54 protein-coding genes and 1 tRNA gene (2 of these 55 only partly in view) are annotated in these 56687 nt (G+C 62.3%); 26 read left to right on the forward strand and 29 right to left on the reverse strand.

Going from position 1 to position 56687, the window contains the following annotated elements:
- A protein-coding gene (locus QTL56_RS03155; RefSeq protein ID WP_112247662.1) for a DNA-directed RNA polymerase subunit alpha crosses the window boundary here: on the forward strand, positions 1-663 show its 3' portion. The gene continues 348 nt to the left of window position 1, outside the view; only the last 663 of its 1011 coding nucleotides appear in the window; its start codon lies off the left edge, out of view; it ends in the stop codon at positions 661-663.
- A gap of 116 nt (positions 664-779) precedes the next feature.
- On the forward strand, positions 780-1202 hold the full coding sequence (rplQ, locus tag QTL56_RS03160; RefSeq protein WP_054150978.1) for a 50S ribosomal protein L17: 423 nt from the start codon (positions 780-782) through the stop codon (positions 1200-1202).
- Between the two features lie 97 nt (positions 1203-1299).
- Here rplQ and QTL56_RS03165 read toward each other — a convergent pair whose 3' ends face one another.
- The 10 genes from QTL56_RS03165 to QTL56_RS03210 form a co-directional block, all read right to left on the reverse strand.
- Positions 1300-2049, reverse strand: coding sequence for a hypothetical protein (locus tag QTL56_RS03165; RefSeq protein WP_245137057.1), 750 nt, complete (start codon positions 2047-2049; stop codon positions 1300-1302).
- A 47-nt stretch (positions 2050-2096) separates the two neighbouring features.
- Positions 2097-3410: an RNA polymerase sigma factor gene (locus QTL56_RS03170; protein ID WP_289393458.1), complete on the reverse strand. Its 1314-nt coding sequence runs from the start codon at positions 3408-3410 to the stop codon at positions 2097-2099.
- 52 nt (positions 3411-3462) lie between these two features.
- A complete protein-coding gene (locus tag QTL56_RS03175) occupies positions 3463-3891 on the reverse strand; it encodes a VOC family protein (protein ID WP_245137055.1) in 429 nt (142 codons plus the stop codon).
- Positions 3892-3897: 6 nt separating this feature from the next.
- Positions 3898-4335, reverse strand: coding sequence for a YciI family protein (locus tag QTL56_RS03180; RefSeq protein ID WP_229576453.1), 438 nt, complete (start codon positions 4333-4335; stop codon positions 3898-3900).
- Between the two features lie 112 nt (positions 4336-4447).
- Complete coding sequence (locus tag QTL56_RS03185) at positions 4448-5320, reverse strand: DUF817 domain-containing protein (protein WP_245137054.1); 873 nt, start codon at positions 5318-5320, stop codon at positions 4448-4450.
- A gap of 108 nt (positions 5321-5428) precedes the next feature.
- On the reverse strand, positions 5429-6148 hold the full coding sequence (locus tag QTL56_RS03190) for a cytochrome c biogenesis CcdA family protein (protein ID WP_245137053.1): 720 nt from the start codon (positions 6146-6148) through the stop codon (positions 5429-5431).
- Positions 6149-6152: 4 nt separating this feature from the next.
- On the reverse strand, positions 6153-6557 hold the full coding sequence (locus QTL56_RS03195) for a thioredoxin family protein (protein ID WP_245137052.1): 405 nt from the start codon (positions 6555-6557) through the stop codon (positions 6153-6155).
- Between the two features lie 38 nt (positions 6558-6595).
- Positions 6596-7249 carry a protein-methionine-sulfoxide reductase heme-binding subunit MsrQ gene (gene msrQ / locus QTL56_RS03200; RefSeq protein ID WP_245137051.1) on the reverse strand — a complete coding sequence of 218 codons (654 nt, stop codon included), beginning with the start codon at positions 7247-7249 and terminating at the stop codon, positions 6596-6598.
- The gene (gene msrP / locus QTL56_RS03205; protein ID WP_245137050.1) at positions 7249-8199 is read right to left on the reverse strand and encodes a protein-methionine-sulfoxide reductase catalytic subunit MsrP; all 951 of its coding nucleotides are present in this window, start codon (positions 8197-8199) and stop codon (positions 7249-7251) included. The genes msrQ and msrP overlap by 1 nt, the downstream gene beginning before the upstream one ends.
- Before the next feature lie 157 nt (positions 8200-8356).
- Positions 8357-8959, reverse strand: a complete 603-nt coding sequence (locus QTL56_RS03210; RefSeq protein ID WP_245137049.1) for a thermonuclease family protein — start codon at positions 8957-8959, stop codon at positions 8357-8359.
- Between the two features lie 232 nt (positions 8960-9191).
- Here QTL56_RS03210 and ilvD point away from each other — a divergent pair, with 232 nt between their 5' ends.
- Together ilvD and QTL56_RS03220 are read left to right on the forward strand one after the other, a co-directional pair.
- The gene (gene ilvD, locus QTL56_RS03215; RefSeq protein WP_229576446.1) at positions 9192-11027 is read left to right on the forward strand and encodes a dihydroxy-acid dehydratase; all 1836 of its coding nucleotides are present in this window, start codon (positions 9192-9194) and stop codon (positions 11025-11027) included.
- Between the two features lie 132 nt (positions 11028-11159).
- Positions 11160-11588, forward strand: a complete 429-nt coding sequence (locus QTL56_RS03220) for a VOC family protein (RefSeq protein ID WP_229576445.1) — start codon at positions 11160-11162, stop codon at positions 11586-11588.
- A 9-nt stretch (positions 11589-11597) separates the two neighbouring features.
- Here the strand turns inward: QTL56_RS03220 and QTL56_RS03225 are convergent, their stop codons facing one another.
- Complete coding sequence (locus tag QTL56_RS03225; RefSeq protein WP_245137048.1) at positions 11598-12362, reverse strand: class II aldolase/adducin family protein; 765 nt, start codon at positions 12360-12362, stop codon at positions 11598-11600.
- Positions 12359-13495, reverse strand: a complete 1137-nt coding sequence (locus QTL56_RS03230; RefSeq protein ID WP_229576443.1) for a TauD/TfdA family dioxygenase — start codon at positions 13493-13495, stop codon at positions 12359-12361. Before QTL56_RS03230 ends, QTL56_RS03225 begins: the two co-directional genes overlap by 4 nt.
- Positions 13496-13612: 117 nt before the next feature.
- Here QTL56_RS03230 and QTL56_RS03235 point away from each other — a divergent pair, with 117 nt between their 5' ends.
- The gene (locus QTL56_RS03235; RefSeq protein WP_245137047.1) at positions 13613-14512 is read left to right on the forward strand and encodes a LysR substrate-binding domain-containing protein; all 900 of its coding nucleotides are present in this window, start codon (positions 13613-13615) and stop codon (positions 14510-14512) included.
- Positions 14513-14576: 64 nt separating this feature from the next.
- On the opposite strand, the gene QTL56_RS03240 is transcribed toward QTL56_RS03235, so the two are convergent.
- Positions 14577-15218 (reverse strand): glutathione S-transferase family protein, encoded by a 642-nt coding sequence (locus QTL56_RS03240; RefSeq protein WP_245137046.1) that lies wholly within the window; start codon positions 15216-15218, stop codon positions 14577-14579.
- A gap of 328 nt (positions 15219-15546) precedes the next feature.
- The gene (locus QTL56_RS03245; protein ID WP_245137045.1) at positions 15547-16653 is read right to left on the reverse strand and encodes a cytochrome c3 family protein; all 1107 of its coding nucleotides are present in this window, start codon (positions 16651-16653) and stop codon (positions 15547-15549) included.
- 128 nt (positions 16654-16781) lie between these two features.
- Between QTL56_RS03245 and QTL56_RS03250 the strand changes: the two genes are divergently transcribed.
- The 3 genes from QTL56_RS03250 to QTL56_RS03260 all read left to right on the forward strand — a co-directional run bounded on the left by QTL56_RS03250 (position 16782) and on the right by QTL56_RS03260 (position 19910).
- Complete coding sequence (locus QTL56_RS03250; protein ID WP_245137044.1) at positions 16782-18266, forward strand: ferredoxin reductase family protein; 1485 nt, start codon at positions 16782-16784, stop codon at positions 18264-18266.
- A gap of 225 nt (positions 18267-18491) precedes the next feature.
- Positions 18492-18803, forward strand: a complete 312-nt coding sequence (locus QTL56_RS03255; protein ID WP_245137043.1) for an ArsR/SmtB family transcription factor — start codon at positions 18492-18494, stop codon at positions 18801-18803.
- 195 nt (positions 18804-18998) lie between these two features.
- Positions 18999-19910 (forward strand): permease, encoded by a 912-nt coding sequence (locus QTL56_RS03260; protein ID WP_245137042.1) that lies wholly within the window; start codon positions 18999-19001, stop codon positions 19908-19910.
- A gap of 105 nt (positions 19911-20015) precedes the next feature.
- Here the strand turns inward: QTL56_RS03260 and QTL56_RS03265 are convergent, their stop codons facing one another.
- Positions 20016-20426, reverse strand: coding sequence for a lysozyme inhibitor LprI family protein (locus QTL56_RS03265; protein WP_229576436.1), 411 nt, complete (start codon positions 20424-20426; stop codon positions 20016-20018).
- Between the two features lie 143 nt (positions 20427-20569).
- Between QTL56_RS03265 and QTL56_RS03270 the strand changes: the two genes are divergently transcribed.
- The 3 genes from QTL56_RS03270 to QTL56_RS03280 all read left to right on the forward strand — a co-directional run bounded on the left by QTL56_RS03270 (position 20570) and on the right by QTL56_RS03280 (position 24469).
- Positions 20570-21646 carry a serine hydrolase domain-containing protein gene (locus tag QTL56_RS03270; RefSeq protein ID WP_245137041.1) on the forward strand — a complete coding sequence of 359 codons (1077 nt, stop codon included), beginning with the start codon at positions 20570-20572 and terminating at the stop codon, positions 21644-21646.
- 106 nt (positions 21647-21752) lie between these two features.
- On the forward strand, positions 21753-23159 hold the full coding sequence (locus QTL56_RS03275; RefSeq protein ID WP_245137040.1) for a DegQ family serine endoprotease: 1407 nt from the start codon (positions 21753-21755) through the stop codon (positions 23157-23159).
- Positions 23156-24469 (forward strand): replication-associated recombination protein A, encoded by a 1314-nt coding sequence (locus QTL56_RS03280; RefSeq protein ID WP_245137039.1) that lies wholly within the window; start codon positions 23156-23158, stop codon positions 24467-24469. Before QTL56_RS03275 ends, QTL56_RS03280 begins: the two co-directional genes overlap by 4 nt.
- 15 nt (positions 24470-24484) lie before the next feature.
- On the opposite strand, the gene QTL56_RS03285 is transcribed toward QTL56_RS03280, so the two are convergent.
- Positions 24485-24796 carry a DUF1883 domain-containing protein gene (locus QTL56_RS03285; protein WP_245137038.1) on the reverse strand — a complete coding sequence of 104 codons (312 nt, stop codon included), beginning with the start codon at positions 24794-24796 and terminating at the stop codon, positions 24485-24487.
- A 1064-nt stretch (positions 24797-25860) separates the two neighbouring features.
- Here QTL56_RS03285 and QTL56_RS03290 point away from each other — a divergent pair.
- Positions 25861-26142, forward strand: coding sequence for a GIY-YIG nuclease family protein (locus QTL56_RS03290; protein WP_245137037.1), 282 nt, complete (start codon positions 25861-25863; stop codon positions 26140-26142).
- A gap of 571 nt (positions 26143-26713) precedes the next feature.
- On the opposite strand, the gene QTL56_RS03295 is transcribed toward QTL56_RS03290, so the two are convergent.
- Together QTL56_RS03295 and QTL56_RS03300 are read right to left on the reverse strand one after the other, a co-directional pair.
- Positions 26714-27448 carry a DUF4145 domain-containing protein gene (locus tag QTL56_RS03295; RefSeq protein ID WP_245137036.1) on the reverse strand — a complete coding sequence of 245 codons (735 nt, stop codon included), beginning with the start codon at positions 27446-27448 and terminating at the stop codon, positions 26714-26716.
- 73 nt (positions 27449-27521) lie between these two features.
- The gene (locus tag QTL56_RS03300) at positions 27522-31301 is read right to left on the reverse strand and encodes a vitamin B12-dependent ribonucleotide reductase (protein WP_245137035.1); all 3780 of its coding nucleotides are present in this window, start codon (positions 31299-31301) and stop codon (positions 27522-27524) included.
- An 843-nt stretch (positions 31302-32144) separates the two neighbouring features.
- Here QTL56_RS03300 and QTL56_RS03305 point away from each other — a divergent pair.
- Positions 32145-34055: a methyl-accepting chemotaxis protein gene (locus tag QTL56_RS03305; RefSeq protein WP_245137034.1), complete on the forward strand. Its 1911-nt coding sequence runs from the start codon at positions 32145-32147 to the stop codon at positions 34053-34055.
- 172 nt (positions 34056-34227) lie between these two features.
- The gene (locus QTL56_RS03310; protein ID WP_245137033.1) at positions 34228-34857 is read left to right on the forward strand and encodes an NAD(P)H-binding protein; all 630 of its coding nucleotides are present in this window, start codon (positions 34228-34230) and stop codon (positions 34855-34857) included.
- Between the two features lie 34 nt (positions 34858-34891).
- Here the strand turns inward: QTL56_RS03310 and QTL56_RS03315 are convergent, their stop codons facing one another.
- Positions 34892-35719 carry a DUF1206 domain-containing protein gene (locus tag QTL56_RS03315; protein WP_245137032.1) on the reverse strand — a complete coding sequence of 276 codons (828 nt, stop codon included), beginning with the start codon at positions 35717-35719 and terminating at the stop codon, positions 34892-34894.
- Between the two features lie 122 nt (positions 35720-35841).
- On the opposite strand from QTL56_RS03315, the gene QTL56_RS03320 reads away from it, so the two are divergent.
- Genes QTL56_RS03320 through QTL56_RS03330 form a run of 3 tightly spaced genes read left to right on the forward strand, consistent with a single transcriptional unit; the run spans position 35842 to position 36952 of the window.
- The gene (locus QTL56_RS03320) at positions 35842-36000 is read left to right on the forward strand and encodes a hypothetical protein (RefSeq protein WP_245137031.1); all 159 of its coding nucleotides are present in this window, start codon (positions 35842-35844) and stop codon (positions 35998-36000) included.
- 56 nt (positions 36001-36056) lie between these two features.
- Positions 36057-36416: an ArsR/SmtB family transcription factor gene (locus tag QTL56_RS03325; RefSeq protein WP_245137030.1), complete on the forward strand. Its 360-nt coding sequence runs from the start codon at positions 36057-36059 to the stop codon at positions 36414-36416.
- Between the two features lie 2 nt (positions 36417-36418).
- Positions 36419-36952 (forward strand): SRPBCC family protein, encoded by a 534-nt coding sequence (locus tag QTL56_RS03330; RefSeq protein WP_245137029.1) that lies wholly within the window; start codon positions 36419-36421, stop codon positions 36950-36952.
- An 84-nt stretch (positions 36953-37036) separates the two neighbouring features.
- On the opposite strand, the gene QTL56_RS03335 is transcribed toward QTL56_RS03330, so the two are convergent.
- The 5 genes from QTL56_RS03335 to QTL56_RS03355 all read right to left on the reverse strand — a co-directional run bounded on the left by QTL56_RS03335 (position 37037) and on the right by QTL56_RS03355 (position 41748).
- On the reverse strand, positions 37037-38698 hold the full coding sequence (locus QTL56_RS03335; RefSeq protein WP_245137028.1) for a PQQ-dependent sugar dehydrogenase: 1662 nt from the start codon (positions 38696-38698) through the stop codon (positions 37037-37039).
- Entirely contained in the window at positions 38695-39132 is a 438-nt protein-coding gene (locus QTL56_RS03340; RefSeq protein ID WP_370660341.1) for a DUF2231 domain-containing protein, read from the reverse strand. The genes QTL56_RS03335 and QTL56_RS03340 overlap by 4 nt, the downstream gene beginning before the upstream one ends.
- A gap of 165 nt (positions 39133-39297) precedes the next feature.
- Entirely contained in the window at positions 39298-39795 is a 498-nt protein-coding gene (gene gpt / locus QTL56_RS03345) for a xanthine phosphoribosyltransferase (protein WP_229576421.1), read from the reverse strand.
- 223 nt (positions 39796-40018) lie between these two features.
- A complete protein-coding gene (locus QTL56_RS03350; protein ID WP_229576420.1) occupies positions 40019-40861 on the reverse strand; it encodes a universal stress protein in 843 nt (280 codons plus the stop codon).
- 101 nt (positions 40862-40962) lie between these two features.
- Complete coding sequence (locus QTL56_RS03355; RefSeq protein WP_245137026.1) at positions 40963-41748, reverse strand: competence/damage-inducible protein A; 786 nt, start codon at positions 41746-41748, stop codon at positions 40963-40965.
- Between the two features lie 190 nt (positions 41749-41938).
- Here QTL56_RS03355 and wrbA point away from each other — a divergent pair, with 190 nt between their 5' ends.
- The 5 genes from wrbA (at position 41939) to QTL56_RS03380 (ending at position 46067) form a co-directional block, all read left to right on the forward strand.
- Complete coding sequence (wrbA, locus tag QTL56_RS03360; protein WP_245137197.1) at positions 41939-42535, forward strand: NAD(P)H:quinone oxidoreductase type IV; 597 nt, start codon at positions 41939-41941, stop codon at positions 42533-42535.
- Positions 42536-43003: 468 nt separating this feature from the next.
- Positions 43004-43089: transfer RNA gene (locus QTL56_RS03365), tRNA-Leu, on the forward strand.
- Positions 43090-43286: 197 nt separating this feature from the next.
- A complete protein-coding gene (locus QTL56_RS03370) occupies positions 43287-44321 on the forward strand; it encodes an ABC transporter substrate-binding protein (protein WP_245137025.1) in 1035 nt (344 codons plus the stop codon).
- A 142-nt stretch (positions 44322-44463) separates the two neighbouring features.
- Positions 44464-45252 (forward strand): ABC transporter ATP-binding protein, encoded by a 789-nt coding sequence (locus tag QTL56_RS03375; RefSeq protein WP_245137024.1) that lies wholly within the window; start codon positions 44464-44466, stop codon positions 45250-45252.
- Positions 45249-46067, forward strand: coding sequence for an ABC transporter permease (locus QTL56_RS03380; RefSeq protein WP_245137023.1), 819 nt, complete (start codon positions 45249-45251; stop codon positions 46065-46067). The genes QTL56_RS03375 and QTL56_RS03380 overlap by 4 nt, the downstream gene beginning before the upstream one ends.
- A gap of 36 nt (positions 46068-46103) precedes the next feature.
- Here the strand turns inward: QTL56_RS03380 and QTL56_RS03385 are convergent, their stop codons facing one another.
- Positions 46104-46703 (reverse strand): hypothetical protein, encoded by a 600-nt coding sequence (locus QTL56_RS03385; RefSeq protein WP_229576415.1) that lies wholly within the window; start codon positions 46701-46703, stop codon positions 46104-46106.
- A 96-nt stretch (positions 46704-46799) separates the two neighbouring features.
- Positions 46800-48254 (reverse strand): TrkH family potassium uptake protein, encoded by a 1455-nt coding sequence (locus QTL56_RS03390; protein WP_245137022.1) that lies wholly within the window; start codon positions 48252-48254, stop codon positions 46800-46802.
- A gap of 132 nt (positions 48255-48386) precedes the next feature.
- Here QTL56_RS03390 and ilvA point away from each other — a divergent pair, with 132 nt between their 5' ends.
- On the forward strand, positions 48387-49601 hold the full coding sequence (ilvA, locus tag QTL56_RS03395) for a threonine ammonia-lyase (RefSeq protein WP_267499108.1): 1215 nt from the start codon (positions 48387-48389) through the stop codon (positions 49599-49601).
- Here ilvA and QTL56_RS03400 read toward each other — a convergent pair.
- Positions 49594-50583 (reverse strand): alpha/beta hydrolase, encoded by a 990-nt coding sequence (locus QTL56_RS03400; protein WP_245137021.1) that lies wholly within the window; start codon positions 50581-50583, stop codon positions 49594-49596. The genes ilvA and QTL56_RS03400 overlap by 8 nt on opposite strands.
- A 115-nt stretch (positions 50584-50698) precedes the next feature.
- On the opposite strand from QTL56_RS03400, the gene QTL56_RS03405 reads away from it, so the two are divergent.
- Both QTL56_RS03405 and amt read left to right on the forward strand, forming a co-directional pair.
- Positions 50699-51019 (forward strand): HlyU family transcriptional regulator, encoded by a 321-nt coding sequence (locus QTL56_RS03405; RefSeq protein WP_245137020.1) that lies wholly within the window; start codon positions 50699-50701, stop codon positions 51017-51019.
- 166 nt (positions 51020-51185) lie between these two features.
- Positions 51186-54359: an ammonium transporter gene (gene amt / locus QTL56_RS03410; protein ID WP_289393469.1), complete on the forward strand. Its 3174-nt coding sequence runs from the start codon at positions 51186-51188 to the stop codon at positions 54357-54359.
- A 76-nt stretch (positions 54360-54435) separates the two neighbouring features.
- Here the strand turns inward: amt and QTL56_RS03415 are convergent, their stop codons facing one another.
- The gene (locus QTL56_RS03415; RefSeq protein ID WP_245137018.1) at positions 54436-55050 is read right to left on the reverse strand and encodes an FMN-dependent NADH-azoreductase; all 615 of its coding nucleotides are present in this window, start codon (positions 55048-55050) and stop codon (positions 54436-54438) included.
- 129 nt (positions 55051-55179) lie between these two features.
- Here QTL56_RS03415 and QTL56_RS03420 point away from each other — a divergent pair, with 129 nt between their 5' ends.
- Positions 55180-56118, forward strand: a complete 939-nt coding sequence (locus QTL56_RS03420; protein WP_245137017.1) for a LysR family transcriptional regulator — start codon at positions 55180-55182, stop codon at positions 56116-56118.
- A gap of 66 nt (positions 56119-56184) precedes the next feature.
- On the opposite strand, the gene QTL56_RS03425 is transcribed toward QTL56_RS03420, so the two are convergent.
- Positions 56185-56687, reverse strand: the final stretch of a protein-coding gene (locus QTL56_RS03425) for a bifunctional 2',3'-cyclic-nucleotide 2'-phosphodiesterase/3'-nucleotidase (protein WP_245137016.1). It continues 1486 nt past the right edge of the window; the window shows 503 of its 1989 coding nt (coding positions 1487-1989); its start codon lies off the right edge, out of view; the stop codon is at positions 56185-56187.

The following is a 56687-nucleotide window of genomic DNA, read 5'->3' on the forward strand; positions in this document are numbered from 1 at the left end:
CAGACGGTCGGCGACATCGAGATCCTGAACCCCAACCATGTCATCTGCACCCTCGACGAAGGTGCCGAGATCCGCATGGAGTTCACGGTCAACAACGGCAAGGGTTACGTCCCGGCCGAGCGCAACCGCGCGGAAGATGCTCCAATCGGTCTCATCCCGGTCGACAGCCTCTACTCGCCGGTCAAGAAAGTGTCCTACAAGGTGGAAAACACCCGCGAAGGACAGGTTCTCGACTATGACAAGCTGCTGATGACCATCGAAACCGATGGTTCGGTCACTGGTGAAGATGCAGTCGCTTTTGCGGCCCGCATTCTCCAGGACCAGCTCGGCGTCTTCGTCAACTTCGACGAGCCGCAGAAGGAAGTTGAAGAAGAGTCGGTCACCGAACTCGCCTTCAATCCGGCGCTGCTCAAGAAGGTCGACGAACTGGAGCTTTCGGTCCGTTCGGCGAATTGCCTGAAGAACGACAACATTGTCTACATCGGCGATCTGATCCAGAAGACCGAGGCAGAAATGCTGCGCACGCCGAACTTCGGTCGCAAGTCGCTCAACGAAATCAAGGAAGTTCTCGCTTCCATGGGCCTGCACCTCGGTATGGAAGTACCGGCATGGCCGCCCGAGAACATCGAAGATCTCGCGAAGCGTTACGAAGACCAGTATTAATAACAGTGAAGGCAGCCTCTAAGCCTGCCTTTCCCCGTCAAACTGCGGGCGAATGTCCGTATGTGTCAGGAAACGGCAGCCTCTGAGACAGAGCCTGCACTCAAAGGAGAATAGCAATGCGCCACCAGAAAGCCGGCCGCAAGCTGAACCGTACCGCCAGCCACCGTAAGGCGATGTTCGCCAACATGGCGGCTTCGCTCATCCTGCATGAGCAGATCGTCACCACCCTGCCGAAGGCGAAGGAAATTCGCCCGATCGTCGAAAAGCTCGTCACCCTCGGCAAGCGCGGCGACCTGCATGCTCGCCGTCAGGCGATCTCGCAGATCCGCGACGTCACCGTGGTTGCCAAGCTGTTCGACGCCATCGCGACGCGTTACGCTACCCGCAACGGCGGCTACCTGCGCATCATGAAGGCCGGTTTCCGCCAAGGCGACAACGCCGCCATGGCCGTCATCGAGTTCGTCGAGCGCGACGTTGATGCCAAGGGCGCAGCCGACAAGGCCCGCGTCGCCGCTGAAGCCGAAGCTGAAGCAGCGTAAGGTTCTTGCCCGTAAGGGAAAGATGAAAAAGCCGGGTGAGCGATCACCCGGCTTTTTGCATTCTGGCGGGGGTTCCCCTCAATCCTGCCGGTTCAATTCAAATGGGATATGGGAAGTCAACGAAAGGGTCCGCAAGGGGTTCGAGCAATTGCCACGTAAAGCCGTACCGTTCAGCAGGCGGTATGTTTGTCGGGAGCTTGACTTTAAAGTATCCGCCGATTGCTTTTTCATAGCCGTCGCTGGGTCCAAGGGAGATTTCGAGCTGTCCCTGCGTTTCAAAAGGGCCGTCGAGGAATTGGGCGTGCAGCACCACGACTAGGCCCGCAACAGAATGGAGCAAGTTGTCGAAGTTGGCTTTTGAAAACGACGCGTGACGATCATGTTTGGCAGCGTGATACTCTTGGTACCAAGTAGGTTTGCCGTTTGAGGTCCAATCGTGGAATGGCGCTAGCACCTTGGTTCCGGTCCGCCACAGCGGCAACTTCACTTCGTACTGCGACAAGAAATGAGATGCCTCAATCTTTCTATAGTCGTTTATATTCCAGGTCCCCGCCTTCTGGTACTCGTTCTCTTTGAGGATAGCCTTGAAATTGGCTTCTAGTTCGATGCAGCTTCTGATGAAGAGCTCATGTATGCGAAATGAATACGTCTTAAGATTTTTATCGTCCGGCTCGATGTAATCAAATATTTCGAATAGGTCTTTCTGGATAAGTTCAAACGCTCGAATGTAATGCTCTGGCTCGGTGCAGAATTTTGGATGTCGTATGTAGCGCCACCGTCCTCCTTCGGTGTAGTCACCGTCAGCGAATTGACGAACGGTTCTCCTAAAAGGTCTATCGATTGCCACTTGCTTCTCCCTCCTGCAGCGACACGATGGCAACGTAAGCCTGTCGTTCAGGTTGTGATACAGGTTTTAGCACGTTCCGATAAAAACGTTCTTTCAGTCTCATTGCCACTCAACGCGGCCGCCTGCATGAATTCGGTGCGTGCCTCCGCGGCCCTTCCCAGCCGAAACAGGAAATCCCCCTTCGCGGCATAAAGCGGCGGATAGGTCGCAAGTTGCGGCTTGCCCTCGATTGCCGCCAGCAAAGCCAGCCCCACCTCCGGCCCAAAAGCCATCGTATGCGCCACCGCCCGGTTGAGTGCGACGACAGGTGAGGGCACCCGCGCCAGCAGCCGGTCGTACAGCGCAGCGCTCGCCGCCCAGTCCGTGTCCTCGTACCGCGCCGCCCGCGCATGCACGGCCGCCAGCGCCGCCTGGAGCGCATAGATCCCGTCTTCACCACCGAGATGGTTCACCGTCGCCAGCCCCTCCAGCCCGCGCTGGATCAGCAAGCGGTCCCACAGGCGCCGGTTTTGCGTCTCAAGCGTCAGTGCGCTGCCATCGGCTGCCACCCGCGCCTTGAAGCGCGAGGCCTGCAACTCCATCAGGGCCAGCAGAGCATGGGCCTCCGGCTCGTCAGGGGCGAGCCCGACCAGGATGCGCCCAAGCCGCATCGCCTCCTGGCAGAGCTGCGGCCGGATCAGGTCCTCGCCGCGGCTTGCGGCATAGCCCTCGTTGAAGATCAGATAGATCACCTCCAGCACCGAGGCGAGGCGGGCGTCGCGTTCGTCCCCGAGCGGGACCTCGAAACCGACATCGGCATCCCTGAGCGCTTTCTTTGCCCTGACGATCCGCTGTGCCACCGTGGTCTCAGGAGTGAGAAAGGCCCGGGCGATTTCCTCCGTCGTCAGCCCGCCGATGACCTTCAGCGTCAGCGCCGTGCGCTGGTCGCGCGAGAGCAGGGGATGGCATGCGGTGAAGATGAGCGACAGTCGCTCGTCGCCGATCTCGTCATCGAGCGAGGCCTCCACGGCCGCATGCGCGTCCACGCGCCCGGTCTCGATGTCATGGGCAAGCGAGGCCTCGTGCCGCGCCATCATCCGGCGCCGGCGCCAGAGATCGACGGCCCGTCGCTTGGCGGTCGTCATCAGCCAGGCGCCGGGATTGGGCGGCGTGCCGTTGTCCGTCCAGGTCGCGAGCGCTGAAACCAGCGCTTCCTGCGCCAGCTCTTCCGCCAGGCTGATGTCGCCCACCTGTTTTGCGAGCCCGGCAACCAGCCGGATCCGCTCCATGCGATAGATCGCCTCGATATCCCGGGCCGCTGCCTCCGCGCCGTCGCCATGCGGGCGGGAGGAGGGCGCGACCGCCTGTCCGTCTCGTGTCATGAGCCGGAGTATGGACACGTTCCCGGGGTGGTCAACCTGGGAGGAATGAACCTCAGGCGTCGACACCGGTCGTATCGCCGGCAGCGGCTGCCGGGTCCATCCAGAAGATCTCCCAGACATGCCCGTCGGGGTCCTCCACTGATCGGCTCCACATGAAGCCGTGATCCTGCGGCGGGTTCGGGTCGGCCCGCCCGCCGGCGGTCACCCCAGCGCCCACCAGGCGGTCGACATCCGCACGCGCCTCGACGGTCAGCGCCAGCAGCATCTGGCTGGTTGCCCTGGCGTCCGCAATGGTCCGGCTGGTGAAGGTCCGGTAGTAGCCGTGCGTCAGGATCATCACGCCGATCGTGTCGCACAGCATCATGCAGGCCGCATTCTCATTGGAAAATTGCGGGTTCCGGCTTGCCCCCAGCGCCTTGTAGAAGCGTGTCGAGGCATCGAGATCGGTCACCGGCAGGTTGATGAAGATCATCTTGCTCATCGCGTCTCAGCCCTTCGCGTTGAGCTGGGCGGCGAGACCTTCGGCCGCGCGGTCATGGCTCGCCTGACCCTCGGGCGTTGCGATCTCGGCAAAATCCTCCATCTCGTAGAAGGGGCGGATCTCGATCTCGCTTGGCCCCATCATCGGGTTCGGGCAGCGCTTCACCCAGGCAACGGCCTCGTCCATATCCTTCACCTCCCAGATCCAGTAGCCGGCGACCAGTTCCCGGGTCTCGGCAAAGGGGCCGTCGATCACCCGGCGGTCCGCACCGTCAAAGGCGACGCGCTTGCCCATCTTCGACGGTTTCAATCCGTCGCCGGACATCATGATGCCGGCCTGCACCAGTTCCTCGTTGAACTTGCCCATGTCCTCGAACAGCTTGGCCGGGGGCATGATGCCCTCTTCGCTGTCTTCCGTGGCCTTCACCATCACCATTACACGCATGTCGTCACTCCTCTCTTTGTCCGGACCGCACCCGCGATCCTGCCTCCCCAACGAATGAGGTAAACCCATTTCGACACGGCCTGCGAGAAATTTTGTCGGCAAGCGGCACAAGTCACTTCGGAATATGGATTGTCGAGCGGATATGCTTGAGGGACGCGACGATGGTGAAGGTCATCATGACCAGCAGCGTCCAGGAACTCCATTTGCCCAGATGCACAGTCGACCAGGCGCCGAGCTGGTTGGGGTAGTGCCAGATGGCGAAGAAGGTGGAGATGTTCTCCGCCACCCAGATAAAGAAGCCGATCAGGATGAAGGAGAGCAGCATCGGCATCTGGCGGTCCCGGTCGAAGGGGCGGAAGGTGACCGTCGTGCGGGCATAAAGGCCGATGGCGAGCGCCGCCAGATACCAGCGATAGTCGCCGATATAGTGGTGAGTGAAGAAATTCAGATAGATGGCAAGCGCCACGCCGATGGCCATCCAGTAGGGCGGGTGATGGCGGATGCGCAGGTCGAGCAGCCGCCAGGCCTGGATGATGTAGCTGCCGACCGCCGCATACATGAAGCCGGAAAACAGGGGCACGCCGAAGAGCTTCGTATAGGCAAAGTCCTGATAGGACCACGACGGATTGGCACCTGCGGTCTTGAACGCCTCGAGCACGAAGCCGACGACATGGAACAGGCAGATCGCCTTCAACTCGTCCGTCGTCTCAAGCTTTGTCCAGACCATCCAGACCTGGATGGCAAGCGCAATGATCAGCAGGACGTCATAGCGAGGAATGCCGAAGACGCCGGCGCGCGGAACGACGAATATGGAGAGGAAGAACAGACCGGCAAACAGGCAGGCCCGCGCCTCCTTGATGCCGAAGAACAAAAATTCGACGACGAAGCGCCGAAAGCCGGTGAGCGCGGGAGACGGTGTCTGGTCGATCAGCCGGCGGTCGAGTGCGCTCAGGAGGCCGTTTCGTCCATCTGCCACCAGTGCCATCGCCGACCGCCTTCGCTGTTGCAATCCGTTGCAACCTCACTACTCGGCGGCCATGGACGAAATCAAGGCATCGACGTCACTTCGCAGACGCTGGCGGAAGACCTGAGACTAGATCCGCGTGGTCAGGTCGATCATCCAGGCCGGCGCAATGTCGAGCAGCCAGATTTCGATGCTCTTGTCGAAGCCGGAGACGACAAGGGCACCCGTGATGACCAGCAAGCCACCCATCAGGCTCTTGCCGGCTTGCCCGACCGTCAGCAGGCGATGCCGCGACCGCGCGAGCGCCTCGCGAGACAGCATGCCGATCACCAGCAACGGCAGGGCGGCACCGACACCGAACGCGATCATCGTCCCGGTCACCTGCAGGAGGTTTTCGCCGCGGGCCGCCATCAGGGACGCGGCACCGAGTGTCGGTCCGACACAGGGGCTCCAGACGGCTCCGAGCAGCAGGCCGACGAGAAATTGCCCCTTGATGCCCTTGTCATCGAACTGACCGAAGCGTGCCTGAGACCAGGCGGCGACCGGCCCCGTGGCGGCGGCCATCCGGTGTTGAGCGATCGGCACGAGGAGCACGGCGCCGAAAAAGATCATCACGATCCCGGCCACCATCCTGAAGAGGCTGAAGTCGAGGCCGACCGAGAAGCCGACAAGCGCGACGAACAACCCGATTGCGACAAACGAGATCGTCAGCCCCGCCGCCAGAGCGACGGGACCGTATCGATGCCGATTGATCGCCGTGCCAAGTACAATCGGAATGAGCGGCAGCGTGCACGGATTGAGCAGGGACAAAAGGCCCGCGAGAAAGGCGAGCAGAGCGCTGCTCAGCATCGGATTATTGCCCCAGCGCCGAGGTGAAGAGTTTTTCGACAGAGGCGGGGTTTGTGTCCGCCACGCTGCGGCCCCTCTCTTCTGCGCCCTTGAAGGCGATCAGCGTCGAGCGACTTTGCGCGCCGAGACTGCGCATCTCGTCCTTCTGCTTGTCGTAGTCGACCTTGAGGACGAGGATGTCCTTGTATTCCGGTTTGCCGGCCAGCGTATCGATGATCTTGGTCTGTGCCCGACACGTGCTGCACCAGCTGGCCGTCACGTCGACCACCACCGATTTGCCCTCCGCCTTGGCGGTCTCGAAGGTCGATGCCTCGAAGGGCGCGATCTCGATCGCACCGGCAACCCCCGCCGTGGCCAGCATCACGGCACCTGCAAGCGCCGCACTCCATGTCTTCAGGTATCTTGTCATCGCACTCACCCCTTTTGTGTTTTATGTCGTTGGCGTGGTCAGGTCCGCGGCGCCGCCATGCGCTTTGCCCGCCGCCGCTCCATGATCTTCGGCCGGATGAGCCGGTAGCCGAGCAGTATGATTGTCACGGCAATGTAGAAGGCGGCCTCAGGATCGATCACCTTCAGCGACAATGCATAATGCAGGATCGCGACCAGCAGCACGGGATAGACCAGCTTGTGCAGCATGTTCCAGCGCTGACCCAGCCTGCGGATCGACCACTGGTTCGACGTCAGCGCCAGCGGGATCAGCATCAGAAGCCCCGCCATGCCGAGCATGATATAGGGCCGCTTCAGGATGTCGCCGGCGATCGACGTCAGGATCAGGCCCCGGTCCAGCGTCAGATAGACGGCGAAATGCGCCAGCACGTAATAGAAGGCAAGAAGACCGAGTGCGCGCCGATAGGCAATGAGATTAATGCCGAACAGATCCCTGAGCGGCGTCACCGTGAGCCCAAGACAGACGAATCTGAGCGCCCAGAGCCCCAGCAGATGTTCGAAGGCGCGCACGGGGTCGGCCCCCAGCCCCCCGAAAATTCCGAGATAGAAGGCATAGAGCCCCGGTAGCAGCCCAACCGCATAGAGCGCCCAGACGGAGGCCGGGCGATAACGTTTGGGTAGCGCGGGCAGGGCGGGCAAGGCGAGCGAGGCCATCAGAAGAACTTCGCGAGGTCCATGCCGTCGTAAAGGCTTGCCACCTCGTCGGCATAGCCGTTGAACGGCAGCGTATTGATGCGCGCGCCACCGAACAGGCCGTCGGCCTCGCCGATCCGTCGTTCGGTCGCCTGGCTCCAGCGCGGATGGTCAACCTCGGGATTCACATTGGCATAGAAGCCATATTCAGACGGCTGCAGCCTGTTCCAGGTCGATGGCGGCTCCTGCTCGGTGAGCGTGATCTTGACGATCGACTTGATGCCCTTGAAGCCGTATTTCCACGGCACGACCAGACGGATCGGCGCACCGTTCTGGTTCGGCAGGGTTTCACCATAGAGGCCGGTTGCAAGGATCGCGAGCGGATGGCGCGCCTCATCCAGCCTCAACCCTTCGACATAGGGCCATTCCAGTGCCTGGAAGAGGCCCGCCTGACCTTGCATTTCCTCAGGCCGGACGAGGGTTTCGAAGGCAACATATTTTGCCGAGCCGAGCGGCTCGACCCTGTCGAGGATGGCAGAGATCGGGAAGCCGATCCATGGGATCACCATCGACCAGGCCTCGACACAGCGCATACGGTAGACGCGCTCTTCCATCGGGATTTCCTTCATGATCGTCTCGATGTCGATCACCTGCGGCTTTCCGACCAGTCCATCGACCTCGATCGTCCAGGGCCGTGTGTTCAGCGAGCCCGCATTGCGTGCCGGATCATCCTTGCCCGTCCCGAACTCGTAGAAATTGTTGTAGGTCGTCACGTCTTCCTTCGACGTCAGCTTCTCGTCGAGCTTGTAGATGCTCGGCTTGGCCGCAAGTGGTGCCGCCAGCGCCTGAGAGCCGAGAGCCATGGCCGTAAAGCTGCCGGCCGCCGCGCCGATGAATTCGCGCCGCCTCATGTAGAGCGACTTCGGGGTAATCTCGGAACTGGCGATCTTCGGCGGATGGTAATGGGGCATGGCGAACCTCGTCGAACTCTCTGTGTCTCTGTAAATAGGAGACGACGCGAAAGAGAACAGAGTTTCACGCTGCCGGAAAGATACCCGGCGGGAACAATTTCGTGTAGCTCGCGTGCGCGGCCGACCTGTAAGAGATCACCATTTTCGCCGACGGAGTTCAGCCGCACCAGTTCAGCTTGTGTCCGTTCCAGCGATGCGCGAGCCCCCGGGCGATCAGGTCGTCGCCGACGGAGCGGCCATCCTGGAGCACCACGCGAAGCTTGCGGCCATACTGGTCGACGTCGCGCCGCTCCCGCCGCTCCATGGTGAGGCCTCCGCCATTCAGGTTCTCCAGCAGCGCCACTTGCGCCTCGAGCCCCAGTCGCCGTTCGGTCTCGCATTGCGGGCGCCCGATCTCCGGCGTGTTGATATCCGAGATCCGGTATTTCACCGCCCGGTACCAGAAGGTGTCACCATCGACGACGCAATTGATCCGCTGCGCGCCGGTGCAGGTGACGAAGCGCCCCTCGATCGGCTCGGGACGGGGGGTAACCGCACCGGTGATCCCATAGTCGATCAGCTTGTTGCCGGCTGGCACAACCAGGTAGGAATAGGGAAGCTTTTCGAAATGAATGACGGTCAATGTCGCGAGGAGCGCGACCATCAGCACGCGCCGCATGCGATAGAGCGCGGCAAACGGGTTGAAGTGCGGCGAAGGCTCGGGATTGAGCTTCTGGCGGGCATCTTTCAGCAGGAGCACGCGGGCAGGTTTGCGGGTCATCATGACGCCTCCTTCCGCGCTAAACTCTAGTAAACACAGATTGCCCCAGGCTTAATCCGATCACTAAAATGCGAATGAAATCGGGGTTCGCGCATCCTGGAAGCGTACCGAAATGCCGCCTGATGCTAGTGACAGGCGGCAAGGCTTGGCTTAGACCAGTTCCAAAAATGGCCGCCTTGCCCCGGCGCCGAGGGTGCAGGCTTGGCGGCGAACAGCCATCGAGGTGACACCCATGCCCGTCTATCGTTCGAGAACCACCACCCACGGCCGCAACATGGCCGGTGCCCGCGGCCTCTGGCGCGCGACCGGCATGAAGGACGGCGATTTCGGCAAGCCGATCATCGCGGTCGTCAATTCCTTCACCCAGTTCGTGCCCGGTCACGTGCACCTGAAGGATCTCGGCCAGCTCGTCGCGCGTGAAATCGAAGCAGCCGGCGGTGTGGCCAAGGAGTTCAACACCATCGCCGTCGACGACGGCATCGCCATGGGCCATGACGGCATGCTCTATTCGCTGCCTTCGCGCGAGATCATCTCCGACTCGGTCGAATACATGGTCAACGCCCACTGCGCCGACGCCATGGTCTGCATCTCCAACTGCGACAAGATCACCCCCGGCATGCTCTCGGCCGCCATGCGCCTCAACATCCCTGCCGTCTTCGTTTCCGGTGGTCCGATGGAGGCCGGCAAGGCGATCCTGCAGGGCCGCAAGGTCGCGCTCGACCTCGTCGATGCCATGGTCGCGGCTGCTGACGACAATATCTCCGACGCCGATGTCGACGAGATCGAGAAGAACGCCTGTCCGACCTGCGGCTCCTGCTCGGGCATGTTCACCGCCAATTCGATGAACTGCCTGACCGAAGCGCTCGGCCTCTCGCTGCCGGGCAACGGTTCGACGCTTGCGACCCATGCCGATCGCAAGCGCCTCTTCGTCGAGGCTGGACACCTGATCGTCGATATCGCCCGCCGCTACTATGAGCAGGACGACGAAAGCGTTCTGCCGCGCAACGTCGCGTCCAAGGCTGCCTTCGAAAATGCCATGGCCCTCGACATCGCCATGGGCGGCTCGACCAACACGGTCCTGCACATCCTGGCGGCTGCCCATGAAGGCGGCATCGATTTCACCATGGACGATATCGATCGCCTGTCGCGCAGGGTGCCCTGCCTGTCCAAGGTAGCGCCCGCCAAGCAGGATGTGCATATGGAAGACGTCCACCGCGCCGGCGGCATCATGCGCATCCTCGGCGAACTCGACCGCGGCGGCCTGATCAATCGCGACTGCCCGACCGTGCATGCCGAATCCATTGGTCACGCCATCGACCGCTGGGACATCACCCGCACCAATTCCGAAACCGTGCGTGACTTCTTCAAGGCCGCTCCGGGCGGTGTCCGCACCACTCAGGCCTTCTCGCAGGCTTCGCGCTGGGACGATCTCGACACCGACGGCGAAAAGGGTGTCATCCGCTCCGTCGAGCATCCCTTCTCCAAGGATGGCGGTCTGGCCGTCCTCAAGGGCAACATCGCGCTCGACGGCTGCATCGTGAAGACCGCTGGCGTCGATGAATCGATCCTGAAGTTCAAGGGGCCGGCCCGCGTGTTCGAAAGCCAGGACGCCTCGGTCAAGGCGATCCTCTCGAACGAGGTGAAGGCTGGCGACGTCGTCGTCATCCGTTACGAAGGCCCGAAGGGCGGCCCCGGCATGCAGGAAATGCTCTATCCGACGAGCTATCTGAAGTCGAAAGGCCTCGGCAAGGTCTGCGCGCTGATCACCGACGGCCGCTTTTCGGGCGGCACCTCGGGCCTCTCGATCGGCCACGCCTCGCCGGAAGCAGCCCAGGGCGGCGCCATCGGCCTCGTGCGTGAGGGCGACATGATCGACATCGACATCCCGAACCGCACGATCAACCTCGTCGTCGATCCGGCCGAACTGGAACGCCGCCGCGCCGAGCAGGACGCCAAGGGCTGGTTCCCGGCCGAAAAGCGCAAGCGCAACGTCACGACGGCGCTCAAGGCCTATGCCGCCTTCGCCTCGTCCGCCGACAAGGGTGCCGTGCGCCAGTTGCCGGAATAAGCTTTGAAAGTTCCGACCGGAGGCGGTCCTTCGCCTCCGGTCTCGCCTGTCTCAAGACTCCGCTGCCTGCCGGGAACACTGATCCCATCAGCCGCCCGACCCACCTGAATTCCCATACTTTCAGGAACCGTCATGACCGTCCCTTTCAGCCTGGTCGGCATCGATCACGTCGTCTTCATCGTTGACGACATGGAAAAGGCGATCCGCTTCTATCACGACGTTCTCGGTTGCCGCCCGGGCTACACCTATCCGGCGCTCGGCATGGAACAGGTCTGGTGCGGAAGCGCCCTGATCGTGCTCTGGGACATCACCCATCCCGGCGGCCACAAGGCAGCCCCACCAGTCGCAGGCGGTCGCAATGTCGACCATGTCTGCATCGCGACCGGCCCCTTCGATCATGACGAATTGCGGGCGCATCTTGGCCGCCACGGCGTCGCGATCGAGCGCGAGGCCATGCATGGCGGCGCCCGGGGCATGGGCCATTCCTTTTACGTGAAGGATCCCTTCGGCAACACGATCGAGATCAAGGGCCCGGCCGAATATCCAGACGGCCGGGGCTGACGTCTGGCATCAGTCCCGCCAGGAAGGATCTTCCTTGTCGAGGCAGGACTTCAGATAGGCGAAATGCCGCTCCGCCATGCCGCGATAGGGAATCCAGCCCTCCGACGTGCCCTGCGCGATCTCATCCGAGAGCACTGCCAGCGGCTTGCCGGTCGACAGCGCCAGCACCATCGTCTGCGCCGCCTTCTCGAAGAAATACAGATCCTCGAAGGCATCCGCCACCGTCTCGCCGGCAACCGACACGCCGTGATTGCCCATGACCAGAACCGCCTTGCCGCGGATCATCTCGACCAGCCGTTCGCCTTCTTCCGCCGCATCCGCGATGCCGCCGAAGTCGAGGTCATAGCCGATCCGGCCGAAAAAGCGCGCCGTGTTGTTGTCGAGCGGCAGAAGTGTCGGATCCTTCAGGCAGGAGAGGGCCACCGCATAGGGCGAATGGCAATGCAGGATCACGCGCGCCTCCGGCAACATGCGGTGCAGCGTGCCATGCACGGTCCATGCCGAGGGGTCGGGCGCATTCGGGCCGTTCATGACGTCAGGATCGTCAGCGTCAAGCAGCAGCAGGTCGCTCGCCTTGACCGTGGCGAAATGCTGCCAGCGCGGATTGAGCAGGAATTTTCGCCCATTGGCGGAAGCCGCCGCACTGAAGTGATTGCCGACCGATTCACTCCAGCCGAAGCGGTGGCAGAGCCGGAAGGCAGCCGCCAGATCCTGGCGCAACGTCGTCAGCGCCGCCTCGTCGAGCATGTCGTTCACCTGAGGGGAAATATTCATGCCTTGAACCGTCCTTCCGTCGTCAGCGCCCGATAGGTCGAGCGCATTTCCTCGCGATCGGCATAGCAGCCGCGCAGATAGCGGTCGCCGCTGGTCGCCGAATAGGCCATGCGCCCATGCACGATGCGGTGGTTGTCGAACACCATGCACTCGCCGGCCTTCATCAGGAAACGCATCATGAACTTGTCGTCCTGCAGCATCTTCCCGAAGCGGCAGAAGGCCGGATAATAGTCGTCGAGCACGGTCTGCGGCAAGTCGAACAGATCGGCCATGTGCTGGCTGATCGTAAGCCCCGAGACCTCGCCATGTTTGTCGAGTTCGATCACCCGCTGCCGGGAGCGCATGTCATAGGTGTCATGCTCGCAATAGAAGGGAATGTCGATTTCGGACAGCAGCCTGAAGCCATCGGGATCGATCTCCCGGAAGGCATTCGCCACCGCGACGCCGTCCGAATAGATGCTCATCCCGCCATCGACCGTATTTGCCCGGCAATGCAGGAACTGGATCCCCGGCGCATATTCCTCGGCCGGTGTATCGGTATGCAGCTCCAGCGCCTTGGCAGTGTAAGCTGTATTGGTCGGGTTGATATGCGTCTTCACGTCGAAATAGTCGCCGAAGAAGGTCGGCCGCACATGGCCCATCAGCTTCACCGTCTCGGTCAGCCCCTGATCGCTGTCGGGCATGTCGGTGACGAACGTCAGCCCTTCGACGATCATCGCCTTCAGCCATTCCGCCACCTTCTGCGGATCGCGCATCAGCTCCGGCTGCGAGAAGCGCTTGACGTTAGGGTAGTGGTCGCTGAACCATGCCTTGCGCGGCAGGTCGGCGGGATCGGGCCGATGCTTGCCCTCGGCGTAGAGCGCGAGCATTGGCAGCGGAAAACGCGAGACGTGATCCTCGCCCGCCCACCGGATCACCAGCATGCCGTCTTCAATCTCGGCGCTATCGGCGCGGGGGGCTGTCGACAGATGGAAGATGTCGAAGCTGCGTTCGCGCGTCCCGCTGTCGAACGAAGTCGGGCAATTGTCGCGCAGCCAGTAATAGTTGAAATAGGCTGGGTTTCCCTCGGAAAGTGGCAGGTGAAGCCCCTTTTCGGCGAGTATCACGGCACCGGTCGCAACATGCATGTTCATCGCGGGTTTCCTTAAGCTGGGACGGCAGGAGGGCGGATCTGATTTGACAATCATCATCCGACTTCCCAGCGGATACCAGAACGATTATGCTAATGCTGAGTTAAGCTGGAGGTTAAGTTGAGTCGGTTGCCACCCCTGCGCCTGCTGACCACATTCGAGGCTGTCGCCCGGCTGGGCTCCATGCGTGAGGCGGCAACAGCGCTCAACGTCACCCAGCCCGCCGTCACCCAGGCGCTGAAGGCGCTGGAGGACCATGTCGGCACAGCCCTGATCGATCGCACGACGAGGCCGGCAAGGCTCACGGAGCCCGGCCATCAGCTTGCCCGCGCCACCCGTGACGGCCTTGATCTGATCGCCGACACGATCGAGGAAATCCGCACCAGTAGCGGCCTCGAGGACCAGCGCCTGACGGTTGCCTGCACCATGGGTTTTGCGACCCATTGGCTGATGCCACGCCTCAGCGCCTTCTATGCCGGCCATCCCGGCTATTTCGTCAATGTCCAGGTTCCTCCAACCGACCTGCCGCAGATGTGGCCCGGCACCGATCTCGTGTTGCGCTATGGTCGCGGCACCTGGACCGATGGCACGACGCTGCGCCTCTTTGGCGAAACCCTCTGCCCGGTCGGCCGTCCGGCTTTGGTGGAAAACCTGCTGGCCAAAGGCGAGGGCCTGGACGCCGCCCCGCTCATCCATGTCCGAACCGTCGAGGCGCGCCACTGGGAAGGCTGGACGGATTATCTGGCGCGGCGCGGCCTGCCCAAGCCTCGCGGCCGATCCCACATCTTCGACAACTACGTCCAGGCGGTCCAGGCGGCCCTCGACGGCCGCGGCCTGATGCTTGGCTGGCGCTCGATCACCGACGGCCTCGTCGCCGATGGCAGCTTGCAAGCCTGGCCCGAAGGGGCCTTGGATCTCGGCACCGCCTATTTCGCCACCGTGTCGCCCGGGGCGGCGAAACGTCCTGCGGTCAAGGCATTTGTGACCTGGCTGGGGGAGGGGATGGAGGAAGTTCCCTGAGGAGCCGGCGCGACCTGGCCGATCCGGGAATGACGCAAATCGGACCGACAAGGCTGGCGTCTCGTCACGGACTGGGCTGAGTTTCTCGAAAACTGTCCAGTGCCAACACTCTCTGCCACCAATCGCCAAGATTTCGATGGTTCGCGACCATTGCGCGGACCTCCGGCACCTGAAGCGCATAATGGATCATCGGCGCCAGATGGAGATCCGCAAGCGTCGGCCTGTCTCCACACATCCACCGCTGCTCGGAAAGCAGACCAGCGAGCACGGCAAACGATATCAGGGCTACACCGCGCGCCTTCTGCACACGTCCTTCATCTGGGACTTCGCCCCGCTTCGGCTTTTCAATGCATTCCACATAGAGCCCCCAGACCAGTTGCGGATAAACATAGCTGTCGGCGATGCTGATGATCTGGTTCATCCGGGCGCGTGACTGTATTTCGGCAGGCTGAAGCGGCGGCCCTTCGAAGGCCTCGTCGATATAGCGGGTAATCGCGCTGGTCTCATAGAGGTGGAAATCTCCATGCGCGAAGGTCGGAATCTTGCCGAAGGGATGTCGTTCCAAGTGAGTTCCCGGTATTTTCTCGGCAAAGATGTCGACCGGCACAAGGTCATAGGCCACCTCTTTTTCCACAAGTGCAAGCCGCGCGATCCGCAGATAAACGCTGTATTCGGCGCCGTGGAGCTGAGGTCGGGTTTCGCCCATGGGTCTTCTCGGCAATGTCACCTTCGCTCCTCACCGACCAGATCACGTCATCGGCAATCCTGTGATGCCCGTGTCGCAGTAGGTTTGCCTATACCATGGATCTGTATCCAGGGTCTGCCCGGCGCATGGATCAGCAGGTCATCCGGCAGGTGCCGCAATGCCTCCGAGATGATTTGGAGTGCCCCTTGCACGGCCAATTGCGGCACCCGTCTTGTTTGCAATCGCCCGATGATTTGCCAACGGTTTGCTGTTCGTTTGCCTCGAAGGCGTCCAGCACTGCTATCGAGACCGCCGGCATTGCGCACCGGCGGCTGCCATATGGTCATCCTCAGGGGCGGGACACATCCGCCATGTCGATCTCCACCGCCGCTGCCAGGCTTTCCAGGCTGTCATGCAGCAATTGCAGCAGATAGGCCGGATTGTGGACATAACCCGCCGGGTCCTTTGCCACGACCTGGTAGTTATAGGCGGCCTTCAGCAGGCGAGGGGACCAGGCCTTGTAGGCATTGTCACGCACCGCCTCGTCGTCGCTGATCGCGCCGTCTCCGTCAGTATCCGCGAAGAAATAGGGATGCCGTCCCTTGTTGTAGCCGATCGGTGCGTCGAGCACGGCGTCCGAATAGGCCTGGATCGCAGCGTAGAGCCGCTCATGCAGGGTGGTGATCTCGCCATGCACACCTTCCTGGATGTTGCCGTCACCGTCAAAATCGCTGTGTCGCATACGGATGTCGCGTATATTGTCCACGCCGCGATGACAGGTCATGCAACTGTCTTCGGCCACCTTCGTCGTGTGCGGATCATGACAGGCGACACAGCTGTTGGCGCTGGGAACGTGCTGGAAGCGTCCGGCATAGGTCTTGCCGGGATAGTGGTAGCCGCTGGCCGTGTCCGCTCCATGCATTGTCGCGGCGGCCACGGCGTAGTGAATGTTGATGAAGGCGAGATCGGCCGAGATGGCGTCTTCGTCGATGGTCCCCACCGCCTTTGTCACCGCCGCACCGGACTGACGGCCCTGGTGGCAGACGGTACAGGTGGCAGAGCCGCCCAGTTCGCCCACCTCGACGCCCGAAGGGAAGCGGACGGAGTCCAGCGCATTGGCTTCGGTGGTATGGCAGGTGGCGCAGCCGACGGGCGAGTTGATGACGCCGGGTTGCTCGACGCTGCCTTTGGCACTGCCGTCGACGCCGAGATAATCGAGGAACCCCGTCTCGGAGTGACAGGTGGCGCAATTCGTCGGCACCTCGCCCTCCTTGTTCCAATAGGTAAACGAGAGGGAGTGGTAATCGCCATGCGGCGATGCGAGCCATGCCTCGACCAGTTTCGTGATCGGGGATGCGTCGTTCGCCCCTGCCGAAACGGGTGTGAACAGCAGGACGGTCAGTGCCAGCAGGCGGGCAAGGCTGATGAAACAGCGGGTCGGCTTTCGCAGCGTCATGGGATCCTCCTCGGTCGTGCATGTCGTGGCGATGGTGGGATCATGACCCGCCTTGGCGCTGCGGGATATGACCGAGATCAATTCCGGACTGAATTTATGCTGCTAGAAGGGGAGGCAAGGAGGAGCCCATGACCGATACCGCGATGCCCGGCATGGGCGCCATGCCGTCTCGATCCTCGCGCCGGATGCCTCGTCTGCCGGCGGGAGTTCTGGCGGCCCTCTATCTCGGGCTCTGCATCCTGCCGCTCGTCCTGTCCTTGCCAGCGGATGTTTCGCCGCCCGATCCGCTGGAGCGGCTGGCCGCCGGACTTGGCATGGTGGGATTGGCCGGCATGGCCGTGCAATTCGTCACCTCCGGTCGCTTCGACATCGTCTCGGGTCGGCTTGGCATCGACAGGATCATGGCTTTTCACAAGCTGGCCGCCTGGTGGGTTCTGCTGGCCATCGTTCTGCACCCGGTCGCTTATGTCGCGCCCACCTGGCTTGAGGATCCAGCCCTCGGCCGGGAGCGCTTGGTCGCCTACCTGACCTTGCCGCATTATCGCTCCGGCGTGGTGGCCTGGGCAGCCCTTGTTTTCTTGGTTCTGTCGTCGGCCCTCCGCAACCGTCTGCCCTGGCGCTACGAGGTCTGGCGGGCAACGCATCTCGTCCTGGGCACGGTGGCCACGGCCGGCGGACTGCATCACGCCATCGTTGCCGGCCGGTTTGCGGCCAGCGGTCCGGTGGGCGTCTACTGGTGGCTCGTCGCAAGTGCCATCGTCGCCGTGCTCTCTGTCCTCTACGGCTATCGCTGGCTGAACCTGCATCGCCGGCCATGGCGACTTCATTCCGTCACGCGCCGGGCAGACCGCCTCTGGGAACTCGACATCCAGCCAGCCCCGGGAACCCCGCCGCTCGACTATAACGCCGGCCAGTTCGTCTGGATGACCGAGGGCGCCAGACGTTTCCCGCTGCTGGATCATCCCTTTTCGATTGCCGACAGCCCGACCCATCACGGTCTCAGCCTGATTATCAAGGAAGCCGGTGATTTCACCGGTCGCATCGGCAGCCTGGAGCCCGGCACGCCTGTTGGCATTGACGGCCCCTATGGCGAATTTTTCCTTGAGGCATATTCTGCAGATGCGGTGCTCCTGATTGCCGGCGGCGTCGGCATCGCCCCGATCCTTGGCATCCTGCGCGATCTGGTCGCGCGTCGCGACAAGCGTCCTGTGCGCCTCGCCTATGCCGTCGGCACGCCGAAGAACTTCGCCTGTCTGGAAGAGATCGCCGCTGCCGGCGCCGAGCTCGACCTTGAGGTCCTCTTGATCAGCGAAGAGGAGCCGTCAGGCTGGCAGGGCGCGGTAGGCCGTCTTGATCGCGCCCGGCTGAAGGATCTCCTGAGCGGGATAGAGCCGTCGGCCTGTGTCGCCCTGATGTGTGGTCCAGGCGCCATGGTCTCCGCCGTGTCCGATACACTGCTCGACCTCGGCCTTCCCATGAAGAACGTTGTCTATGAGCGCTTCGACTATGCCGGAGGGGCTTCCTCGCGCCAGGATCGCCGGCGCAGCCTCGCCTTTCTAGGTGTGGCCGCACTTCTGGGGGCTGCCGTGTTGCTTTATTATTGGGGGGGATGACCGGCAAAGCGCGCGCGATGAAGCCATTGGTGTCTCACGATGCGGTGTTTTGCTCAGATGGGGCCGCCGCTAATGCTCGAAATCGCTCAGCGCGGTTTCGAGCATTTTTGTCCCCGGCAGCAAGCCAGGCTGGCTCCGAGCGCTCAGGAGCATTGGCGGTAGCCACGCCAATTTCAAAAGGCATGTTTACAAAACTATATTTCTAGTTATATATTGGCAGCCATGATGAACCACACCTCCGCCGCTCTTTCACTCGCTGCTCTTGGCCATGACACGCGCCTGACAATATTCCGGCTCTTGGTGCGGGCCGGAAATGATGGCCTGAATATCGGCGAAATCGGCCAACATCTGGCGATGGCGGCGTCAACGCTTGCCTACCATCTCAAGACATTGGTGGATGCTGGGCTTGTAACCCAGGAACGGCAGGGGCGGCAGATCGTGAACCGCGTAGATTATGACGTCATGCATCAGACAGTGTCGTTCTTGACATCGGAATGTTGTGCGGGAGTAAAGCTCACACAGGAGGACGCTGCATGATGGATAACGCTCTTTTTTGCGCTTCAAAAAAACTATAAATCTAAGGATTTGGATATGAGTGAGCTTGGCTCTAGTGCCCCGCGTTGGACCACTGGTCTCCTCCATCGGTTTTGGACAAGGGAAAAGGTCTGGCTTGTCTCAGCAGGCATTCTTGTCCTGCTGTTGATCCTCGCGCCGACCCTTGGTCTGACGACCATGGCTTTCGTCGCGCAGAATCTCGCCAACGTCGCCCCCTTCCTTGCGCTTTCCGTAGGGATCGCAGCTTATGCGGGGGCCACGGGCGCTGATGGACTGATCGCACGGGCCTTTACCGGATCTCCCGCCATGATGATCTTCGTCGCGGCCCTTGTCGGCGGGCTTTCTCCATTCTGTTCCTGCGGCGTCATTCCCCTCATCGCCGCCCTACTGGCGATGGGCGTTCCGCTTTCCGCTGTCATGGCGTTCTGGCTTGCCTCGCCGGTGATGGATCCATCGATGTTCGTTCTCACGGCAGGCGTTCTGGGCATCGAGTTTGCCATCGGAAAAGCGATCGCTGCCGTAAGCTTGGGTATTTTTGGTGGCTTCGTGGTTCACACGCTTTCCAGTTCCGGTGCTCTCTCCGATCCCCTGCGCGACGGTGTGGGAAATGGCGGTTGCGGGGGTGCAAAGGTCCGCACGGTTCGGCCAGTCGTCTGGAAATTCTGGAGCGATGATGAACGTGTTTCCAAATTCTGGCGCGAAGGCATCAAGACCACGCTTTTTCTCGCCAAATGGCTGACCCTCGCCTTCATCCTCGAAAGCCTGATGCTGGCATGGCTGCCTGCCGATCTGGTTGCAAGCTTGCTTGGCGGCTCAGGCATTGCCCCAATTGGTATTGCAACCCTCGTGGGCGTGCCTGCCTATCTGAACGGCTATGCTGCTCTGCCGCTGGTCGGCGGCCTGATGGGGCAGGGCATGGCACCCGGCGCCGGCATGGCGTTTCTGGTTGCAGGCGGGGTTAGCTCACTGCCCGCTGCCATTGCCGTCTGGGCCCTGGTCAAAAGGGAAGTGTTCTTTCTGTATCTCGGCCTTGCCTTGGCAGGCTCATTCGTCATCGGCGTGTTGTTTCAGCTGTGGACTGCGCTTTAGAGAGAACTCTACTCTCGACAAAAAATTGCAGGCCTTCATCAGAGGCCTGCAATCACCGTATCGGAACCAACGCAGGAATGCGGAAGCCCCTCGTTATTGCGCCGTTCAGGGCGTGGATGGAATGGCGTCATTGCTTGGTGCGGCACCCTCGATCAGGCTCAACACCTCACCGACGCCGCTTCGCAACTCTGCCATGCGACTGGCATAGGCGGCGGCCAGGCAGTCGAGGCTTGCGCCACAGGCACGGCGTTCTTCAAGCCATTCGATCTGCGCCGTTTCCAGTGCGCCACGGCTGCCCATCGGCAGAACCTCGCGAAGGAGTTCGAATGTCGTTGCCATGCGCACATCCATGTCGTTCAGATCGATGTTCTGGCAGATCGCCGCCTCGTCGGCCGCAAGGCCGGCCGCACGGCAGCTGAAACTCGCCGCCTGCGCGGGGGCGGGCAGTGCCGTGACCGTTACCATGGTCGCGAGCAGTGAAGCGGCCGCCGCTCCGACGGCTGAAATTTTCCACATGATAGGCCTCCTTTCTTGTTGGAGGGGGAACGGGTGTGCCACTGTATCGTTCCGCCGGACGGAAAGCCCCACCGCCTTCACAATGGGGTGACCTCGCCGGTTCAAGGTCTTTCATCGACCGTGTTGGAGACTACCTAGCAGAGATGAAGAGACGAGATTTCCTGCCACTCCTGGGCGCCGCTGCCCTTATCCCAATGTGTCCATTGTCGATCGCCCGAGCCCAGTCCGCGTCCAACCAGACGCCGGCCGGCGGCCCGCAGCCTGCGGCCTTGGTCGATCTTGATGCCTTGCGGCCCCGTATCGCGACCCTGCTCGAAGAGGCGCGTCGCCTCGACACGCTGGAAACGGTGATCGCCACCTGCAACGGCGAAACGCTGGGTGAACGCGCCTATGGCAACAGCTCGCTCACCGGCTCGACCAACATCAAGTCGGCGTCGAAATGCGTGGTCTCGGCCCTTGTTGGCATCGCCATCGACAAGGGCTTGCTGGATGGGGTCGACCAGAAGATCGAAACCGTACTGCGCGCGGAATTTCCCGCTAATCCCGATCCGCGCCTGTCACAGGTCACGATTGGCCATCTGCTGTCCATGCGCGCAGGTCTGGATCGCATGTCGGGGCCGAATTACGGTCGCTGGGTCGCAAGCCGCAACTGGACGCGTTTTGCGCTGGCCGCCGATTTCGTCGACGAACCGGGCGGCGACATGCTCTATTCGACCGCATCCACCCACCTTCTGTCCGTCATTCTCACCAAGGTCTCCGGCAAGCCGACGCTTTCGCTGGCAAGGGAGTGGCTCGGCCCCCTTGAGGGGTTCCGCATCGGCTCATGGCACCGTGACCCGCAGGGCTATTATCTGGGTGGCAACCAGATGGCCATGACCCCGCGTTCGCTGCATGCCTTCGGCGAGCTCTATCGGCGTGGCGGCGTGACCGGGGACGGCACCCGGCTCATCTCGGAGAACTGGATCCGCGAGAGCTGGATGCGTCGCACCAACTCCGTCTTCAGCGGCGATGGTTACGGCTATGCCTGGTTCCTCAAGGAAATGGGCGGCGAGCAGGTCAATTATGCCTGGGGTTACGGCGGCCAGATGCTCTACATCACGCCGAGCCTCGGTCTCACCGTCGCCATGACATCGAACGAGTCCGCACCTTCCGCCCGCACCGGCTACCGCGACGAACTGCACCGCCTGATGACACGCATCATCGAAACCGTTGCGACTTGAGCTGAAAGCGCGTTATCCCCATCTGCGATGGAACTTCCTTGCTTCTGCCTATTTCAGGACGCAGGAACCCGGACTAGAACGTCCATATTGCATGAAGGATCTTCGCATGCCGCGTTTCGACCGCCTCAAATCCGCTGCCGTTGTCGTTGCCCTGATGGTGCCGCTCTCTGCCCCAGCCCTGGCGCAGGACAAGGCAGTCCCGCAGAGCCAGCTGGAGATGCAGCTCTCCTTCGCGCCGCTGGTCAAGCAGGCGCGGGGCGCCGTGGTGAATGTCTATGCCGAGCGCCTTGTCCAGCGCCGCTCGAACCTGTTTGCCGGCGATCCTTTCTTCGAGCAGTTTTTCGGCCAGCGCATGCCCAACCGGACCGAGAAACAATCCTCCCTCGGCTCTGGCGTGATCGTCGAGGCGAATGGCACGGTCGTGACCAACAATCACGTCATTGACGGCGCCGACGACATCAAGGTGGCGCTCGCCGACGGCCGCGAATTTCCGGTCAAGGTGGTGCTGAAGGATGACCGTCTCGATCTTGCGGTGCTGAAGTTCGAGACCAGCGAGGCCATGCCGACGCTGCCGATCGGCGATTCTGACGCGACCGAGGTCGGCGACCTCGTGCTGGCCATCGGCAACCCCTTCGGCGTCGGCCAGACGGTGACCTCGGGCATCGTCTCGGCACTCGCGCGCAACCAGGTGACGGAGGGGGATTTCGGCTTCTTCATCCAGACCGATGCCGCGATCAATCCCGGCAATTCGGGTGGTGCGCTGGTCGACATGAAGGGGCAGCTGATCGGTATCAACACCGCGATCTTCTCCAAGGGGGGCGGCTCCAACGGGGTCGGTTTCGCCATTCCCGCCAATCTGGTGCGCGTCTTCCTCGATGCGGCCGACCGGGGCGAGGCGAGTTTCGAGCGGCCTTATGTCGGTGCAAGCTTCGAGCCCGTCACGTCCGATGTCGCCGAAGCACTGGGCCTGAAAACGGTGCGCGGGGCACTCGTCGTGCGCATCGCCGAGGATGGCCCGGCGGCCAGGGCGGGCCTCAAGCCCGGCCAGGTGGTCACCGCCGTCAACGACATTCTCGTCGAACATCCCGATGCACTCGGCTATCGCCTGAGCACTGCCGGACTTGGCAAGAAGGCCGAGTTGACGGTGCAGGAGGATGGCCGCGAGGAGAAAATCGCGATCACGCTGGCGGCCGCCCCCGAAACCCGGCCGCGCGACATCCAGCTCATCGAGGGCCGCAGCCCCTTTGCCGGCATCCGCGCCGGCAACCTCTCGCCGCGCCTTGCCTATGAGCTCAAGATGGTCTCCGAGACGACCGGTGTCGTGGTCACCGAAGTCGTGCGCGGCTCGCCCGCGGCCCGGCTCGGTTTTGCGCCGCGCGACATCGTCGTTGCCATCAACGGCGAGGAGATCGCTTCGGTCGACGATCTCCAGAGGATCGCCGGAAGCGATGCCGGTTTCTGGCGGGTCGAGATCGACCGCAATGGTCAACGCATCCGGCAGATCTTTCGATGAGTGATCTCTTCGCGCCGCAGATATCCAAGGAAATGGCCGAGCGCCGCCCGCTCGCCGACCGCCTGCGGCCGAAGAACCTTGCCGAAGTCACCGGCCAGGAACACCTGAGCGGTGATGACGGCGTACTTGCGCGCATGATCGCCTCGGGCTCGCTCGGCTCGATGATCTTCTGGGGGCCGCCCGGCACGGGCAAGACCACCGTCGCCCGGCTGCTCTCGGGCGAGGCAGGCCTTGCCTTCGAGCAGATCTCGGCGATCTTTTCCGGCGTCGCCGACCTGAAAAAGGTTTTCGAAAGTGCGCGCCTGCGCCGGATGGAGGGCCGCCAGACCCTGCTTTTCGTCGACGAGATCCACCGCTTCAACCGCGCCCAGCAGGACAGTTTCCTGCCGGTCATGGAGGACGGCACCGTCATCCTCGTTGGCGCGACGACGGAAAATCCGAGCTTCGAACTCAATGCCGCTCTTTTGTCGCGGGCGAGGGTCCTGACCTTCAGGAGCCATGATGCCGAGAGCATCGAGACGCTCCTGAAGCGCGCCGAAGAGACCGAAGCCAAGCCGCTGCCGCTGGATGCCGACGCCCGTCAGGCCCTCATCCGCATGGCCGATGGCGATGGCCGCGCCTCCCTGACGCTGGCGGAAGAAGTCTGGCGCGCTGCCCGGCCTGGCGAGGTCTTCGACACCGAGGGCCTGGGGCGGATCGTCCAGCGCCGCGCCCCGGTCTACGACAAGGGCCAGGACGGCCATTACAATCTGATCTCTGCCCTGCACAAGGCGGTGCGCGGCTCCGATCCGGATGCCGCCCTCTACTACCTCTGCCGCATGTTCGATGCCGGCGAAGACCCGCTCTATCTCGGTCGCCGCCTCGTGCGCATGGCGGTCGAGGATATCGGTCTCGCCGACCCGCAGGCGCTGGTCGTCTGCAATGCCGCCAAGGACGCCTATGACTATCTCGGTTCGCCCGAAGGGGAACTCGCGCTCGCCCAGGCCTGCGTCTATCTGGCGACCGCACCGAAATCGAACGGCGTCTATGTCGCCTACAAGGCGGCGATGCGGGCGGCCAAGGAGCACGGCTCGCTGCTGCCGCCCAAGCATATCCTGAACGCTCCGACCAAGCTGATGAAGGCGGAGGGCTATAACGAGGGCTATCGCTACGATCACGACGAGCCGGACGCCTTTTCCGGCCAGAACTACTTCCCCGAAAAGATGGGCCGCCACACCTTCTATGATCCGCCCGAGCGCGGTTTCGAGCGGGAGATCAGGAAACGGCTCGACTGGTGGTCGAAGCTGCGGCGTGAGCGGGGCGAGGGGTAGGAACCGCCCCGGCGCTCAGGATGCCTTCTGTTTCGGCTGGCTGGCGGGCGCCGCGATCATCTTGACCTTGGATTCGGCGAGCCCGTGATGGCCCTCCATGTCGACGATCAGATGCCAGTGGCCGCTTTCCGGGATGACGATGTTGAGCGGGGATTTTTTCGCCACGCCGCCCAGAAACTTGAAGTCGAGCGTTTCCTTGAACCGCTGGAAATTCGTCGGTGTCATCAGCCGCACATTGTTCACCGCCGAGAGCGTCACCTCGATGATCGTGCCGGCACGCTGGTCCTTGAGGTCGTAATGGGTAAAGCGGAAGGTCGGTTTGGACATTTCGCTCGGATCTCCGTTCGGCTTTTTACGGTGTTCTAATCTACACCAAGGCCGTTAAGGAAGCGTTTGCCCGGGGCCAATCCGGCATGGGGCAGGACGGACTTTTTTGCGACGATACTGAACTGTCAAATAACCCAAGCTCCGCCGCCGGTCGGGATCGCTCCCTCCGGGTGGGCTGAAACTTTCCTCGGGTTGAACCCGAGGATCGGACGAGGCGCCAGAAGCAACCTGTCTAAGTAAGTAATGTGGCTCCTTCCGGCGCCCCGTTCGGCGTCTATTCCCGCTGCATGCGTCTCTCTGGCAAGGCGGCGACGGTCCTTGGAACTTGCGTTCAAGGATTGACCGGGCGCGGGTCCGGCTTTGGCAGAGTCCTCCCGAAGAAGTGTCTGCCATAGCCTGGCCGGTGGCCCGGGAGGTTCCCGGCGGATGGTGCACCAATCCGACCGGGACCCTCGCCCGGGGGATGCTGGCTTGGTCATTTGCGACCTCACCGTCATCCCCGCCGTTTTGTCCGCCCCGCCGTCGGTCAAATTCGCGACGACGTGGGCGCCTTGTCTGTGTGCCTCTGAGGCACGTCCTTCCGATCAGGGTATCCAGCTCCGGGGCATCCGACCCCGCCACCTTCATTACCAACCCCTCGTCCGGAGGGAGACCGTTGCAGCGGGCCGGGGATTTGCACTTGCGAGAGTACTCGCCCCCGGCGCCGGCCCCGCCTCGCCTGACATCGCATCGTCAGGTGTATCCGAGGGCGGGACGGGGATGAGTCTACGAGGGTGGAAATGGGCGGGGATGAAAAAACTTTGTTTTGTTGAATTCGTTGGGGGATTTTCGAAAGTCATTCCCCTTGTTTCAGCAGGGGCGGCATTTTCTCGTGATCCGTCTGGCGTGGGAAGGCCTTTGTCTGGATCCTCGGGTCAAGCCCGAGGATGACGCCCCTTGGGGGGGGAGGGTATTCTCCGCTGGCCTCGCGCGATGAAGACGGTTGAGAAGGGTATTGAAGCTTGCCCCACCCTCCGTCATCCTCGGGCTTGACCCGAGGATCCAGACGCAAGCACACTGCACCTATGGCGGGATATGTCTACATCGTCACCAACCACAAACGCGGCACACTTTATATCGGTGTGACCTCCGATCTGGAGCGGCGAATCTATGAGCATCGCGAGGCGCTGACGCCGGGGTTCGCGTCCAAGTATGGCTGCCGGCAACTGGTGTGGTACGAGGAGCATGACCGCATCGGCACGGCGATCCAGCGGGAGAAGTCGCTGAAGCGCTGGTATCGGCAGTGGAAGATCGAGCTGATCGAGGGGTTCAATCCTGATTGGCGGGATTTGTATTATGAGTTGTGAGGGTGCGCGCCGTTGGTGAAGGGCTCGTGTCTGGATCCTCGGGTTAAACCCGAGGACGAGGATGACGACCTTTGAGGGGTGGGTGAGGGTATTCTCCTCAGGCCTCCCGCGATGAAGACGGTTGATGAGAAGACCCGCAGCTTCCCGATGCTCTGTCCCGCCTGGGGGATTTGCATTGCGAGTTGATGTCAAGGTTCCGGTGGTCCTTGGTGCCGGGCGCTGCCGTTGAAGGGCTTGCGTTTGGATCCTCGGGTCAAGCCCGAGGATGACGACCTTTGGGGGGCTGGGTATTCTCCTCTGGCCTCGCGCAAGGACGACGGTAGAGGAGGATACCAGCAGAATCCCCACCCTCCGTCATCCTCGGGCCTGACCCGAGGATCCAGACACAAGCTCTCAAATGCCCGCTCAGGGCCAAACCTCAGATTTCGCAAGAGAGGGGCTCGGTGATGTCGGCGCCAACGGAACTGTGCCCCTCTCCAGGAAAATCTGAAGTTTAGGCGGCTTGCGCTGACCTCAAGCCTTCGATTTTCCGTCCTCCCCAGCATGCGGGGGAGGTGGGGCCCCTCAGATACTATTCCGACGGACCCTTCCGGATGACTTCTTTCTCTTCAACACTTGCGGTTACGCGTGCTAATCTGTCTTGTCGCTTTTGGCGGGCGATGTACCAATCGTCGAACAAGTTTTCCACGAGACTGAGCAGCAGTTCTGCTTCATCCGGTTCGACATCGACGATCACGTTAATGTCTTTTTCCATATGAGCACCGATATTGCCAATCTTGCGGATCGCTTCAATGGCTTCGAAGCTCTCTTCAGATACGCCCTTGGGGGCATGTCCTTCATCGAATTGCTTCTTGAGGTCGTTGATTTCCTGATGGAGGGTCGGCTTTATAATGCCGCAAAAATCTCTAAGCATGCCTTGCAAGCAACGTCTTGCAAGGGTCGCTGACGCTTTCGGGCTCAGATTCGAAATCCGGCAAGCTTCGGAATAGTCATTGGCAATTGGCGCGGGAATACACTGTGGCAGCGCGCGCGCACGGCTCTCCGGCTTTATTGGTGCGGTTAGTGTCGCTCTACTAAGTATGTGGTCATGAGTGAGCTGGCTTTGAGTCAGGTTTCCATAAGAAACATCGATTGTTACGTTCTTGCACGAGGTATTCGAGCATCCGATTGACGTGATCTTCACGCCAACACAGTTTCCATCGGCTGTATCTCCGACATAAAGGCGTACTGTGGAGGTGTCGAACTTGGCGCTGACCACGGTTTGATGATTTGAACAGTAAGGACACGTCCAGTTGAATTCATTCATTGGCTAACCTCATCATCGTAACAAAAGGCCCGAGGTTTCCCCCGGGCCAAAGTCTCATTCAAATCTCAGCTAATCAGCTGCATCCACTCGTGGCACCGCACGTGTCGCACTTCTCACACGTCCCATTCCGCACCATGGTGAAGTTCTGGCATTCCGAGCACATGTTGCCCGTATAGCCCTGCGCGATGGAGCGCATGCGGCGGGTGGCCTCAAGCTGCTTGGCATCCGCCTTGGCCTTGGCGGCCTCGTCGGCGGACGTGTCGGAGAAGAGGCCGTCGTCGGCGATCTCCTCGGCCAGTTCCACGGCGCGTTCCTCGTAGTCGCGCTTGAAGGACACGACTTCAGACGTTGCGATCGCGGTCGTCACTTCGAGCTTGCGGGCGGTGTTGCCGGCCGACGAGAAGGCGGTGACGGTCGAGGCCTTGGCGGGGGCTGATGTCGCGGCACCCTTGGGGTCGGCGCCAGACGCAGCAGGCGTATGGCTGGAGACGAGCGTCGGCTTGTAACCGCGAGTCAGACCCTTGGAGACGACATCCGCCTTGCCTTCCTTGACGCCACGGCCGAGTGCGGTCGTGGAGAAGTCCGACGTGTCGACATGCGCCAGATCGTTGCGACCGAGATAGGAGATCGCAAGTTCGCGGAAGACGTAGTCGAGGATCGACGTCGCATTCTTGATCGCGTCATTGCCGGTGACCATGCCGGCCGGCTCGAACTTGGTGAAGGTGAAGGCGTCGACATATTCCTCGAGCGGCACGCCATACTGCAGGCCGAGCGAGACGGAGATGGCGAAGTTGTTGATGAAGGCGCGCAGCGCCGAGCCTTCCTTGTTCATGTCGAGGAAGATTTCGCCCAGACGCCCGTCGTCATATTCGCCGGTGCGCAGGAAGATGGTGTGACCACCGATCTTGGCCTTCTGGGTGTAACCCTTGCGGCGGGTCGGCAGCTTTTCCTGCTCGCGCACGACACGGTCGACGATGCGCTCGACGATGCGTTCCGTGATCGTGACGGCCTGGGCGGCCATCGGCTGGGCCAGCAGCTCCTCGACGCCGTCCTCGTCATCCTCGTCCTCGATCAGCGAGGCGTTGAGCGGCTGGGAAAGCTTCGAGCCGTCGCGGTAAAGCGCATTGGCCTTCAGTGCCAGCTTCCAGGACAGCATGTAGGCGGCACCGCAATCCTCGACGGTGGCTTCGTTCGGCATGTTGATCGTCTTGGAGATCGCACCCGAGATGAAGGGCTGGGCCGCCGCCATCATGCGGATGTGGGATTCGACCGAGAGATAACGCTTGCCGATCTTGCCGCAAGGATTGGCGCAATCGAAGACGGGCAGATGCTCCTTCTTGAGGAAGGGGGCGCCTTCCAGCGTCATCGCACCGCAGACATGGATGTTCGCAGCCTCGATGTCCTTCTTGGCGAAGCCCATGTGCTCGAGCAGGTTGAAGCTCATGTCGGTGAGCTGCTCGTCGGAGACCCTGAGCGTCTCCTTCAGGAAGTCGGCGCCGAGCGTCCACTGGTTGAAGACGAACTTGATGTCGAAGGCGGCCTTCAGCGCGCCATTGACGGCTTCGATCTTCTCGTCGGTGAAGCCCTTGGCCTTCAGCGTCGAGGGATTGATGCCCGGGGCCTGGTTGAGATTGCCATGGCCGACGGCATAGGCGTCGATCTCGGCGATCTGGCTCTCCGAATAGCCGAGCGTGCGCAGTGCTTCCGGAACGGCCGCATTGATAATCTTGAAATAGCCGCCACCGGCGAGCTTCTTGAACTTCACCAGCGCGAAGTCGGGCTCGATGCCGGTCGTGTCGCAGTCCATGACCAGACCGATCGTGCCGGTCGGCGCGATGACCGAGACCTGGGCATTGCGGTAGCCGTGCTTTTCGCCCAGTTCCAGCGCCTTGTCCCAGGCAGCCGTCGCATGGGTGATCAGATCGGGATCCGTGCAGTCGGCATGGATGAGCGGAACCGGGTTGACCGACAGGCCCTCGTAACCGAAGGCGAGGCCCTGGGCGGCGCGGCGATGGTTGCGGATGACGCGCAGCATGTTGTCGCGGTTCGGCGCAAAGCCCGGGAAGGGGCCGAGTTCCGAGGCGATTTCGGCAGACGTCGCATAGGAGACGCCGGTCATGATGGCGGTCAGTGCACCGCAGATGGCACGGCCTTCGGCGCTGTCATAGGGAATGCCGGACGACATCAGCAGGCCGCCGATGTTTGCGTAACCGAGGCCGAGCGTGCGGTATTCGTAGGAACGTTCGGCGATCTGGCGCGACGGGAACTGCGCCATCATCACGGAGACTTCGAGCACGACGGTCCACAGACGAACGGCATGTTCGTAATCGGCGATGTCGATGTTCTTGGTCGTCTGATCCTTGAACTGCAGCAGGTTCAGCGAGGCCAGGTTGCAGGCCGTGTCGTCGAGGAACATGTATTCCGAGCACGGGTTCGACGCGCGGATGGAGCCGGCAGCCGGGCAGGTGTGCCAGTCGTTCATCGTCGTGTTGAAATGCAGGCCGGGATCTGCCGATGCCCAGGCGGCATAGGAGATCTTTTCCCACAGGTCGCGGGCCTTCAAGGTCTTCATCACCTTGCCGTCCTTGCGGGCGGTGAGGTTCCAGTCGCCGTCATTTTCGACCGAGCGCAGGAAGTCGTCCTTCAGCGAGACGGAATTGTTCGAATTCTGGCCCGACACGGTGAGATAAGCTTCCGAATCCCAGTCGGTGTCATAGGTCTTGAATTCCAGATCCTTGTAGCCCTGCTGGGCGAACTGGATGACGCGCTTGATGTAGTTTTCCGGAACCTGATCCTTCTTCGCGGCCTTGATTTCGCGCTTGAGGGCTGGGTTCTCGTTCGGGTCGAAGCAGGCGCCGTTGTCGGCCTCGCAATTGACGCAGGCCTTCATGATCGCCTTCAGATGACGGGCGACGATCTTCGAGCCGGTGACGAGGGCTGCCACCTTCTGCTCTTCCTTCACCTTCCAGTCGATATAGGCTTCGATGTCCGGATGGTCGATATCGACGACGACCATCTTGGCCGCACGACGGGTGGTGCCACCCGACTTGATCGCGCCGGCAGCCCGGTCGCCGATCTTCAGGAAGGACATGAGACCAGACGAGCGACCGCCGCCCGAGAGCCGTTCGCCTTCGCCGCGCAGATAAGAGAAGTTGGAGCCGGTGCCGGAGCCGTATTTGAACAGACGCGCTTCGCGGACCCAGAGGTCCATGATGCCGCCTTCGTTGACCAGGTCGTCCTCGACGGACTGGATGAAGCAGGCATGCGGCTGCGGATGCTCATAGGACGACTTCGACTTCACCAGCTTGGCCGTGAAGGGGTCGACATAGAAATGTCCCTGGCCGGGGCCGTCGATGCCATAGGCCCAGTGCAGGCCGGTGTTGAACCACTGCGGCGAATTCGGCGCGACGCGCTGGGTGGCCAGCATATAGGCGAGCTCGTCCTTGAAGGCGGCAGCGTCTTCTTCAGAGGTGAAATACTTGCCCTTCCAGCCCCAATAGGTCCAGGTGCCGGCCAGGCGATCGAAGACCTGGCGAGCATCGGTTTCCGAGCCGTAGCGCTCGTTTTCGGGCAGGCTGGCCATGGCCTTCTCGTCGGCGACAGACCGCCAGAGGAAGGAGGGAACGTCGTTCTCCTCGACCTTCTTCAGGATCTTCGGCACGCCGGCCTTGCGGAAATATTTCTGGGCGAGAATGTCGGCCGCCACCTGGCTGAACTGTGCGGGCACGTCGATGTCGGCAAGACGAAATACGATTGAGCCGTCGGGGTTCTTGATCTCGCTGATGGCCTTGCGGAACTCGATCTCCGCATAAGCGGACTGTCCCGGTTTGGTGAAGCGACGTTCAATGCGCATCTGCCTGTGTCCCTCGATCTAGGGCGCCGAAAACCCGGCGCGTAAAATTGCGTAACGCCTGCACGCAGAACCGCGCAGCCGCCGACTTGCTTATCCTTCAGGTGATTCATCCGGAGATGATTGCACCCTCTATATTGTGGTGATGGTGGCTGCAAATACTAAATATAGTTTTACCACACAAATGCCGCCAGGCCCAAATACCCCGCCGGGCGGTCAAAAATCGCACGATTTTCCTCTCGCAGGCGACGTCGTCAAAACGTCGTTCCACATCCAAGAAAGCCGCTACAATGTTTGATGAAACCCGGCCTCGTTCATGCCCGGTCCAGTCGCCGCCGCAACAGGGTCCATTAACATCGTCCTCACTGATTCCGTCAAGGGGTGGTCTTTGAAGGAAATGTTAACGCTATATGTTGTGGTGTTAGATTGTGGATAACGGGCAAAAGAGCGAAGTCACGGGAATGACACGGCTTTCTCGGACGGTGTTACGTGTGCGGCAGCGGATGTGATGCAGAGTGTGAATTATCCCTGGGTAGATTTCGTGCCGACACGGGCCGTTTTCGCCGACTTTGATGCGTCGAAGACACGCCGCCACAAGATTTAGGGGGCGATGCCAAAAATCTGGGGATGAGTCGCGCGTCAAATCTGCTTGACACAATTGCCGGACCGGAGGTGCTGCGGCCCGGCCAGCGGGTTTGCCGTTGCAGTGCACAAATTCGTGGCTTTTTTCAACGAAATCGCAACATGTCGCGATTACGACAAGGGAAGAACAGTATGGAATGAACTCCATGCCCGGCCGCGACAGGCCGCCTGCCAGGAGGGCGGGTCGCGCGGAGTGAGCTTTCCATGTCTATTGCCAATCTGTCCATTTTGAAGAAAGTCAGTCTCGTCGTCGTCCTGATGGGCGTCGCTGCTGCGGCGATTGCGGCGGTCGGTGCAAGCGGCCTGTCCTCCCTGGGCTCTGCCCTCAAGGATACCGGTGCACGCGAAGAGGTCGCCCGTGAGGCCATGGACCTGCGTGTCGACATCATCGCGATTTCCCGCATGACCTACCAGCTGGCGCTTGCGCCGGAAAAGGCCGCCGATTTTGCCGCCGAGACTGACAAGCGCGCGGCCGAAATGCTCGCCCGCCTGCCGAAGATCGCGACCACGGCCAGCCCGGCCGAGGCGCAGATCCTCGACCGCACCAGGACCGCGCTCGATGCCTATTTCAATCAGATCCGCGCCATGGTGGCCGTTGCCGCCACGCCTGCCGGCCAGGACCTCGCAGCCATGAAGGCCGAGCTCGACAAGGCGCTCGAGGCTCAGAAGACGGTGACGTCGGTGGTCAAGGAGTATTCGACCTCGTCTGCCGAAAGCCTGAAGGCTTCGCGTGAAGATGCGCTGGCCGCTTCCGGCTTCACAATGCTGGTGCAGATCATCACCGCCGGCGTGTGCATCGTCGCAGGCGTTGCGATCAGCTTCCTGCTGGCCCGTCGCGGTATCGTCAATCCGATCCGCAGCCTGACGGCCGTCATGACCGAAATGGCCTCCGGCAAGGTCGGCGACGCGATTGACGGCACCGAGCGCCGGGATGAAATCGGCGAGATGGCGCGCGCGCTCGAAGTCTTCCGCACCAATGAAGCGCAGATGCGCGCCATGGAAGCGCAGGAAGCGGCTCTGCACGCCCAGAGCAAGGATCTGCAGACCTCGATCAGCGACATCGTGGCGGCAGCAGCAGCCGGCGACTTCTCCAAGCGTATTTCCAAGACCTATGACGACGCCGATCTGCAGCGCTTCGCGGGCTCGGTCAACGAGCTGGTCGAAAGCGTCGACCGCGGCGTGAGCGAAGTCCGCCGCGTCATCGCAGCACTTGCCGATGCCGACCTGACCCATGACATGGACGGCCAGTTCCAGGGCGCCTTTGCCGAACTGCAGGGCAACGTCAACCAGACCATGGCGGTGCTTCGCCAGACCATGCAGAACATTCTGACGGCCGCCGGCACGATCACCGGCAATTCCGGCGAACTCTCGTCGGCCGCCAACCAGCTCGCCCGCCGCACGGAGCAGCAGGCAGCCTCGCTGGAAGAGACCGCTGCAGCCCTCGAGGAGATCACCACCACGGTCAAGACCTCCACCCAGCGCGCCAAGGAAGCCTCGCACATGGTCGACGAGACCAAGTCGAGCGCTGGCAAGTCGGGCGATATCGTCCGCAACGCGATCGACGCCATGGGCCGGATCGAGCAGTCCTCGCAGAAGATCAGTCAGATCATCTCGGTCATCGACGAAATCGCCTTCCAGACCAATCTCCTGGCGCTGAATGCCGGCGTCGAGGCCGCCCGTGCCGGTGAAGCCGGCCGTGGTTTCGCCGTTGTCGCCCAGGAAGTGCGTGAACTGGCCCAGCGCTCGGCCAATGCCGCAAAGGAGATCAAGACGCTGATCCACACCTCGGCCGAGGAAGTGAAGGGCGGCGTGTCGCTCGTGCTTTCCACCGGCGAGGCGCTGAAGGAGATCGAATCGCTGGTCAACCGCGTCAACGACCACGTCGTGACGATCGCCCGCGCAGCCGAAGAACAGTCGGCAGCCCTCGGCGAGATCAACACCTCGGTCAATCACATGGACCAGATGACCCAGCAGAACGCCGCCATGGTCGAAGAAACCACGGCTGCCAGCCAGGTTCTCGCCGGCGAAGCCCGCCAGCTGCAGGCGCAGCTCGCCCGCTTCAAGCTGGAAGGCGGCGCGTCCGCTGGCAGCGCAGGTTACCGCGCGGCGGCCTGAGGCTTGTCACTAATTCGCTAATTCGCGAAAAGCAGAAGCGTCACACCCGTGTGGCGCTTCTTTCGTTTGTGCGATGGAAAGGGCAGGATGGCCGGGCATTGGACTTAGCGTCGGCCTTGTTCCGTCTGGCCGGCTGGCGTGCGTAGTCGTCGGATGGAGGAGATACGAGATCATGCATCTGTTGTTGTTGGGCGCTACCGGACTTGTCGGCAGCCATGTTCTCGAGGCGGCGCTCGCCGATCCGCGGATCACTGCGGTGACCGCCCCGACCCGGCGACCGCTGCCGTCGCGGCCGGGGCTGTCGGCGCCGGTCCTGGATTTCGACTCGCTTCCGCAGGATCCCGCAGTCTGGACTGTCGATGCTGTAATCTGCGCGCTCGGCACGACCATCAAGACAGCCGGATCGCGTGAGCGCTTCCATCGGGTGGACCATGACATTCCGCTCGAGATCGCCAGACTTGCGAAGGCCCATGGCGCCCGGACCTTCGTGCTCAATTCGGCGAAAGGTGCAGATGTGAAATCGTTGTTCTTCTACAGTCGGGTAAAAGGCGAGACCGAACAGGATATTCTGGCGCTGGGGTTCGATCGCACGGTCCTGGTGCGACCCGGCCTGATCGACGGCCCTCGTCCCGAGCCGCGCCCCGTGGAGAAATGGGCGGGCAAAGTGCTTTCCGTGTTGGGGCCGCTTCTGCCTTCGTCGATGAAGGCGAACCCACCTGAAGCGATCGCCCGCGCCATGCTCGCCGCCGCCGCATCAACGGCGCCGGGCGTGACAATCGTGCCGTCGCAGGATCTGCACTGACGGCCGCCGAACCCATTGGCGACCGTCTGTCGGTTCAGCTTGCACGACCAAGCGGAAGCTCTCGGCGGATGTCGCCAACCTCGGGCACGTTGATGCGGCGGTAGCGCGCCTCCACAAAATTGTAGATGCCGAAGGCCGCAAGACCAACCGCGACGATGGCGTAGATGACGCCGCCGAAGGGAAGGCGCTGGACCCAGGCCAGCGCATCGGCCATCCCGCCCGCCTGATCGGGATCGACGGTGAAGGCTGCGTAGAGGAAAAACACACCGATTATGCCGAAGACCGCGCCGCGAGCGACCAGGCCATAGATCGAAATCAGGACGGCGGGGGTGTTTTTGTCTGCATCCAGCGCCAGATAGCGCCCGAATTTGCGCCTGATGCCCTTCAATGCGGTGATGATGCCGCCGATGACGAAGCCCAGGCCGATGAGACCGGCAATATAGCGGCCAAAAGGCTGGGCCATAACCCAGGCGGCCAGCCCCTCTTCGCCACCGGATCCGCCGCCGCTCGACATGTGCAAGGCCATCGTCAGGCTGGTAAGGGCAAGGCCCGCATAGGTGATGGCGCTGCCGAAGAGGGCTGCACGGATTACATAGCCCTTCAGGTCATCATCCTGGCCATCGGCATTGGCGAGCGATTGGGCAAGTCTCCAGATGACGAAGCCGGCAAGCCCCAGTCCGATCAACCCGATCCAGATCCGCCCGAACGGTTGCTGCAGGATTGCAGTCAGTGCAGACTGGGTGTCCGGTCTGCCGCCGGCAACGCTGGAAAACAGGGCAAGCGCCGCAATCAGCAGGAAGACAACGCCGCGCGCGCCGTAGCCCGCACGTGCCAGCAAGTGAAATTTTGACCGCGTGTTCATGGGAACCCTCTCTTGATACCAAGGGAGAACGGAAGCCACGCCCACCGGGTTCCGTCGAATAAGCGCCTCGTACGGAACCTCCGGGGCAGGGCGATGTTCTGTCGATGCCAAGGGAGAAGGCCATGGAAGACGAACGCACCAAGCATGACGGAGACCGGAACACCGGCTATCGGGACAAGGATCATCCGGGCCCCCGAAGTGGCAGTGTGCTGTCCTGGTGGTCCCTGGCGATCGTCACGGTCTTTCTGGTGTTCATCGTCGGTGGCCTATTGATGATGTGACGAAATAGTCAACCATGTGGTTGACAATCGACGCATCGCGATAGATATTCAACCACATGGTTGAGCAAACGGACACAATCCTCGATACAATTTTTCACGCATTGGGCGACCGAACCCGTCGTCAGATGCTCTTCGACCTATCGCAGGGCGCACGCAGCGTCGGCGAACTGGCGGAACCCCATACCATGTCACTGGCGGCCGCATCCAAGCACGTGAAGGTGCTGGAAGGGGCGGGGCTCGTGCGGCGGGAAATCAGGGGACGAACCCATCTCTGCCACCTGGATCCGGGGCCGCTATCCGGCGCTCACCGGTGGCTGAGCACCTATGAGCACTTCTGGACCGGCCGGCTGGACGTTCTCGAACGGCTCCTCCAAGCGGAGGACGCCGCATCTCCCAACAACAAGGATGGAGAATGACGATGACGGAACTACTGGAAATGGACACTTATGGACGTGTGGCGGAACCGGCGACGCTGGTGATCGAGCGCCGCCTGCCGGGGCCACCTTCGCGGATCTGGTCCTATCTGGTCGATGCCGACAAGCGCCGGCTCTGGTTAGCTGACGGCGCGATGGAAGCGAAAGCGGGCACCCCGTTCGAACTCGTCTGGCGCAATGACGAACTGACCGACCCGCCCGGCGCGCGTCCCGAGGGTTTCAAAGAGGAAATGCGTATGGAGAGCCGGGTGCTGGAGGTGCACAAGGACAAGCGGCTGGTCTTCACCTGGGGTGACACCGGCGAGGTCTCTTTTGACCTGCATCCGGAAGGCGATGCGGTTCTGCTCAAGATCACACACCGGCGGATCTCGGACCGGGCAAACCTGCTGATGGTCGGGGCCGGCTGGCACATGCATCTCGACATTCTCGCAGCCAAGCTGCGGGGAGACCGGCCGGAACCTTTCTGGGACGGATGGCTGCGCCTGAAGGCCGACTACGACAAGCGGATCCCGGCCTGAAATCGACCAGGTCGCCAAAGCAGAAAGACCCTCCCCGGATGACGGGGAGGGTCGCTTCATGTCTTCGAGTTGCAGCCGGGCGGCTTAGGGTTGCGCAGGCTGGGGCTCATCCGGTGCCGGGGCCGGTGCGTCCTGCACGGCACCTTCTGGTCCTGTGGCTGGAACATCCGTCTGTGGCGGTGTGACCGAGGGCGGCGCCAGCGTGCCATTGCCCGGATCGGCTGGTGCTTCCGGTGTCGGAGCCGCCGCCGGATCTTCTGCAGGGGCCATGCCGGGGGTGGCTGGCGTGGCCGGCTGAACGCTGTCGCCCGGCTGGGCTTCGGTGGCGTCCGCAGAGGTCGCCTGGGTCTGGGCAACCGGGGAACCCTCCGGCATCTGGTCGGTGCCGACAGGTTCGGCGAGCGGGTTTGCACCTTCTGCCGCAAGACGCCAGACCGTGTTGCCGGCATCATCGGCAATCAGGAGTGCGCCGGTTCCATCGAAACCGAGACCGACGGGGCGGCCGCGGGCTTCTTCATCGGGGTTGAGGAAGCCAGTCACCACGTCGCGGGCTTCACCCGACGGCATGCCGTTCTCGAAAGGTACGTAAAGGACCTTGTAGCCGTTGAAGTGGTCGCGGTTCCAGCTGCCACGATTGCCGACAAAGGCACCGTTTTCATAATCGGCCGGCATCGCCATGCCGAGCGAGAAGGCGAGGCCGAGCGCGGCCACATGGCTCGACAGGGCATAATCCGGCTTGATTGCCTGTTCGACCATGTCGGGGCGCGGCGGATGCAGCCGGGGATCGACATGCTGGCCGTAATAGCTCCATGGCCAGCCGTAGAAGCCGCGATCCTGGACGGAGGTCATGTAGTCGGGAACGAGGTTGGGCCCGAGTTCGTCGCGCTCGTTGACGACGGTCCAGAGCGCACCGCTTTCCGGATTGATCGTCAGGCCGTTCGGATTGCGAAGGCCCGAGGCGTAGATGCGCGAGGCGCCGGTTTCCCGGTCGATCTGCCAGATGGCGGCGCGGCCCTTTTCGGCTTCCAGCCCGCGTTCGCCGGCATTCGAATTGGACCCGACCGAAGCGTAAAGGAAGCGGCCGTCGGGGCTGAGCGCCAGATCCTTGGTCCAGTGGTGATTGATCGGGCCGCCGGGCAGGGGCGACAGCACCCGCGGCGGCGTCGTGATCTCGTTTTGACCGAGCTGGTAATCATAGGCAAGCACGGCATCGGCGGCCGCGACATAGAGCGTATCGTCGATAAAGGCGAGGCCGAAGGGCGAATTCAGGTCCTTCAGCAGGTCGTGGCGTTCATCGACGGTTCCGTCGCGGTCGGTATCGCGCAACAGCGTGATGAGATTGGTCGGCTTGCCGCCCCCGCCGCTGCCGGACGCGATCGACATGATGAAACCACGGATGACATCCTTTGGCCGCTCGACCGGCTTGCCCGGCGGTGCCTTGCTCTGCACGACGAGAACGTCGCCATTCGGCAGTGTGTGGACGGTGCGCGGATTGGCGAGATCCCGGGCATAGGCTGTGATGGTGAAGCCTTCCGCGACGTCGGGCGTTTCGTCCTCGCCCCAGCCAACGACTTCGGCGACCTTGAGATCGGGCACGAGGGACTGGCTTGGTTCGGGAAGAACGGGATCGGGACCGATCTGGCTGGTGATGTCGAAATCGCCGTTGTCGTCGCTGCAGCCGGCGAGCGCGAGGGCGAGGACGGCGGTGGAGGCAAGCGCCGCGTGGCGCAGGGTGAGGCGGGTCATGGAGTTCTCCAGGCATCGGCGGCGCGCTGGTCGGCCGTAAGGTAGACACAGGCGATCATGGCGATCACGGTGACGGACGAGGCAATGAGGCCGTAGGGCACGATGGCGGTCCAGCCGTCACCGGCATGAATGAAGCTGTTGAAGATCGCGAGGACCAGAATGGCGATGAAGGCCAGCGAGGCGGGCCAGCGCGGGCGCAGCGCCCGGGTCGCCGGACGTGCAAGGTCGATCAGTCCTGCAATGACGGCAAGCGCTCCGAAGACGAGGCCGAAGAACAGGAGCCAGTCGGAGAAATTGCTCCACATCAGATGCGCTGTCCGCCAGTAGAGGATGTCGGTGATCAGCGTCAGCGTGAAGCAGACGAAGGGGAAAGGAACAAAGAGCGCCGAAAACGGATAGGCGTTGCCGGCAGCGGGCGGAGAATGAATGGCCATGGCGATCTCGATCTTGAGGGATGGGATACCCATGCCATACGGTCGAGCGGCGCCTTTTGTTCCATCACGCAGACAACGGATGGCCAGCCGACGGGCTCGGACGGCATGAAAAAGCCCGCGGCCATGGCGCGGGCTTTAGCGAGATCGGGATGGAAGTTTCGCCTGTCAGCCCTTGGAGCCCTTGGCGATCGGTTCCTGATAGGTGAAGCCCATGTCCCAGGGAAAGTAGATCCAGGTATCCTGGGAGACTTCCGTGACAAAGGTGTCGATGGTGGGAACGCCCTTCGGTTTTGCATAGACGCAGGCAAAATGCGCCTTCGGCATCATTTCGCGCACTTCGATTGCGGTCTTGCCGGTGTCGGTCAGGTCGTCGACGACCAGCACGCCTTCGCCGCCATTGACCATGAGTTCTGCGGTGATGCCCTTCAGGAGGTTCATTTCGCCCTGGTTGACATAGTCGTGATAGGAGGCGACGCAGACCGTCTCGATCAGGCGGATATTGAGTTCGCGCGAGATGATCGCCGCCGGCACGAGGCCGCCGCGGGTGATGCAGACGATGGCACGGAAGTCCTGGCCCATGCCCGCAAGGCGCCAGGCGAGCGCACGGGCATCGCGGTGAAACTGGTCCCAGGAGACGGGGAAGGCTTTATCGGGAAGAGACATGGGAAGAGGGCTCCGCTGGCTGGATGATATCGTCCGCGCCGGGCTGCGGCGCCATGGACCGGATCCTTGGGCGGGCCGCCATGTGCGCGGTCCTGAAACGCGTTTCGCGCGGCAGATACCGCGCGAAGCTCGTCCTCGAAGGGCTCCAGTCTTTGGCCGTTGCTATTAGCGGGAATCCGAAGCCTCTGGCAAGGCCCGTGTTCCCGCAAGCATCGGCGCGTGATCAGCGCGACAGCAGCGTCAGCGCCGTCATCGAATCGAGCAATGTGCGGGTGACGCCGCCGAACAGCATTTCCCACCAGCGCTTGTTGCCATAGGCGCCCATGACGAGGAGATCGATGGAACTGTCCGACAGACGGTTCTCGATTGCGATTGCCGGATCGAGACCCGTCTTTTCCGACGCGGTCAGAGTGACCTTGATGCCGTGCCGGGCAAGCGAGGCAGCAATTTCGGCCCCTGCCATCGGCGCGCTGTGGCCGGCATTGTCGCTCGCATCGACGGTGAAGATTTCGACCATGTCGGCCGCCTTCAGGAAGGGGAGCGCGTCGAAGGTCGCCCGCGCGGCTTCCCGCGAGCCGTTCCAGGCGACGAGCACCCGGCGGATCGGCTTCGGCGATTTCAGGATATGCGGGATGAGCAGGACCGGCCGGCCACTTTCGAACAGGAAGCTTTCGAGCTCCGAGCGGGTCTCCGACAGCATGCCGGTTTCACTCTGGGCGGCGATGACGAGATCGACGCTGCGGGCGCTGTCGATCAGCGAGGCCGAATTGAAGCCGGAGGATGTGACGAAGCTGCGCCACTCATGCGAAAGCCCCTCGCGGGTGCCGACCTCACGAAAGATCTTCTCGACGCTTTCCGTTTCCTGATGGGCCATTTCCTGCAAGGCCTGGACCGTCGCGGGATCCGGGATCTCCATCGGCGCGACCAGCGGCACCATGGCGACGGCTTCGGCATGGGCGCCGATCACATGCGCCTCAAACTGGTTGGCGATGGAGACGGCGAAGTCCGTCACCTGGCTGGTGGTCTTGGGGGTGTCCAATATGGCGAGCAGTGTCCGGTAGCCCATGGTCGTCTCCTCTCGCGGCCCTTATTCATCGTCCGCACAAGATAAGTATGGGCTGCAGTGTGTGCTTCCGCCTTGACCTCGGTCAAGTGGGGAGCGGGATGTCAGGCCACTTCGCCGGTGCCGAGATCGCGTTTGGCGGCGGCATCCTTTTCCGAGCGCAGGGTGGCAATCATCACTTCGACATCGGCCGCCGCCGCGTCGACCACGGCCTGGTCACGGGCCCTGACGATCAGCTCGGTGGAGAAGCGAATGCCGTCGAAATGCGGATAGGAACCGATCGAGGTGTCCGGATGTGCCTTCTGGATCGCGCCAAGTGCCGTCCCGATATCGCCTTCGCCGAAGGGGCAGGGGATGGAGCGGGAAAGAACCCGCTGGCCGGCCGGCAGAGTTCCGATCACATGCGCCATCATCGCCTGGAAGACCTGCGGCACGCCGGCCATGACATGCACATTGCCGATGATGAAGCCGGGCGCGGTCGAGACCGGGTTGGGGATATGGCGGCTGCCCTCCGGCATGCGCGCCATGCGCTGGCGGGCCTCGGTGAAGTCGAGCCCGCGCCCGGCATACATGTCTCCGAGCAGCTTCATTGCGTCGGGATCATGCAGGCAGGGAACGCCAAAGGCCTTGGACACGGCATCCGCCGTGATGTCGTCATGCGTCGGACCGATGCCGCCCGAGGTGAAGACATATGTGTATTTCGACCGGAGTGCGTTGAGCGCCTCGACAATCGCATCCTCCTCGTCGGCGACGATTCGCACTTCCTTCAGATCGATGCCGGCGACGGTGAGCAGGTCGGCGAGATGGCCGATATTCTTGTCCTTGGTGCGGCCGGACAGGAGTTCGTCGCCGATGGCGAGCATCGCTGCGGTCTGGATCGTGGAGGTCATGGATCAGGTCCTATGGGGTGAGGCAGGCGGGGCGGAAAGACGTTACCGTTTTGTGTCGGTGAAGAGAAGTAAAGGTGGTGAATGATTGAACAGTGCGTTCCCTCGCGTGTGACTGGTCGGATCGCCGAAATGCGATACCTATCGCCCATCCACAGCGCGGCGAGGCCGCATGTTCAAAGAAAGATACGACATGGCCAAGGTACTGGTTCTCTATTATTCCGCTTACGGTCACATCGAAACCATGGCTTATGCCGTTGCCGAAGGCGCAAAGTCTGCCGGCGCCGACGTTACCGTCAAGCGCGTTCCGGAACTGGTGCCGGATGATGTCGCCAAGGCTTCATATTACAAGATGGACCAGCAAGCCCCGATCGCCGACCCGGCCGAACTCGACCAGTATGACGCGATCATTGTCGGCGCCGGCACCCGTTACGGCACGGTCGCCTCACAGATGCGCAATTTCTGGGATCAGACCGGCGGCCTCTGGGCGCAGGGCAAGCTGACCGGCAAGCTTGGCTCGATGTTCACCTCGACCGCGACCCAGCATGGCGGCCAGGAAACTACGATCATGGGGTTCATCCCGACCTTCCTGCATCACGGCATGCTCTATGCAGGCCTTCCCTACGCCTTCCAGGGCCAGATGGGCGTCGAGCAGGTCAAGGGCGGCTCTCCCTATGGCGCCTCCACGATCACCGACGGCGACGGCTCGCGCCAGCCTTCCGAGATCGAGCTGGAAGCCGCCCGCTACCAAGGCGCGCATGTGGCGAAGCTCGCTGCCAAGCTGGCCTGACCGGCACAGAATTGACAATCATCAAAGGCGGGGCGCAGGCCCCGCCTCTTTTCATGCCTGCTCTGGTTTTCTGTCCGTGATCGGTAAAATGCGAGATGTATTCGCAACGATCGCTTCGGTGGTGTGACGAATCAGACAGCACGCCGTCACCAACTCCGCCCGCGGGCCCTGAAAGCGGGCCGAGCCATCCTTGCGGGAGGTTGCTCCACCTTCGACTGCAGGATTCGCAATCTCTCGCCTGTTGGCGCTTAGGTCATCTCCGAGACGACAGCCCACATTCCCCCTCACTTCCGCCTGCGCCTCGATGACGGCACGCATGACTGCGCGGTCAAGTGGCGCAAGGAACGCGTGCTCGGCGTGGAATTCACCGACGTCCGCGCGAGCTAAGTGACCAATGACACGGGGTGGCACGCCGACGGCCCTGCCTGCCCTTGACGCGTCCGTCGAACTGATCGAAACAGGGCCCGCGCGGACGTGGCGAAACTGGTAGACGCAAGAGACTTAAAATCTCTCGGCCTTAGGTCATGCGGGTTCGATCCCCGCCGTCCGCACCAACCCTCCCTCTGCATCTTCCCGACGCGCATGCACCAAAGCGACCTGTCGGGCTTGTCGCCGCCATCAGGGACCTTGGCGGCCGGTGCGCCAAAATTGTGCATATCCACAATTGACGAAAGTTTGAGCATTTTCCGCTTTCCGGCCTCTTTGATTCCTGCTTTGATGGACGCATCAAAAACAAGGGGAGCAAAATTCCATGATATCAAGACGTCTCTTTTCGGCGGCTTTTCTCGCAGCCGGGCTGATGGCCGGCGTGACGCTGCCGGTCGTTGAAGCCCATGCCGAGACCGCCATCAAGTTTACCCTCGACTGGAAATATGAAGGCCCGGCAGCCGGATTCCTTCTGGCGCTGGACAAGGGGTATTTTGCGGCCGAGGGGCTCGACGTAACGATCGATTCGGGCAATGGCTCGGTCGAGGCCATCCCGCGGGTGGCGACCGGCGCCTATCAGATGGGCTTCGGTGACATCAATTCGGTGATCAAGTTCCTCGATGAGGATCCGACCCAGAAGGTCAAGGCCATCATGATGGTCTATGAGAAGCCGGTTTTTGCCGTCGTCGGTCGCAAGTCGCTTGGCGTGACCGAAGACCCGAAGTCGCTGGAAGGCAAGAAGCTCGGCGCCCCGCCGCCGGATGGCGCCTTTGCCCAGTGGCCGGCTTTCAAGCAGGCTGCCGGCATCGATGACAGCGGCATCACCATCGAGAGCATCGGTTTCCCGGTGCGCGAGCCGATGCTCGCCAAGGGTGACGTCGATGCCGTCTTCGGTTTCGCCTTCTCGGTTATCCTGAACCTGAAGGCGCAGGGGATCGCGGCCGACGACATCGCCACCATCCTGATGGCCGACAACGGCTTGAACCTCTACGGCAACAGCGTCTTGGTGAATACCGACTTCGCCACCGAAAACCCCGAGGCCGTCAAGGGCTTCCTGAAGGCGCTGACGAAAGGCTTTGTCGACGCGGTCGCCAATCCGGAAGAGGGCGTGGCTGCCGTCCTGAAGCGCAACGAAACGCTCAATCCCGAGATCGAGAAGGAACGTCTTGATATGGCCAATGCCATGAACATCAAGACACCTTACGTGGTCGAAAACGGCATGGGCACCGTCGACATGGAGCGGCTCGCCGCCTCGATCGAGACGCTGAAGGTGTCGATGGGGCTGAAGGGCAATGTCACCGCCGAGCAGGTCTTCGACGCAAGCTTCCTGCCCGCCAAGGAAGAGCGGATGCTGCCGTAACGACCTCATCCTCCCCTTGAGGGGGAGGGTCGAACCCTTGGTTCGGGGTGGGGTGACCTCTCGCGAGACCACCCCACCCGCTGTTCGCAGCGGCCTCCCCCTCAAGGGGAGGTTGGGAAATCCCATTTTGACCGGAGCCCCAATGTCTCATCTCGTTTCCATCGACAATGTCGACATGCGCTATGGCGGCGCGGACGGCACGCTGGCCGTCTCCGGCCTGACGCTCAGGGTCGACAAGGGCGAATTCGCCGCCGTCGTCGGGCCCTCCGGTTGCGGCAAGTCGACCCTGATGAAGCTCGTGACGGGATTGCATATTCCCCAGTCCGGCGTCGTCATCGTCGCCGGCCAGCAGGTGACCAAACCGGTCTCGATCGTCGGCATGGCCTTCCAGAACCCGACCATGCTGCCCTGGCGCACGACGCTCGAAAACATCCTCCTGCCGCTCGAAATCGTCGAGCGGCATCGCCATCGCCTGCGGGCGAACAAGAAGGAATACATCGAGAAGGCGGAGAACCTGCTGGAGATCGTCGGCCTCAAGGGGGTCGGCTCGAAATTCCCCTGGCAGCTGTCGGGCGGCATGCAGCAGCGCGCCAATCTCTGCCGGGCGCTGATTCACGAGCCGGAACTCCTGATGCTCGACGAACCCTTCGGTGCGCTCGATGCCTTCACCCGCGAGGAGCTATGGTGCGTCATCCGCGATCTGCATGCAGCCCAGGGCGTGACGATCGTGCTGGTCACCCATGACCTGCGCGAGGCGGTTTTCCTGGCGGACCGGATCTTTGTGATGAGCGCAAGGCCCGGAAAGGTGGTGAAGGAACACACGGTGCCCTTCGCCCGGCCGCGCGACATCGAACTGACCTATGACAATGCCTTCAACGACATGGTGCATGTCCTGCATGGCGAGATCGCGAAGGCGAGGGTGGTGGCATGAGCGTGACAATCGAAACGGCCCCGACCCGGCCGGTGGTGAAGCCGCTGATGCAGCGGATCAACTGGGTGCGCGCCGCCCCCCTTCTCTACACGCTCGGTCTCTTCATCGTCTGGGAGCTCTCCGTCATCGTCTTTGCCCTGCCGCAGACGCTGCTGCCGGCGCCGACGCGTGTCTTCGAGGCGATCATCCAATACTGGTCGCCGATCTGGAAGAATTCGCTGCAGACGCTTTACACCACGACGCTCGGCTTCCTGATCGCTGTCGTGGCAGGCCTGGGTCTCGGCCTCTTCATCGGCTGGTCGAAGACCATCTATGCCGGGCTCTATCCCCTGATGATCGGCTTCAACGCCATTCCCAAGGTGGCGCTCGTCCCGATCCTCGTCATCTGGTTCGGCATCGGTACCGTGCCGGCGGTTCTGACCGCCTTCCTGATTTCCTTCTTCCCGATCGTCGTCAACGTCGCGACGGGCCTCGCCACGATCGAGCCGGAGACCGAGGATGTGCTCAGGGCATTGGGCGCGCGAAAGATGGACATCATGCTGAAGGTCGGCATACCCCGCTCCATGCCCTATTTCTTCGGCTCGCTGAAGATCGCGATCACACTCGCTTTCGTCGGCTCCGTCGTCTCCGAGACGGTCGCCTCCAACTATGGCCTCGGCAACATGATGAGCTCGGCCCAGAGCCAGTTCAACGTGCCACTGGTCTTTGCCGGCCTCTTGATGCTCGCGGTCGAGGGTATCGCCATGTATGCGCTGATGGCCTTCATCGAGAAGCGCATGACCGGCTGGGCGCACCGTTCGACCATGGCGAACTGATGCCCTGGCCGGCGGGGCGGAGCGGGAAACCCGCGTTCAGCCCTTTGCCTTGAGCGTGAAGGGCAGCTCGAACGGGGTGGAGCGCTCGGCGATCACGTCGTTGATGGTATAGCGCAGGACATAGCCGCCGGGCTTGGCGCCTGCGACGTCGAGGGTGAGGTGGGTATAGACCTCGACCGCATCCGAGTGGCTGGTGAAGGTGAAATTGCCAAACTCCTTCTGCAGCGCCAGTGTCTTGCCTTCGTCGTTGGTCAGTTCGAGGTCGACGGTGAAGTGCGACTGGCGCTGATTGTCCGGTGCCGGTTTCCATTTGAGGCCGGTCACTTCCACATAGGTGATCAGCTTTTCGCCGGTCATGAAGACCGGTTCCGCCTTCGCGGCGTAGGCGCGGTAGGCTTTCGGCACGTCACTGACGAAGAGTGCCCGGGGAACCGTGGGCGGCAGTGTCTGCGAGAAGGCCGCAAGGCCTGAGCGCATGGCCTCGAAGGCGCCGCGCGCGTCGTTCTGCGCCGCCAGCCGCTCCGCCTCGATCGCTGCGTCGAGAAGCGGGCCTGCCGAGGCCGTGGAGGCGACGAGCCATGCGCCGAGAGCGGCGGCGGTGAAGGAACGGATGGGGCCGGGGTATTTCAGGGGCACGTGATTCTCCCGCGTTGCGATGGCGCGAGTGTGGAAAGAACCAGCACGACGCGTCAAGCGCTGCCTCCGCTTGCCGGGATCACGTTGACCTGATCCTTACGAGCGCCAGAAGATCGGGACGAGCAGGACCATGACGGTCAGCACTTCCAGACGGCCGAGCAGCATGGCGAGCGACAGGATGTAGAGTTCCGGATCGGCCATCATGGCGAAGTTGCCCGCGGGGCCGATCAGGGGTCCGATGCCGGGGCCGACATTCGAGAGCGCCGTGATCACGGCCGAAGAGGCGGTGGCGAATTCATATCCGGCAAGCGCCATGGCGAGGCTTCCGACAACCCAGATGAAGGTATAGGCGCTGAAGAAGAGGAAGACGGCCCTTTGGGTGTCTGCATCGACGATCTGGTGGCCGTAGCGCACGGAATAGACCGCGTTCGGATAGATGAGCTTCTTCATGCCGGTCAGGATGATGTTGAACAGGATCACGAAGCGGTAGGCCTTGATGCCGCCGGCGGTCGAACCCGAGCAGCCACCCATGAAGGTCGCGAAGAAGGCGGCTGCGACGGCAAAGGGCCCCCAGAGCGTATAGTCCTCGCTGGCATAGCCGGTGGTGGAGAGGATCGACGAGAAATTGAAGAAGGAATGTGACAGCGCCAGCGGCAGATCGACACCGTTGCGCAGGTGGTTGTAGAGCGCAGCAGCGATGGCAAAGGCGGCAAGATAGCCGAGGAAGACCAGGATCTGCGGATCGCGCAGCGCATCGAGGCGCCCCTTGATGAAAAACACGATCAGGATCGAGAAGGGCAGGCTGCAGACCGTCATGAAGAAGGTCGCGATCCAGCGCAGCGCGTAGCTGTTGAAATAGCCGAAGGACGCGTCATGGGTGGAGAAACCACCGGTCGCGATCGTGGTCAGGGCGTGATTGAGCGCGTCGAAATGGCTCATGCCGAATACGTCGTAGGCGATCATGCAGATGAGCGTGATCGCCACATAGATGGCGACAAAGGCTCGGGTGAAGGTCGCAATCCGCGCGAACGGCTTGTCGCCGATGTCGGAGGATTCCATCTTGAAGAACGAGACCCCTCCGACCCGCAGGAACGGCAAGACGAACAGCCCGAGCGCCACGATCCCGATGCCGCCTAGCCATTGCAGCAGCGAACGCCAGACGAGCAGACCGGGCGCCATGTCGTCAAGCCCGACGAGAACGGTGGACCCGGTCGTGGTGATGGCCGAGACCGATTCGAACAATGCCTGGGCGAAGGTGAGTTCGAGCTCCGAGAAGAAGATCGGAATGGCACCGATGAGCGAGAAGGTCGCCCAGAGCACATTCACCAGAAGGAAGCCCATGCGCTTGGAAAAGGCAGGCGGCGGACCCCGCGTCGCCATGGCCGCGGTGACCGACAGACCGCCCACCATGGCCGCAGAGACGGTGAAGACTGACCAGTGGGCATCGCCATAATAGAGGTCCACCATGGCCGGGATCAGCATGGCCGTGGAGAGGTAGAGCCCGCAAAGGGCCGCGATGTAGACGACGGAGCGGAGCAGATTGGTATTCAAGCAAGGTCTTCCGTCTGTTGCGGCGCAAAGAGGCTTTGTCTCCGCCCTATGTGTATGCCATAGCGGGGCTCGGTTCAAAATTCAACGGAGGCTGACGTGACCGCCAGTCAAGTCGACGAAGCGCTGGAGGCAATGCGCGGCCTCTTTCCCGAAACACCGCTGCAGCTCAACGACCATCTGAGCGCCCGTTACGGCGCCAATGTCTATCTGAAGCGCGAGGACCTGACGCCCGTCCGCTCCTACAAGATCCGTGGCGCCTTCAATTTCTTTCGCAAGATCGTTGCCGACAGCCCCTCCGGCACCACCTTCGTCTGCGCCTCCGCCGGCAATCACGCCCAGGGCTTTGCCTATGTCTGCCGCCATTTCGGCGTCGAGGGCGTGGTCTTCATGCCGGTGACCACGCCGCAGCAGAAGATCGACAAGACCCGCATCTTCGGCGGCGAATTCATCACCATCCGTCTGGTCGGCGACATCTTCGACCAGTGCTATGCGGCTGCCCGAGACCATGTCGAGGCCATCGGCGGCCACATGGTGCCGCCCTTCGACCATCCTGATATCATCGAGGGACAGGCGACCGTCGCCGCCGAGGTCATGCAGCAACTGCCCGATGGGGTCGCTCCCGATCTGGTGGTGATGCCGGTCGGTGGCGGCGGGCTCTCCTCGGGCATGACAGGCTACATGGCCGGACGCGTGTCGCCCGAGGCGATGATCTTTTGCGAACCGGCCGGGGCGCCCAGCCTGAAGAAGAGCCTCGAGGCCGGCAAGGTCGTGACGCTGCCCAAGGTCGACAATTTCGTCGATGGCGCCGCCGTTGCCCGCATCGGCGATCACAATTTCGAGGCGCTGAAGAGCTTCCGGCCGGATCAGGTGCTGATCGTGCCTGAAAATGCGATCTGCGTGACGATGACCGACATGCTCAATGTCGAGGGCGTGGTGCTGGAGCCGGCGGGCGCGCTGGCGCTGGCGGCCCTCGATCTGCTGCCCCGCGTGGCGCTGAGCGGCCGGACGATCGTCGCGGTCGTGTCGGGCGGCAATTTCGATTTCGAGCGCCTGCCCGACGTCAAGGAACGCGCCATGCGCTATGCGGGCCTCAAGAAATACTTCATCCTGCGCCTGCCGCAACGTCCCGGCGCGTTGCGCGATTTCCTCAACCTGCTCGGTCCTGAGGATGATATCGCCCGCTTCGAATATCTGAAGAAGTCGGCGCGAAATTTCGGCTCGATCCTGATCGGCATCGAGACCGGCAAGCGCGAGAATTTCGCAGCCCTGTTCGAGCGGTTCGATCAGGCAGGGCTGGGCTTCGAGGACATTACCGAAAACGAGATCCTTGCCAATCTGATCATCTGATGCCCTGCTGGCCGAGCCAGTCGAGAATTGTCCGGGCGATGGGTTCGGTGGTTTCGGGCGAATAGGTGTCGCCGGCGATCACGTGATTGTTGGCGTCGCCGGTCGGGCCGGGGTCGATCAAGTGGTGAGGGCCGCCCCAACGGGCGGCGACGGCCGCCGTCCGATCCGGCCGCACGACCTTGTCTTCAGGCGACTGGATGAAAAGTGCGGGAATGTGGATGGCCTCGACCGGGCTATGGGTCGCCAGACGCACCGACTGTGCCATCGGAATGAGTGCGGCGACCGGATAGTCGGTGGTCCAGTTATGGGCGTTGAGCGGGCTGACCGGCTCGAAGCTGCGTCGCTCGCCGAGCAGAAGCCGTGCCAGTCGCGTGCCAAAAGGCCCGCTCAGCAGGAAACTGCCGGAAGCCTGCACGCCGTAGTTTGGCGAGAGGAACACCGCGGCCGCCACCTGATCCGAAAGAGAAGGCCGGGCGAGCGCCCAGGTGACAAGCGAGGCGCCCGTCGATGTCGAGATGACCACGACCTGCTCGCCGAGAAGGCGCCCCACGGCCAGCGCCTCGCCGACATCGCCTGTCCAGTCCTCGATTGTCGCGAGGCCAAGCGCGTCGGGATCGTCGAGGCCGTGGCCGACCAGACGGGTGAAGAAGAGATTGGCGCCGAGCGCCTTTGCCACGAGATCGGGCAGGGGACGGACCTCGGCGGGGGAGGCGGAGAAGCCATGTACGTATATGATGCTGACCGGCGTTTTGCCGCGACGCGCGGGGTCGGCCCAGACGATCTGTTTGGCGAGGCCCTTGCGAATGACGCCCACCTTTCCCTCGTCTTCCGCGATCTGTGATTCCACCTCCTCGGGGGACGTGTCGGCAGCGGGTCGCGCCTTGCCCTCCAATGCAAGCGCCGGCGGCATTCGGTAGACGGCGATGAGTGTTGCGACCGCAACCGCGATGAACGCAAGCGTTATGCCCATGAAGCTCCGCATCTCCTTCTCCACGGTCGTGTTCGCTCGCCGCAGCGGAGCTTAGCACGCCGGTCACCGGCGGAAAGCCACCCGTCCGGCTCTTCCGCGTCGTTCCTCCCTGTGCTAGGGGAAACGCATGTCGATCCTGTCCAGCATCCTTTCTGTTTTCACCGGTGGCGCCTCGTCCGAGAGCCCTGCCAAGCCCATGGCCGAGCCGCAGACCTATAAGGACTGCGTCATTCACGCCGAACCCCTGCGCGAAGGCAGCCAGTATCGTCTTGCCGGCCGCATCGTGCAGACCGTGGATGGTCGCGTTCTCGAACGGAAGTTCATCCGCGCTGATGTCTTCACCTCGCTCGACGATGCGCTCGATTGCACCTTCCGCAAGGCGCATCAGATCATCGACCAGAACGGCCCGGCTCTGTTCGGTGACGGGGAAGAGTCGCGAATCGTCTGACGGTTGCCGAATTGATGCGAAGAATTCTTTCTTCGCAGTCACTGAAAAATAATGCTGCAGCGCAACACTGGGCCCGGGAAATTGCTCGGGTTTTCATGTGATTATTGCGTTACTGTCTGCCTTTTCGCCCCGCATTGGTCTGATCGCATCTGGCATCCTCCTCGGGATGGCGGGGACGCTTGTCGCCGCCGACGGGACTGCGGCCGCCCAGACGGCGAAGGCGTCCGCCGACCTTGCCTGGCTGATGGCCGCGGCCGGTATGGTGATGATGATGCAGATCGGTTTCCTGCTCCTGGAAGCCGGCATGGTTCGCTCCAAGAACTCGATCAACGTGGCCCAGAAGAACCTGCTGGATTTCGTTTTCGGCGTGATCGGTTTCGCCGCGATTGGCTTCATGTTGGCCTTTGGTACCTCCGGCACGCTGCCAGTCGGCTTCGACCTGGACTATTTCCTGCTCCAGGACCTCGACAGCTGGCTCGCAGGCTTCTTTGTCTTCCAGGTGATGTTCTGCGGCACGGCCGCGACCATCGTTTCCGGGGCAATTGCCGAGCGCATGACACTGTCGGCCTATGTTCTCGGTTCGATCGTGCTGTCGACCCTCATCTACCCGGTCTTCGTCCACTGGGCCTGGGGAACGGCAGTCGGCCCGAACTCCGGCGCCTTTCTCGCCAATCTCGGTTTTGTCGATTTCGCCGGCTCGACGGTCGTTCATGCCACAGGCGGTTGGGTTGCGCTCGCGGCCTGCCTGGTGATCGGCCCCAGACAAGGCCGCTTCGATGCCGAGGGCCGGCCGGTCCGGATCGCCGGCCATAACCCGGTACTGGCGACGACCGGCGGGCTGATCCTGTTTTTCGGCTGGATCGGATTTAATGGTGGCTCGACGCTCGCGGCCAGTGCCGATGTCGCTCCGATCATTCTCAACACGGTGCTTGCCGGTGGCATGGGCACCTGCGTCGGTTACGTCATCGGCACCAGGCAGGACGGGGTCGTTCTGCCGGAAAAGGCGCTGTGCGGCATGCTCGGCGCACTGGTGGCTGTGACGGCCGGCTGCCATGTGCTCGACCCCGGCGGAGCGCTTCTGGTCGGTGCCCTAGGCTCGATCATCGCCGTCTTCGGCAACCAGTTTGTCGAGGAAAAGCTGAAGGTCGACGACGCGGTCGGCGCCGTCGGCGTGCATGCCTTTGCCGGCGTGGCGGGCACGCTGGCGCTTGCCCTTCTCGCACCCGTCGACCGTCTTCCAGCCGGTGGGCGTTTCGACCAGCTCTACATCCAGATCTTCGGCTCGGCTCTCAATTTCTACTGGGCCTTCGGCCTCGGCTACGCCTTTTTCTGGACCCTCGACAAGCTGGTCCCGATCCGTGTCTCTGCCGAGGTCGAGGATGTCGGTCTCAACGTTGCCGAACACGGCACGCGCCTCGGTGTCGGCCATGTGGAGGATGCGCTGGCGAAACTGGTCTCGGGGAGCGCCGATCTCGGTGACCGGTTGACAGTCGACCCGGGTGACGAGGCGGAAAAGCTCGCCCGGCTGTTCAACGGCCTGATGGACAATATCCAGCAGCAGGAGCGCAGCCGCCAGGAACTCGAGGGGCAGGTGCGCGACCAGGAGGAATCCGAGCGGGTGTCGGCGCTCGCCAACGCCACGTTCGAGGCGATCGTCATGTATGAGAACGGCACGATCATCGACGGCAACGAGCAGCTCGAGCTGCTGACGGGCCGAGATCTGAAGACGCTCGTGGGCTCGTCCATCCTCGATCTGGTGGACGCGGAAGGGCGGCGCATGCTGCTGGACGATCCGAACCCGGCGCCGAATGTCTCCCGTGAGCTCCACATCGTGCGGCCGGACGGACAACGAATTCCGATCGAGGCGAGAGGCCGCAACATCGAATATCGCGGTCGCCACATCCGCATCGGTTGTCTCGTCGATCTCAGGGAGCGCAAGGCCGTCGAAGGACGCATGCGCCATCTCGCGGAGCATGATCCGTTGACAGGCCTGGCCAACCGCGCACTTTTTACCGAGACGCTGTCAGCCCAGGTCGACCGCCCCAATCGTGATTGGGGTTGTGGTGTCCTGCTCGTCGATCTCGACCACTTCAAGGATGTCAACGATCTCTATGGCCATCCGGCTGGCGACGAGGTCATCCGCGAGACCGCCCGGCGGCTGTCGGCGGCTCTCGGATCAGCGGACATGGCTGCGCGGCTGGGTGGCGACGAATTCGCAGTCATTCTCGGCAATTGCCATTTCGAGGCACAGCTTGAGGATATGAGCCGCCGGCTGATCGATGCCTTTCGGCAGCCTTTCAATACGGGGCAGGGCGAACGCATCAAGTGCGGCATCAGCATCGGCGGCGCGCTGTTTCCCGAACATGCAACCGAGCTGGACGAATTGATCGGCCGCGCCGACGTTGCGCTCTATCATGCCAAGAAATCGGGGCGGAACACGTTTCGCGCCTATCGCAAGGGCATGGACGAATTGATTGAGAAGCGGCGCGCCCTGGAGGCCGATATCGAGCGGGGGCTGGAGCGCGGCGAATTCGAGCTCTATCTCCAGCCGCGCGTCTCGGCCCGAGACGGCGCGATCATCGGCTACGAGGCCTTGCTGCGCTGGAACCACCCGGAGCGCGGCATGGTGCAGCCTGGTGATTTCATTCCCGTGGCGGAAGTCTCCGGCAAGATCATCGGTCTTGGAGAATGGGTACTGCGCGAAGCCTGCCGGCTGGCGGTCGACCTGCCGCCGCATGTCCATCTGAGCGTCAATGTTTCACCGGTCCAGTTCCGGCACCCGGATTTTCTGGCCGGCATCGAGGCAATTCTGCAGGAGACCGCCGTCGCGCCGCAGAAGCTCGAGCTGGAGATCACCGAAAGCGTCTTGATCGACGACGACCAGAGGGCGCGTCTCATCCTCGGCCATCTGAAGACGCTGGGGGTCAAGATCGCGCTCGACGATTTCGGCACGGGCTATTCGTCGCTGAGCTATCTGAGCCGGTACCCGTTCGACGTCATCAAGATTGATCGCAGCTTCGTTTCGGCCCTGGGCGAGCAGGAGACCGCCAACGCCATCGTGCGCACCATCATCGAGCTCGGTAACGGGCTTGGCATGCGTGTCGTGGCGGAGGGTGTGGAAACCGTGGAACAGGCTAGCTACCTGAGTGCTGCCGGTTGCGACGAGCTGCAGGGCTATCTGCTCGGTCGACCGCAGCCGGTGGTCGAAATCGCTCGTGAAATCAGTGAGACGGTCGTCATCGAGCTGAGGCGGATCGCGCGGCGCACAGTCCATCGGGACAAGCGCCCGCCCCATGCGGGGAACGAGACAGCGCTTGCCCTGGCGGCAAACGGCAACTGAAGGTGCTTGCCGTTTGCAAAGGCGAGTGCGGCCGGTTTGCCGCGCTCGTTGGTCATGGAAACGGGAGAGCTAAGGATCAGGCGGCCTCGGCCAGTTCCACGACCTTGGCCTGTGCAGCCGCGACGGCCTTTTCGGCTGCTTCCGGGCCGTAGGCCAAGCCTTCGACATAGACCGTTTCGACAAGATCAATGCCGAGGAAGCCGAGGACCGTCTTGAGGTAAGGCACCGCGTGGTTCATCGGCGCACCGGGACCGGAGGAATAGACGCCGCCGGCGGCCAGTACGAGATAGGCCTTCTTGCCCTTGGCAAGACCGACCGGACCGTTTTCAGTATAAGTGAAGGTGAGGCCGGCACGAGCGACGTGGTCGATCCAACTCTTCAGCGACGAATAGATGTTGAAATTGATCAGGCCGGTGCCGATGACGATCGTGTCTGCGGCCAGGAGTTCGGCAACGAGCGCGTCGGACAGGACAACGGATTCGGTTTCTTCGGCGGTGCGGGCATCGGCCGGCTTGCGGATGGCGGCGGTGAAGATGCCGTCGACATGGTCGAGCTGGGTCTCGACAAGATCACGGCGGACCAGCGCGCCACCGGTCTGCGCTGCGAATTTCTCGGCGAGCTGGGATGCAATCGAGTTCGAGAGGGAGTCAGAGCCGCGTGGGCTGGAAGTGACGAGAAGGATGGACGACATGGCAGTTCCTCGGATGTTGGAGGGCCCTTGGGAGCAGGCCTGCCATGCATGTAATCCTGCGCACCTATCGATGAAACTGTGATAATGTAGATCGGTCTTATCGAACAATTGGATGGATGCTCGAAAGCCATGGATGCCAACCCCACCCTCGACCAGCTTCAGGTCTTTCTCGCAGTGGCCGATGCCGGCAGCTTTTCGGCCGCCGCCCGCCTGCTCAACCGGGCGCAATCCGTGGTGAGCTACACGATCGGAAACCTGGAGAGCCAGCTCGGCGTATCACTCTTCGAACGGACCGGCACGCGCCAGCCAAGGCTGACCGAGGAGGGCAGGGCGATGCTGACCGATGCGCGCCGGATCGTTGGCGACCTGCAGGTGATGCGCGCCAAGGCACGCAGCATGCGTCAGGGCCTGGAGGCCGAACTGTCGATCGCGATCAGCGTGCTCGTGCCGATGCCGGCGGTGCTTGCGGTGCTCCGGGAATTCCAGACCGAGTTTCCCTCCGTCTCCCTCAGGCTTGAAGTGGGGGAGCTCGGCCGGCTTGTGGAACTGGTCCTGAGTGGTCGGGCGACAATCGGCATCGGTGGCGCGCCCCTACGTCAGGACGATACACTGGTCGCCGACCGCATCGGCCACAGCTTTTTGCTGCCGGCCGCCGCAGCCGACCACCCGCTGGCGGCCCGCAAGGTCAAGCTGTCGCTGCGGGACGTGCGGGAGGAAACGCAGATCGTCGTCAGCGATGCCTCGGACCTGACCCAGGGGCGAGACTTCAACGTCCTCTCTTTCAAGACCTGGCGGGTGAGCGACATGGCGACGAAGCACCAGCTCATTCGCGGCGGCCTGGGCTGGGGCGGGCTGCCGGTCTCGATCATCCACGAGGACCTGGCGCAAGGCCGGATCGTGCATCTCGACCTGCCGGCCTATGAGCAAGGGGCGTACAACCTCCATGCCATCCGCAGGGCCGACAATCCTCCGGGACCCGCCGGCCTCTGGCTGATCCGCGCATTCGAGGAGCATCTGTCGAATTGCCCGGCAGAATTTCCGTCGCCCCTTCTTTCCGAAGCGGTTTAAGGAATCGATTCAAGCCTTTGAATCGATTCCCAACCCGTTGATCCGCAACGCGCCGAAGCTCGGCCGTCAAAGCGTCAGCCGGAACTTCGCGAATCCATCGGCCGCTTCACCGGCATCCTCGATCTTGGCGCCCTGGAAGCCGGCGAGATGCTCGCGCGCCCTCGGCCCCGTTTCGAAGGTGACGGTTGTGTCGCCGATTGGCGCGAAGGACCAGTTGCCATCGGCCGAGGGATTGATCGTGCCCTGCTCGACGATGTAGCGGACGATGATGTCGCGGTTGGTGTCCGGTCCGACGAAGATCACCTTGTCCGCAGCGATCTCGGGAAACTTGCCACCGCCTCCGGCGCGGTAGTTGTTGGTCGCGACCGCAAACGTCTGGCCCGGATCGATGGGTTTGCCGTCGAACTGCAGGTTGACGATACGGCTCGTTTCCGGGTGCACGGCGACGCCGTCCTTGTCATAGCGCGCGGGTTTGGTCAGGTCGATCTGATAGGTGACGCCGTCGATCACATCGTAATTGTAGGATGGGAAGTCCGGGTTGATGAGAGGCGCATCCTGCGCTCCCGGCT

Origin of the sequence: Peteryoungia algae (assembly GCF_030369675.1) — a bacterium.
Lineage (GTDB): Bacteria > Pseudomonadota > Alphaproteobacteria > Rhizobiales > Rhizobiaceae > Allorhizobium > Allorhizobium algae.

Coding starts and splice junctions, on each gene's coding strand:
- rplQ (WP_054150978.1), top strand. CDS start 780: ATGCGCCACCAGAAAGCCGGCCGCAAGCTGAACCGTACCGCCAGCCAC.
- QTL56_RS03170 (WP_289393458.1), bottom strand. CDS start 3,410: ATGACACGAGACGGACAGGCGGTCGCGCCCTCCTCCCGCCCGCATGGC.
- QTL56_RS03175 (WP_245137055.1), bottom strand. CDS start 3,891: ATGAGCAAGATGATCTTCATCAACCTGCCGGTGACCGATCTCGATGCC.
- QTL56_RS03180 (WP_229576453.1), bottom strand. CDS start 4,335: ATGCGTGTAATGGTGATGGTGAAGGCCACGGAAGACAGCGAAGAGGGC.
- QTL56_RS03185 (WP_245137054.1), bottom strand. CDS start 5,320: ATGGCACTGGTGGCAGATGGACGAAACGGCCTCCTGAGCGCACTCGAC.
- QTL56_RS03190 (WP_245137053.1), bottom strand. CDS start 6,148: ATGCTGAGCAGCGCTCTGCTCGCCTTTCTCGCGGGCCTTTTGTCCCTG.
- QTL56_RS03195 (WP_245137052.1), bottom strand. CDS start 6,557: ATGACAAGATACCTGAAGACATGGAGTGCGGCGCTTGCAGGTGCCGTG.
- msrQ (WP_245137051.1), bottom strand. CDS start 7,249: ATGGCCTCGCTCGCCTTGCCCGCCCTGCCCGCGCTACCCAAACGTTAT.
- msrP (WP_245137050.1), bottom strand. CDS start 8,199: ATGCCCCATTACCATCCGCCGAAGATCGCCAGTTCCGAGATTACCCCG.
- QTL56_RS03210 (WP_245137049.1), bottom strand. CDS start 8,959: ATGACCCGCAAACCTGCCCGCGTGCTCCTGCTGAAAGATGCCCGCCAG.
- ilvD (WP_229576446.1), top strand. CDS start 9,192: ATGCCCGTCTATCGTTCGAGAACCACCACCCACGGCCGCAACATGGCC.
- QTL56_RS03220 (WP_229576445.1), top strand. CDS start 11,160: ATGACCGTCCCTTTCAGCCTGGTCGGCATCGATCACGTCGTCTTCATC.
- QTL56_RS03225 (WP_245137048.1), bottom strand. CDS start 12,362: ATGAATATTTCCCCTCAGGTGAACGACATGCTCGACGAGGCGGCGCTG.
- QTL56_RS03230 (WP_229576443.1), bottom strand. CDS start 13,495: ATGAACATGCATGTTGCGACCGGTGCCGTGATACTCGCCGAAAAGGGG.
- QTL56_RS03240 (WP_245137046.1), bottom strand. CDS start 15,218: ATGGGCGAAACCCGACCTCAGCTCCACGGCGCCGAATACAGCGTTTAT.
- QTL56_RS03245 (WP_245137045.1), bottom strand. CDS start 16,653: ATGACGCTGCGAAAGCCGACCCGCTGTTTCATCAGCCTTGCCCGCCTG.
- QTL56_RS03250 (WP_245137044.1), top strand. CDS start 16,782: ATGACCGATACCGCGATGCCCGGCATGGGCGCCATGCCGTCTCGATCC.
- QTL56_RS03255 (WP_245137043.1), top strand. CDS start 18,492: ATGAACCACACCTCCGCCGCTCTTTCACTCGCTGCTCTTGGCCATGAC.
- QTL56_RS03260 (WP_245137042.1), top strand. CDS start 18,999: ATGGCTTTCGTCGCGCAGAATCTCGCCAACGTCGCCCCCTTCCTTGCG.
- QTL56_RS03265 (WP_229576436.1), bottom strand. CDS start 20,426: ATGTGGAAAATTTCAGCCGTCGGAGCGGCGGCCGCTTCACTGCTCGCG.
- QTL56_RS03270 (WP_245137041.1), top strand. CDS start 20,570: ATGAAGAGACGAGATTTCCTGCCACTCCTGGGCGCCGCTGCCCTTATC.
- QTL56_RS03275 (WP_245137040.1), top strand. CDS start 21,753: ATGCCGCGTTTCGACCGCCTCAAATCCGCTGCCGTTGTCGTTGCCCTG.
- QTL56_RS03280 (WP_245137039.1), top strand. CDS start 23,156: ATGAGTGATCTCTTCGCGCCGCAGATATCCAAGGAAATGGCCGAGCGC.
- QTL56_RS03285 (WP_245137038.1), bottom strand. CDS start 24,796: ATGTCCAAACCGACCTTCCGCTTTACCCATTACGACCTCAAGGACCAG.
- QTL56_RS03290 (WP_245137037.1), top strand. CDS start 25,861: ATGGCGGGATATGTCTACATCGTCACCAACCACAAACGCGGCACACTT.
- QTL56_RS03295 (WP_245137036.1), bottom strand. CDS start 27,448: ATGAATGAATTCAACTGGACGTGTCCTTACTGTTCAAATCATCAAACC.
- QTL56_RS03300 (WP_245137035.1), bottom strand. CDS start 31,301: ATGCGCATTGAACGTCGCTTCACCAAACCGGGACAGTCCGCTTATGCG.
- QTL56_RS03305 (WP_245137034.1), top strand. CDS start 32,145: ATGTCTATTGCCAATCTGTCCATTTTGAAGAAAGTCAGTCTCGTCGTC.
- QTL56_RS03310 (WP_245137033.1), top strand. CDS start 34,228: ATGCATCTGTTGTTGTTGGGCGCTACCGGACTTGTCGGCAGCCATGTT.
- QTL56_RS03315 (WP_245137032.1), bottom strand. CDS start 35,719: ATGAACACGCGGTCAAAATTTCACTTGCTGGCACGTGCGGGCTACGGC.
- QTL56_RS03320 (WP_245137031.1), top strand. CDS start 35,842: ATGGAAGACGAACGCACCAAGCATGACGGAGACCGGAACACCGGCTAT.
- QTL56_RS03325 (WP_245137030.1), top strand. CDS start 36,057: ATGGTTGAGCAAACGGACACAATCCTCGATACAATTTTTCACGCATTG.
- QTL56_RS03330 (WP_245137029.1), top strand. CDS start 36,419: ATGACGGAACTACTGGAAATGGACACTTATGGACGTGTGGCGGAACCG.
- QTL56_RS03335 (WP_245137028.1), bottom strand. CDS start 38,698: ATGACCCGCCTCACCCTGCGCCACGCGGCGCTTGCCTCCACCGCCGTC.
- QTL56_RS03340 (WP_370660341.1), bottom strand. CDS start 39,132: ATGGCCATTCATTCTCCGCCCGCTGCCGGCAACGCCTATCCGTTTTCG.
- gpt (WP_229576421.1), bottom strand. CDS start 39,795: ATGTCTCTTCCCGATAAAGCCTTCCCCGTCTCCTGGGACCAGTTTCAC.
- QTL56_RS03350 (WP_229576420.1), bottom strand. CDS start 40,861: ATGGGCTACCGGACACTGCTCGCCATATTGGACACCCCCAAGACCACC.
- QTL56_RS03355 (WP_245137026.1), bottom strand. CDS start 41,748: ATGACCTCCACGATCCAGACCGCAGCGATGCTCGCCATCGGCGACGAA.
- wrbA (WP_245137197.1), top strand. CDS start 41,939: ATGGCCAAGGTACTGGTTCTCTATTATTCCGCTTACGGTCACATCGAA.
- QTL56_RS03370 (WP_245137025.1), top strand. CDS start 43,287: ATGATATCAAGACGTCTCTTTTCGGCGGCTTTTCTCGCAGCCGGGCTG.
- QTL56_RS03375 (WP_245137024.1), top strand. CDS start 44,464: ATGTCTCATCTCGTTTCCATCGACAATGTCGACATGCGCTATGGCGGC.
- QTL56_RS03380 (WP_245137023.1), top strand. CDS start 45,249: ATGAGCGTGACAATCGAAACGGCCCCGACCCGGCCGGTGGTGAAGCCG.
- ilvA (WP_267499108.1), top strand. CDS start 48,387: ATGCGCGGCCTCTTTCCCGAAACACCGCTGCAGCTCAACGACCATCTG.
- QTL56_RS03400 (WP_245137021.1), bottom strand. CDS start 50,583: ATGCGGAGCTTCATGGGCATAACGCTTGCGTTCATCGCGGTTGCGGTC.
- QTL56_RS03405 (WP_245137020.1), top strand. CDS start 50,699: ATGTCGATCCTGTCCAGCATCCTTTCTGTTTTCACCGGTGGCGCCTCG.
- amt (WP_289393469.1), top strand. CDS start 51,186: ATGGCGGGGACGCTTGTCGCCGCCGACGGGACTGCGGCCGCCCAGACG.
- QTL56_RS03415 (WP_245137018.1), bottom strand. CDS start 55,050: ATGTCGTCCATCCTTCTCGTCACTTCCAGCCCACGCGGCTCTGACTCC.
- QTL56_RS03420 (WP_245137017.1), top strand. CDS start 55,180: ATGGATGCCAACCCCACCCTCGACCAGCTTCAGGTCTTTCTCGCAGTG.